The organism is Isoptericola sp. NPDC019571, from assembly GCF_044389385.1.
GTDB lineage: Bacteria > Actinomycetota > Actinomycetes > Actinomycetales > Cellulomonadaceae > Isoptericola > Isoptericola nanjingensis.
In genome coordinates this window covers 166,869-224,539 of sequence record NZ_JBIRXZ010000009.1, presented here as the reverse complement: position 1 = coordinate 224,539, position 57,671 = coordinate 166,869, and the positions used below count along the sequence as shown (strand labels likewise).

48 protein-coding genes and 1 tRNA gene (2 of these 49 cut by a window edge) are annotated in these 57,671 nt (G+C 74.8%); 26 read left to right on the top strand and 23 right to left on the bottom strand.

What is annotated here, in order from left to right; translation table 11 throughout:
* A protein-coding gene (locus ACH443_RS16600; protein WP_430590921.1) for a GMC family oxidoreductase N-terminal domain-containing protein crosses the window boundary here: on the top strand, positions 1-1,078 show its 3' portion. 785 nt of this gene lie to the left of the window's left edge; only the last 1,078 of its 1,863 coding nucleotides appear in the window; the start codon falls outside the window, past its left edge; the stop codon is at positions 1,076-1,078.
* A gap of 55 nt (positions 1,079-1,133) precedes the next feature.
* On the opposite strand, the gene ACH443_RS16595 is transcribed toward ACH443_RS16600, so the two are convergent.
* The 5 genes from ACH443_RS16595 to ACH443_RS16575 form a co-directional block, all read right to left on the bottom strand.
* Positions 1,134-1,218 (bottom strand) — tRNA-Ser (locus ACH443_RS16595).
* Positions 1,219-1,330: 112 nt separating this feature from the next.
* A complete protein-coding gene (locus tag ACH443_RS16590) occupies positions 1,331-1,885 on the bottom strand; it encodes a GTP-binding protein (RefSeq protein ID WP_429731380.1) in 555 nt (184 codons plus the stop codon).
* A gap of 406 nt (positions 1,886-2,291) precedes the next feature.
* Positions 2,292-2,708, bottom strand: coding sequence for a DUF742 domain-containing protein (locus tag ACH443_RS16585; RefSeq protein ID WP_429730019.1), 417 nt, complete (start codon positions 2,706-2,708; stop codon positions 2,292-2,294).
* Between the two features lie 10 nt (positions 2,709-2,718).
* Positions 2,719-3,168, bottom strand: a complete 450-nt coding sequence (locus tag ACH443_RS16580) for a roadblock/LC7 domain-containing protein (protein ID WP_079573344.1) — start codon at positions 3,166-3,168, stop codon at positions 2,719-2,721.
* 33 nt (positions 3,169-3,201) lie between these two features.
* Positions 3,202-6,933, bottom strand: coding sequence for an ATP-binding protein (locus tag ACH443_RS16575; protein ID WP_430590920.1), 3,732 nt, complete (start codon positions 6,931-6,933; stop codon positions 3,202-3,204).
* A gap of 181 nt (positions 6,934-7,114) precedes the next feature.
* Here ACH443_RS16575 and ACH443_RS16570 point away from each other — a divergent pair, with 181 nt between their 5' ends.
* Positions 7,115-8,092, top strand: coding sequence for an NAD(P)H-quinone oxidoreductase (locus tag ACH443_RS16570; RefSeq protein WP_430590919.1), 978 nt, complete (start codon positions 7,115-7,117; stop codon positions 8,090-8,092).
* Positions 8,093-8,188: 96 nt separating this feature from the next.
* Positions 8,189-8,782 (top strand): bacterial proteasome activator family protein, encoded by a 594-nt coding sequence (locus ACH443_RS16565; protein WP_430590918.1) that lies wholly within the window; start codon positions 8,189-8,191, stop codon positions 8,780-8,782.
* A gap of 38 nt (positions 8,783-8,820) precedes the next feature.
* On the opposite strand, the gene ACH443_RS16560 is transcribed toward ACH443_RS16565, so the two are convergent.
* Positions 8,821-9,651, bottom strand: coding sequence for an EamA family transporter (locus ACH443_RS16560; RefSeq protein ID WP_430590927.1), 831 nt, complete (start codon positions 9,649-9,651; stop codon positions 8,821-8,823).
* A gap of 253 nt (positions 9,652-9,904) precedes the next feature.
* Between ACH443_RS16560 and ACH443_RS16555 the strand changes: the two genes are divergently transcribed.
* The gene (locus ACH443_RS16555) at positions 9,905-10,348 is read left to right on the top strand and encodes a DUF805 domain-containing protein (RefSeq protein ID WP_429763201.1); all 444 of its coding nucleotides are present in this window, start codon (positions 9,905-9,907) and stop codon (positions 10,346-10,348) included.
* Between the two features lie 97 nt (positions 10,349-10,445).
* On the opposite strand, the gene ACH443_RS16550 is transcribed toward ACH443_RS16555, so the two are convergent.
* The 3 genes from ACH443_RS16550 to ACH443_RS16540 all read right to left on the bottom strand — a co-directional run bounded on the left by ACH443_RS16550 (position 10,446) and on the right by ACH443_RS16540 (position 13,896).
* On the bottom strand, positions 10,446-11,408 hold the full coding sequence (locus ACH443_RS16550) for a carbohydrate ABC transporter permease (protein ID WP_429763200.1): 963 nt from the start codon (positions 11,406-11,408) through the stop codon (positions 10,446-10,448).
* Positions 11,405-12,394: a carbohydrate ABC transporter permease gene (locus ACH443_RS16545; RefSeq protein WP_429763199.1), complete on the bottom strand. Its 990-nt coding sequence runs from the start codon at positions 12,392-12,394 to the stop codon at positions 11,405-11,407. The genes ACH443_RS16550 and ACH443_RS16545 overlap by 4 nt, the downstream gene beginning before the upstream one ends.
* Before the next feature lie 110 nt (positions 12,395-12,504).
* Positions 12,505-13,896, bottom strand: a complete 1,392-nt coding sequence (locus ACH443_RS16540; RefSeq protein ID WP_430557672.1) for an ABC transporter substrate-binding protein — start codon at positions 13,894-13,896, stop codon at positions 12,505-12,507.
* A 223-nt stretch (positions 13,897-14,119) separates the two neighbouring features.
* Here ACH443_RS16540 and map point away from each other — a divergent pair, with 223 nt between their 5' ends.
* The gene (gene map / locus ACH443_RS16535; protein ID WP_430590917.1) at positions 14,120-14,902 is read left to right on the top strand and encodes a type I methionyl aminopeptidase; all 783 of its coding nucleotides are present in this window, start codon (positions 14,120-14,122) and stop codon (positions 14,900-14,902) included.
* 72 nt (positions 14,903-14,974) lie between these two features.
* On the opposite strand, the gene ACH443_RS16530 is transcribed toward map, so the two are convergent.
* On the bottom strand, positions 14,975-15,781 hold the full coding sequence (locus ACH443_RS16530) for an HAD family hydrolase (RefSeq protein WP_430557674.1): 807 nt from the start codon (positions 15,779-15,781) through the stop codon (positions 14,975-14,977).
* The gene (gene serS, locus ACH443_RS16525; protein WP_429763194.1) at positions 15,778-17,049 is read right to left on the bottom strand and encodes a serine--tRNA ligase; all 1,272 of its coding nucleotides are present in this window, start codon (positions 17,047-17,049) and stop codon (positions 15,778-15,780) included. Before serS ends, ACH443_RS16530 begins: the two co-directional genes overlap by 4 nt.
* Before the next feature lie 248 nt (positions 17,050-17,297).
* On the opposite strand from serS, the gene ACH443_RS16520 reads away from it, so the two are divergent.
* Complete coding sequence (locus tag ACH443_RS16520) at positions 17,298-18,413, top strand: diacylglycerol/lipid kinase family protein (protein ID WP_430590916.1); 1,116 nt, start codon at positions 17,298-17,300, stop codon at positions 18,411-18,413.
* A gap of 4,666 nt (positions 18,414-23,079) precedes the next feature.
* On the opposite strand, the gene lgt is transcribed toward ACH443_RS16520, so the two are convergent.
* Positions 23,080-24,102, bottom strand: a complete 1,023-nt coding sequence (gene lgt / locus ACH443_RS16515) for a prolipoprotein diacylglyceryl transferase (protein ID WP_430557675.1) — start codon at positions 24,100-24,102, stop codon at positions 23,080-23,082.
* Between the two features lie 47 nt (positions 24,103-24,149).
* Complete coding sequence (locus ACH443_RS16510) at positions 24,150-25,718, bottom strand: SulP family inorganic anion transporter (protein ID WP_430590915.1); 1,569 nt, start codon at positions 25,716-25,718, stop codon at positions 24,150-24,152.
* A gap of 183 nt (positions 25,719-25,901) precedes the next feature.
* Between ACH443_RS16510 and ACH443_RS16505 the strand changes: the two genes are divergently transcribed.
* On the top strand, positions 25,902-26,294 hold the full coding sequence (locus ACH443_RS16505; protein ID WP_430590914.1) for a MerR family transcriptional regulator: 393 nt from the start codon (positions 25,902-25,904) through the stop codon (positions 26,292-26,294).
* 21 nt (positions 26,295-26,315) lie between these two features.
* On the opposite strand, the gene ACH443_RS16500 is transcribed toward ACH443_RS16505, so the two are convergent.
* Positions 26,316-27,527 carry an ROK family transcriptional regulator gene (locus ACH443_RS16500; protein WP_429763190.1) on the bottom strand — a complete coding sequence of 404 codons (1,212 nt, stop codon included), beginning with the start codon at positions 27,525-27,527 and terminating at the stop codon, positions 26,316-26,318.
* Positions 27,528-27,721: 194 nt separating this feature from the next.
* On the opposite strand from ACH443_RS16500, the gene ACH443_RS16495 reads away from it, so the two are divergent.
* From ACH443_RS16495 to ACH443_RS16475, 5 genes are all read left to right on the top strand, one after another.
* On the top strand, positions 27,722-28,990 hold the full coding sequence (locus ACH443_RS16495; protein WP_430590913.1) for an ABC transporter substrate-binding protein: 1,269 nt from the start codon (positions 27,722-27,724) through the stop codon (positions 28,988-28,990).
* Between the two features lie 30 nt (positions 28,991-29,020).
* Positions 29,021-29,941, top strand: a complete 921-nt coding sequence (locus ACH443_RS16490; RefSeq protein WP_430557679.1) for a carbohydrate ABC transporter permease — start codon at positions 29,021-29,023, stop codon at positions 29,939-29,941.
* Positions 29,941-30,831: a carbohydrate ABC transporter permease gene (locus tag ACH443_RS16485; RefSeq protein ID WP_429763187.1), complete on the top strand. Its 891-nt coding sequence runs from the start codon at positions 29,941-29,943 to the stop codon at positions 30,829-30,831. The genes ACH443_RS16490 and ACH443_RS16485 overlap by 1 nt, the downstream gene beginning before the upstream one ends.
* 49 nt (positions 30,832-30,880) lie before the next feature.
* Positions 30,881-32,557, top strand: a complete 1,677-nt coding sequence (locus tag ACH443_RS16480; protein ID WP_430590912.1) for an alpha-amylase family glycosyl hydrolase — start codon at positions 30,881-30,883, stop codon at positions 32,555-32,557.
* A 143-nt stretch (positions 32,558-32,700) separates the two neighbouring features.
* Positions 32,701-33,951 (top strand): sugar MFS transporter, encoded by a 1,251-nt coding sequence (locus ACH443_RS16475; RefSeq protein WP_430557681.1) that lies wholly within the window; start codon positions 32,701-32,703, stop codon positions 33,949-33,951.
* Here ACH443_RS16475 and ACH443_RS16470 read toward each other — a convergent pair.
* The 5 genes from ACH443_RS16470 to ACH443_RS16450 form a co-directional block, all read right to left on the bottom strand.
* A complete protein-coding gene (locus tag ACH443_RS16470) occupies positions 33,897-35,270 on the bottom strand; it encodes an MFS transporter (protein ID WP_430590911.1) in 1,374 nt (457 codons plus the stop codon). The genes ACH443_RS16475 and ACH443_RS16470 overlap by 55 nt on opposite strands.
* The gene (locus tag ACH443_RS16465; protein ID WP_430590910.1) at positions 35,267-36,241 is read right to left on the bottom strand and encodes a ChbG/HpnK family deacetylase; all 975 of its coding nucleotides are present in this window, start codon (positions 36,239-36,241) and stop codon (positions 35,267-35,269) included. Before ACH443_RS16465 ends, ACH443_RS16470 begins: the two co-directional genes overlap by 4 nt.
* Positions 36,238-37,407: an ROK family protein gene (locus ACH443_RS16460; protein WP_430590909.1), complete on the bottom strand. Its 1,170-nt coding sequence runs from the start codon at positions 37,405-37,407 to the stop codon at positions 36,238-36,240. The genes ACH443_RS16465 and ACH443_RS16460 overlap by 4 nt, the downstream gene beginning before the upstream one ends.
* A gap of 140 nt (positions 37,408-37,547) precedes the next feature.
* The gene (locus ACH443_RS16455) at positions 37,548-38,345 is read right to left on the bottom strand and encodes a glycosyltransferase family 2 protein (RefSeq protein WP_430557695.1); all 798 of its coding nucleotides are present in this window, start codon (positions 38,343-38,345) and stop codon (positions 37,548-37,550) included.
* Between the two features lie 368 nt (positions 38,346-38,713).
* On the bottom strand, positions 38,714-39,547 hold the full coding sequence (locus ACH443_RS16450) for a DUF5926 family protein (RefSeq protein ID WP_430590908.1): 834 nt from the start codon (positions 39,545-39,547) through the stop codon (positions 38,714-38,716).
* A gap of 235 nt (positions 39,548-39,782) precedes the next feature.
* On the opposite strand from ACH443_RS16450, the gene ACH443_RS16445 reads away from it, so the two are divergent.
* From ACH443_RS16445 to ACH443_RS16430, 4 genes are all read left to right on the top strand, one after another.
* Entirely contained in the window at positions 39,783-41,147 is a 1,365-nt protein-coding gene (locus ACH443_RS16445; protein ID WP_430590907.1) for a CoA transferase, read from the top strand.
* Between the two features lie 96 nt (positions 41,148-41,243).
* Positions 41,244-41,837, top strand: a complete 594-nt coding sequence (locus ACH443_RS16440; RefSeq protein ID WP_429763178.1) for a molybdopterin-dependent oxidoreductase — start codon at positions 41,244-41,246, stop codon at positions 41,835-41,837.
* Positions 41,834-42,544 (top strand): ferredoxin reductase, encoded by a 711-nt coding sequence (locus ACH443_RS16435; protein WP_429763177.1) that lies wholly within the window; start codon positions 41,834-41,836, stop codon positions 42,542-42,544. Before ACH443_RS16440 ends, ACH443_RS16435 begins: the two co-directional genes overlap by 4 nt.
* Positions 42,544-42,831 (top strand): DUF6510 family protein, encoded by a 288-nt coding sequence (locus ACH443_RS16430; protein WP_430557688.1) that lies wholly within the window; start codon positions 42,544-42,546, stop codon positions 42,829-42,831. The genes ACH443_RS16435 and ACH443_RS16430 overlap by 1 nt, the downstream gene beginning before the upstream one ends.
* Positions 42,832-42,870: 39 nt before the next feature.
* Here the strand turns inward: ACH443_RS16430 and ACH443_RS16425 are convergent, their stop codons facing one another.
* From ACH443_RS16425 to ACH443_RS16415, 3 genes are all read right to left on the bottom strand, one after another.
* Positions 42,871-43,821: a Ppx/GppA phosphatase family protein gene (locus ACH443_RS16425; protein ID WP_430590906.1), complete on the bottom strand. Its 951-nt coding sequence runs from the start codon at positions 43,819-43,821 to the stop codon at positions 42,871-42,873.
* A gap of 108 nt (positions 43,822-43,929) precedes the next feature.
* Positions 43,930-44,304: an SHOCT domain-containing protein gene (locus ACH443_RS16420; RefSeq protein WP_429763174.1), complete on the bottom strand. Its 375-nt coding sequence runs from the start codon at positions 44,302-44,304 to the stop codon at positions 43,930-43,932.
* Positions 44,305-44,480: 176 nt separating this feature from the next.
* The gene (locus ACH443_RS16415; RefSeq protein WP_430557689.1) at positions 44,481-45,890 is read right to left on the bottom strand and encodes a glutamyl-tRNA reductase; all 1,410 of its coding nucleotides are present in this window, start codon (positions 45,888-45,890) and stop codon (positions 44,481-44,483) included.
* Positions 45,891-45,939: 49 nt separating this feature from the next.
* Here ACH443_RS16415 and hemE point away from each other — a divergent pair, with 49 nt between their 5' ends.
* From hemE to ACH443_RS16380, 7 genes are all read left to right on the top strand, one after another.
* Positions 45,940-47,100: a uroporphyrinogen decarboxylase gene (hemE, locus tag ACH443_RS16410; RefSeq protein ID WP_430590905.1), complete on the top strand. Its 1,161-nt coding sequence runs from the start codon at positions 45,940-45,942 to the stop codon at positions 47,098-47,100.
* A complete protein-coding gene (locus ACH443_RS16405) occupies positions 47,097-48,602 on the top strand; it encodes a protoporphyrinogen/coproporphyrinogen oxidase (RefSeq protein ID WP_430590904.1) in 1,506 nt (501 codons plus the stop codon). Before hemE ends, ACH443_RS16405 begins: the two co-directional genes overlap by 4 nt.
* A gap of 128 nt (positions 48,603-48,730) precedes the next feature.
* The gene (gene hemC / locus ACH443_RS16400; RefSeq protein ID WP_429763170.1) at positions 48,731-49,819 is read left to right on the top strand and encodes a hydroxymethylbilane synthase; all 1,089 of its coding nucleotides are present in this window, start codon (positions 48,731-48,733) and stop codon (positions 49,817-49,819) included.
* Positions 49,816-50,676: a uroporphyrinogen-III synthase gene (locus ACH443_RS16395; RefSeq protein WP_430590903.1), complete on the top strand. Its 861-nt coding sequence runs from the start codon at positions 49,816-49,818 to the stop codon at positions 50,674-50,676. Before hemC ends, ACH443_RS16395 begins: the two co-directional genes overlap by 4 nt.
* Before the next feature lie 56 nt (positions 50,677-50,732).
* Complete coding sequence (hemB, locus tag ACH443_RS16390; RefSeq protein ID WP_429763223.1) at positions 50,733-51,683, top strand: porphobilinogen synthase; 951 nt, start codon at positions 50,733-50,735, stop codon at positions 51,681-51,683.
* A gap of 2 nt (positions 51,684-51,685) precedes the next feature.
* On the top strand, positions 51,686-53,020 hold the full coding sequence (gene hemL, locus ACH443_RS16385; RefSeq protein WP_430590902.1) for a glutamate-1-semialdehyde 2,1-aminomutase: 1,335 nt from the start codon (positions 51,686-51,688) through the stop codon (positions 53,018-53,020).
* Between the two features lie 5 nt (positions 53,021-53,025).
* The gene (locus ACH443_RS16380; RefSeq protein ID WP_430590901.1) at positions 53,026-53,598 is read left to right on the top strand and encodes a cysteine hydrolase family protein; all 573 of its coding nucleotides are present in this window, start codon (positions 53,026-53,028) and stop codon (positions 53,596-53,598) included.
* Positions 53,599-53,619: 21 nt separating this feature from the next.
* Here ACH443_RS16380 and ACH443_RS16375 read toward each other — a convergent pair whose 3' ends face one another.
* Entirely contained in the window at positions 53,620-54,177 is a 558-nt protein-coding gene (locus tag ACH443_RS16375; RefSeq protein ID WP_429763166.1) for a TetR/AcrR family transcriptional regulator, read from the bottom strand.
* Between the two features lie 128 nt (positions 54,178-54,305).
* Between ACH443_RS16375 and ACH443_RS16370 the strand changes: the two genes are divergently transcribed.
* The 3 genes from ACH443_RS16370 to ACH443_RS16360 form a co-directional block, all read left to right on the top strand.
* Positions 54,306-56,165 carry an ABC transporter ATP-binding protein gene (locus ACH443_RS16370; protein ID WP_430590900.1) on the top strand — a complete coding sequence of 620 codons (1,860 nt, stop codon included), beginning with the start codon at positions 54,306-54,308 and terminating at the stop codon, positions 56,163-56,165.
* Between the two features lie 183 nt (positions 56,166-56,348).
* Complete coding sequence (locus tag ACH443_RS16365; RefSeq protein WP_430590899.1) at positions 56,349-57,479, top strand: LacI family DNA-binding transcriptional regulator; 1,131 nt, start codon at positions 56,349-56,351, stop codon at positions 57,477-57,479.
* A gap of 159 nt (positions 57,480-57,638) precedes the next feature.
* Positions 57,639-57,671, top strand: partial view of an ABC transporter substrate-binding protein gene (locus ACH443_RS16360; RefSeq protein WP_430590898.1) — the 5' portion only. 1,629 nt of this gene lie beyond the right edge of the window; the window shows 33 of its 1,662 coding nt (coding positions 1-33); its start codon is at positions 57,639-57,641; the stop codon falls past the right edge of the window.

Sequence of the window (57,671 nt, the reverse complement as noted above, 5' to 3'; positions counted from 1 at the left end):
CGAGGGTGCGGGCGCCCGGGTGCACCCGCTGACCACGGCCACCGCCGTCGTGCCGCGGTCGGGTGGCGGGTACGAGGTGCGCACCCACCGGACGGGGCGTCGCTGGGCCGTCCGCCGCACCTACCGGGCCCGGCAGGTCGTGCTCGCGGCCGGCACGCTCGGCACGCAGCGCCTCCTGCACGCGATGCGGGACAGCGGCGACCTGCCGCGCCTGTCCGACCGGCTCGGGCACCTCACACGCACGAACTCCGAGGCGCTGCTCGGCGCCATGCGTCCCGCCCGCCGCGGGCGGGACGGCGGGCCCGACTACTCCGAGGGCGTCGCCATCACGTCGTCGTTCTACCCGGACCCGCAGACGCACGTCGAACCCGTCCGGTACGGGCGCGGCTCCAACGCGATGGGCCTGCTGCAGACGGTGCTCGTCGACGGCGTCGGACCCGGGGAGGGTCCGCGCTGGCGGCGCTGGCTCGGCGAGCTGTGGCGGCAGCGCCGGCACCTGCCCAGCCTGTACGACCTGCGCGGCTGGTCGCAGCGCACCGTCATCGCGCTGGTCATGCAGAGCCGCGACAACTCGCTCACCACCTTCACGCGGCCCGGCCCGCTCGGCAGGCGCCTCACCTCCCGGCAGGGCACCGGCGAGCCCAACCCCGCGTGGATCCCCGTGGCGCACGACGCCGTGCGCGCGATGGCGGACCGCATGGGCGGGCTCGCGGGCGGCAGCGCGGGCGACCCCTTCGACGTGCCGATGACCGCGCACATCCTCGGTGGGTGCACCATCGGCGAGACCCCGGAGACGGGCGTCGTCGACCCGTACCACCGCGTGCACGGCCACCCGGGCCTGCACGTGCTCGACGGGTCCGCCGTCACCGCGAACCTGGGCGTCAACCCGTCGCTGACCATCACCGCACAGGCGGAGCGGGCGTGCGCGCTGTGGCCCAACCACGGGCAGGACGACGCCCGGCCCGCGCCCGGCGCCGGCTACGTCGTCGTGCCGCCGACGGCGCCCCTGCGACCCGTCGTCCCCGGTGCCGCGCCCGGGGCGCTGCGCCTGCCGCTCGTCGAGATCCGGCACCGCTGAGCCGGTCCGGGAAGGCAGGACGCCCCGACGGCGTGGCCGTCGGGGCGTCGTCGGGCGGAGGGCGAGGGATTCGAACCCCCGGTGCATTGCTGCACAACGGTTTTCAAGACCGTCACATTAGGCCGCTCTGTCAGCCCTCCCGGGACGGCCGCCCGAGCGCCCGTCCGGCACAGGAGTGTACCGGCCGGCGTACGCCCGCGGCCCCGGACGCCGAGGCGTTCCGGGGCCGCGAGAGCGACGTGCGACCTGCGCTCAGGCCGCGCCACCGCCCGAGCGCAGCTGGCGCATCGCGAGCTGCACGAGGGCGATGAGCGTCTGCTTGGTCGCCGCGCGCGAGCGCGCGTCCGTGTAGAGCATCGGCACGTGCGCCGGGATCTGCAGCGCCTCGCGGACGTCCTCGAGGCGGTGCTTCGCCACGCCGTCGAAGCAGTTGACGCCCACGACGAAGGGCACGCCCCGCGACTCGAAGTAGTCGATCGCCGGGAAGCACTGCTCCAGGCGGTCCGTGTCGACCAGCACGACGGCGCCGATGGCACCGCGGATGAGGTCGTCCCACATGAACAGGAAGCGGTCCTGCCCCGGGGTGCCGAACAGGTACAGCCACAGGTTGCCCGGGAGGTTCACCCGGCCGAAGTCCATGGCCACGGTGGTGCTCGTCTTGCGGTCGGAGACCCCGCCCGCGTCGTCGACGCCCACCGAGTGCTCGGTCATCGCGGCCTCGGTGTTGAGCGGCTCGACGTCCGAGATCGAACCGATGAACGTCGTCTTGCCGACGGCGAAGCCACCGGCGACCACGATCTTCGTCACCGTCGGGGCGCCGGCGGGCGGCGCGGGCGCGGCGGCCGACTGCGTGGCGGCGTCGTCGGCGGGGCGCGAGGGGGCGGGGTGCGGCGCCGTGGCCGACGGGGCGGCCGGCGCCTGGGGCGCCGCCTGCTGCGGCGGGGAGGCCGGCACCTGCTGCGCCACGGGCCGCGCCGCCGCCCCCGACGGCGCCGCCGAGGCGGACGGCACGGACGTGATCGGGCCCTGGGGCGCCGCCGCGGGACGCGGGTCCTGGGCGGCGGACGGGGCGCCGCCGAGCACGCTCTGTCGCTGCGGGGCGCCGACCGCCGCCGGCGCGCCGCCGGCCACCGGCGCGCTCACGGCGCCGAAGGCCGGGGACACCGGAGCCCACGCCGGGGACATGCCTCCGGAGGCTCCGGGCGCCGGGCTGTCAGAGGGCGGAAATGCCATTGAGAACACTCTCCAAGACGCTCAGAGACAGGCCCGAGTGGGAACTGCCGTGACCCGTGTGGACGTTCACCGGGGTCGAGGTGTGCACGGTGATGTGCCCCTCCTCCTGCATGTCCGCAACCAGGATGCGGACGACGCCGAGGGGCAGTCGCAGCAGCGCGGAGAGCTCCGCGATCGAGACGTAGGTGTGCGCGGCGTGCTGCAGGATCGCCCGCTTCTCCGGGGTGAGTCCGACGCTCGTGACGGCGCCGGGCATCACCTCGACCAGCGCCTCGAGCGGCAGGTCGGACAGGGCGGATCGGACGCGGCCACCGGTCACCGCATAGGGACGCACCGTCGAGGCCTCGTAGCCGTCTGCCGAGTGCGCACCCAGAGAACCGAACGATGCGTGCGTCATGATCGCGACCTCATCCCACCCGCGCGGAGCGCGTCGAGCCGTCCACCGGAAGGTTCCCGCGCATCTCCGAGATCAGCTGCGGGGTGAGCGTCGCCTCGGTGCGGGAGACGAGCAGGGCCATCTCGTAGCCGATGAGCCCGATGTCGCACGAGGACTCGGCCACCACCGCGAGGACCGACCCGTTCGAGACGTTCATCAGGAAGAGGAAGCCGTTGTCCATCTCGATGACGGCCTGCCGCACGTTGCCGCCGTCGAGCTGGCGCGCCGCCCCGCGCGTCAGGCTCGACATGCCGGAGACGATCGCCGCGAGCTGGTCACCGCTGGTGCGGTCGAGCTGGTCGGACATCGCCATGAGCAGACCGTCCGCCGAGACCACCAGCGTGTGGCGGCTGCCCGGGACGGTGCGCACGAAGTTGTCGAGAAGCCACCCGAAGTTGGTCGCTTCAGTACTGAGGGTCACGCTTCCTCCTCGTCGATACGCCGAAGGCGCAGGTCACCGCTGGTGCGGCGCGGATCCAGGGACATCATTCACGGTCGGGGCGGCCTGCGTCGAGGCCCGGACGGCCCCGGCGTCGTTCCGGCCGCGGCTCGTGGCGGACTGGAAGGCCGACAGTCGCGACCTCAGCTGCTCCGGGTCCCGCTCGATACGGGCCGTGAACCGCTCGGTCGACGCGGTCGACTCCCCCGCCCGCTGGCGCCGCGCGAGGCCGCCGGCCTCGCCCGCGACCGTCGTCGGGCGGTACGTCTGCTCGTTCGTCGAAGTCACGTTCCCTTCCTGGAAGACGCCGCGCTGCAGCATCGTGGACATCTCCTCGTAGAGGACGGCCGAGGCCATCCACTCCGACCGCGCCTCGACGGTGTCGGGCACGAAGTGCGGGTCCAGCGGGTCGTAGCCCGCCGGCTCCGTCGGGCGCAGCGGCAGCACCGATCCGCCGTACGACGTCGCGGCGGAGGCCGCCGGTTCGTCGGCCGGCGCCGGCGCCGGTGCCTCGTCCCGCGTCGTCCCGTACGCCGTCGCCCCGAAGGCCGGGGCCTCGGGCAGCGCCGGCTCCGGCGCGGCCTGGGAGGCGGCGGGGAAGGGCGACGCGGTCGGGACCGCCGGGGCCACGGGCTCGTCGGCCGAGGGCTTGCGCCCGAACAGGCCGCGCTTGCGACCGCCCTGCGCGGGCGCCTCGCGGCCGGCGCGACGCCCCGGGAGGTCGGCGATGAGGTCCTCGAACGGCGGCAGCTCCTGGAACGCGTCCTTCCCCTGCGCCTCCGCCGGCGCGAGCGAGGTCGTCGGTGCGAACGGGCTCGCGGACGGAGGCGTCACGGGGTCGAACGACGCCCCGGGGACGGCAGCCGGGGCCGGCCCGGCGGCGGGCTCCGTGACCTCGCGGACGACCGGGTCGAACGACGACGTCACGGGCTCCGCGTAGGGCACGGGTGCCGGCTCGTGCCGCACCGGCTCCTCGACCGGAGGCGCGGGCTCGACCGGCGCGGCGGACGCGACGTCCCGCGTCGGCAGCGCCACGGCCGGCGCCGCCTCGGTGGCCGGCCTGTACGGCTCCGGCTGCACGGGCGCGAACGCCTCTGCCGCAGGCGTGTCGACGGGCGCCTCGTAGGGCGTCTCGACGGGCGCGGCCGCGTACGGGGCGTCCTGCGCGGACACCGGTGCGACGGGCTCGGGGAGGACCGGCGCCGCGGGCGCCGGGTCGGCCGGCGTCAGCGGGGCGAGCTCGTCCGGGAGTGCCGCCGGGTCCTCCGTCACCGCGTCGAGCTGGAGCGTGCTCTCGGTCTCGGAGGCGTCGAGCGACCCCATCGAGCGGAAGCTCGAGAACAGGCCCGCCCGCTGGTCGACGCCGAGGACCGGTGCGGACACGGGCTCCGGCTCGGCGACCGGCTCGGGCTGCGCCCGGTGCCGGCTCGGCAGCGAGCCCGCCGAGGCCTCGACCTCGGCCGGCGGCCGCCAGGAGTCGGTGGTCGCCTCGTCCAGGTCCGGCAGTTCGGGCGTCGCGAGCGGCGGCAGCACGATCGGGCCGGTGTCCGGTCGCGTCACGGCCTCGCCGGAGCCGACGCCGGAGCGCCGGCGGCGGGGCATGCCGATCGACGTCGTGCCGTCGGTCAACGCGTCCAGGTCGACCGGCACCGCGGCCGGCGGCTCGGGCTCGACCGGGAGGGCGGCCGACGCGACCGGGGCGACCGGGGCCACCGCCGGGGTCGGCATCGTGGGGGGCTCCGCCGCGTCCGGGACCCCGAACGACGGTGCGGGCTCCGGAGCCTCGAAGGGCACCGCGCCGATCGGCCCCGGGGCCTGCTCCTCGAACGCCTCCGCGATCTGGCCGCCGAGGTCGGCGGCGGCGTTCTGCGTGGCCGCCTCCAGCGGGTCGGTCGGCTGCGGCAGCGGCAGGGCGTCGTCGGGCAGGAACAGGTCGGCCGGGAAGACGACCGTGACCTCCGTGCCCGACCCCGACGCTCCGCCCTGGTACCGGACCTGCGCGTTGAGGCGGTCGGCCAGGCGGCCGACCACGTAGAGGCCGAGGCGCTGGGCGCCGACGGCGTCCGACGCGGAGCGGCTGGAGACCTTGGTGTTCGCGTCCGCGATCTCCTCGGGGCTCATGCCGAGCCCGTGGTCGCGCACGGTGACGACGACGCCGCGCTCGTCGCGCGACGTCGACACCTCGACCGGCGTGTGCGGCTCGGAGAACATCGTCGCGTTCTCCAGCAGCTCCGCCAGCAGGTGCGCGGAGCTCAGCGCGTTGTGGCCGAGCATGTGCGGGTCGACGCCCAGGTCGAGGCGGACGCGGTCGTAGAGCTCGATCTCGGACGACGCCGTGCGGACGACGTCGGAGATCGGCATCGGGTTGCGCACGCGCCGGCCCGAGTCGATGCCCGCGAGCACGAGGAGCGACTCGGCGTTGCGCCGCATCCGCGTGGCCAGGTGGTCCAGGCGGAAGAGGTTCGACAGCGTGCTCGGGTCCTCCTCGGACCGCTCCAGCTCGTCGAGGAACGACAGCTGGCGGTTGAGGAGCACCTGGTCGCGACGCGCCACGTTGACGAACATCTCCGCGATGGAGCCGCGGAGCGCGGCCTGTTCGCGCGCGACGACCATGGTCGTCTCGTTCACCTCGTTGAAGGCGGCCGCGAGGCGTCCGATCTCGTCGCTGGACTCGACGGGCACCTGCACGAGGTCGATCGACGGCGCCTGCCCGGGCACCGCCATCTGCTCCACCATGCGGGGCAGACGGTCGCGCACCTCCGCCGTCGCGGAGGTCAGGCGGGCCAGCGGCTGCACGATGCGGCGCGCGATGAGCAGCGCCAGCAGGAACGACACGAGCACGACGCCGAACGCCGCCGCACCGGTCAGCAGGGCGGCGGTCTGCGCGCTGCCCGCGAGGTCCTTCGAGTACTCGACCGCGGCGTCGCGGGAGTCGTCGCGCACCGGCTGCGTGGACTCGACCCAGCCCTGCGAGAGCGCGTTCCACTGGCTCGCGACCTCGGGGTCGATGCCGGAGAAGTTCAGGTAGCGCAGCTGGAGGCGGGCGCGGTCGAGGTCCGCCTCGTAGCCGGGCACCTCGAGCTCGCCCGGGATCAGGTCGAGCTGCTCCTGCGCGGTCGCGATCAGGCCGTCGGTGGTCTGCAGCAGGTTCACCATGCGGCCGTTGAGGTCCGACGGCGGTGCCTCGCCCTGCCCGAGGAGGGCCAGCGCCGCCCCGGCGACCGGTCGCTCCATGGTGTTGGCGAGCATCGCCTCGTCGAGGGCGACGTAGGCGTTGATGTGGCGCGTGAGGCCGGCGTCGTCGCTGCTCTGGGCGATGGCGCGCGGGACGTCCAGCGCGTTCTCGCTCAGCGCGGTGTACCGCTCGGTCGCGCGCGACTCGGAGAGCTGGCCGGAGATGACGTTGCGCTGCAGGTCGTCCAGGACCGTGCGGTCACGGAGCGTCCGGTTCACGGCGTCCTGCACGTTGGTGGGCAGGGCGGTGGTGTCGAGCACCTCGAGCGCCTCGTCGCGGGCGTCGAGAGCGCGGTCGGTGGTCTCCTGCGCCTTGACGAGAGCCTTCTTCGCGCCCGGGATCCCCATGTCGGCAGCGATGTTCGTGGCGCGCTCCGCGGCCACGGCGGAGCCTGCGTCGTCCTGCAGCTGCAGCGACTCCATCAGGGCCGCGGTCTGCTCTGCGCTGCGGTTCTCCTGCAGCGACTGCCAGGTGATCCAGCCCGCCGTCAACGCCAGGACGAAGATCGGCACGGCGAGTGTCGCAAGAATCTTCCCGCGAACGCCCAACCTGCGGAGCATCTGAACCTCTCTCCAACACTGTTCGTCGAGGCGGGCGACCGTCGTCGTCCGATCCTCGGGTGGGTGCCATCACGTCCGGCACCACTCCCCGCGCCCGGCTGGGCTTCCAGGCACGCGAGTAGGCTCCATCGGTGTGCGAGCGGTCACGATATCGGCACCTGGCGGTCCAGGGAAACTCACCCTATCCCTCGTCAACCTGGGCAAACCGGGCCCCGGCGAAGTTCTGATCGACGTCGCCGCCGCGGGGGTCAACCGCGCTGACCTGCTGCAACGCGCCGGAAACTACCCTCCGCCGGCCGGCGCTCCCGAGTGGCCGGGTCTGGAGATCTCGGGTACGGTCCGCGCGCTCGGGCCAGGGGTGACCACCTGGGCGCCCGGCGACCGCGTCGTCGCGCTGCTCGAAGGCGGGGGCTACGCCGAGCAGGTCGTGGCGCGTGCCGCCCAGCTGCTGCCCCTGCCCGACGGCGTCGACCTCGTCGACGGCGCCGCGCTGCCGGAGGCCGTCTGCACCGCCTGGACCAACCTCGTCGACACCGGCCGGCTGCACGCGGGCGAGACGCTCCTCGTGCAGGGCGGCTCGGGCGGCGTCGGCAGCGTCGCGATCCAGCTCGCCGCGGCGCTCGGGGCGCGCGTCGTCGCCACCGCGGGCGGCCCGGAGCGCGTGGCGCGCTGCGTCGAGCTCGGCGCGGACGTCGCCGTCGACCACCGCACGCAGGACGTCGTGGCCGCGGTGCGCGACGCGACCGGCGGGCGCGGAGCCGACGTCGTGCTGGACGTGCTCGGCGGCGGCGGCCTCACCGACAACGTCCGCGCGCTCGCCCCGGGCGGCCGGCTCGTCGTCATCGGGCTGCAGCGGGGCCGCCGCGGGGAGCTCGACCTCGACGCCCTCATGGCCAAGCACGCCTGGGTCACCGGGACCCTGTTGCGTCCGCGCAGCGCCGCGGAGAAGGCGGCCCTGGTCGCGACCGTGTGCGAGCGGGTGTGGCCCCTGGTCGCCGACGGCCGGGTGCGGCCCGTGGTGCACGCCAGGGTGCCGTTCGCCGAGGCCCCTGCTGCGCACGAGCTGCTCGAGTCCGGCGCGGTGTTCGGCAAGGTGCTCCTGGTGCCCTGACGCCCGTCGGACAACCCCGGGCGCCCACGGACGCCTTCGGACGCCCTCCCGAGCCCCGACCGGCTCCTGTCGGCCCCGTGGGCCACACTGGGACGCATGACCGAGAGCGACAACGGCACTCGCGACACCGACGGCACCGCCCCGCGGGTGGTCACCCCGGACGGGGAGACCACCGAGCCGGTGGGCGTCGCGGCCCCCGGCGAGGAGGGCGAGCCCGAGGAGACGTCGCGGATCGAGGAGCCCGCCAAGGTGATGCGTATCGGCGGCATGATCAAGCGGCTGCTCGACGAGGTGCGCGACGCCCCGCTCGACGACGCCGCCCGCACCCGGCTGGCCGAGATCCACGAACGCTCCCTCGCGGAGCTGGAGGAGGGCCTCTCCCCCGACCTCGTCGAGGAGCTGCACCGCATCACGCTCCCGTTCTCGGACGAGGGAGTGCCGTCGGACGCCGAGCTGCGGGTGGCGCAGGCCCAGCTCGTCGGGTGGCTCGAGGGTCTGTTCCACGGCATCCAGACGGCGCTCGTCGCCCAGCAGATGGCGGCGCAGGCACAGCTCTCGCAGATGCGGCGCGCGCTGCCGCCCGGTGCGCATCCCGCGCCGTTCGGCCCCAGCGGGCCGGCGGGCCCGGGCCAGCCGCCCGGTCCGCCCGGGCAGGACGACCGGCGCCCCTCCCCCGGTCAGTACCTGTAGCCCGTACGTGCAGCCCGACCGGGTCCCGCGGGGACCGGTCAGGTCCGCGCCGTCATGACGATGGCGCCGGAGACGAGCGCGAGGCCGGCCAGCTCCGGCCAGGTGGGGACCTGCTGGAGGACGACGGCGCCGACGAGGACGGCGGTCGCGGGCAGGAGCGCGAGCATGACGGAGAACCGGGCCATGCCGACCCGGCGCAGCACCACCTGGTCCAGCACGTACGGGACGACGGACGAGCAGACCGCCACGACCAGCAGGAACAGCAGGAGGGGCGGGTCGGTCACGACCTCCGGCGTCGACCACGCGAAGAACGGCGCGAAGGCGACGGCACCCGCCACCATGCCGACCGCGAGCCCGTCGACACCGGACCCGCCATGGGCGACCCGCTTGCCCAGCACGATGTAGCCGGCCCAGCACGCGGCCGCGGCGAGGACGGCGCTCAGCCCGATCACGGCGTCCTCGCGCGGGATCCCGGAGCCCAGGGTGACGCCCGCGAGCAGCACCACGCCGGCCGCCGCCACCACGATCGCCGCCCGCTCCTGCCAGCCACGGCCCGTGACGGCGGCGACGGCCACGGGGCCGAGGAACTCGATCGCGACGGCGACGCCGAGGGGCAGGTGGTCCACCGCCACGTAGAACACGACGTTCATCGCCGCGAGGACGACGCCGAACAGCGCGGCCGCGACGAGGTCGCGGCGGGTCCAGCGCCGTCGCCACGGGCGCCGCCACGCGAGGAGGACGACGGCGGCGAGCGCGATGCGCCACCAGCCGACCGCGGGCGCCCCCAGCCGGTCGAAGAGGCCGACCGCGACGGCCGCGCCCGCGTACAGGGTGATCCCGGAGACCAGGAACATGGCGGGGGCAGGCACGCGGTCCAGCACTCCGCGCGAGGAGGGGGCGGGGGTCGACACCCCCGGGAGCATACGGGCGCAGCACGTCCGGACCGCACCCGCGACGGGGAGCCCTCCCCACCCAGGATGTGGACGGGACGTGGACGAGCCCTGGACGTCGCGTGCGCACACGCCCTACGCTCGCGGGGCTGTCAGGGCCGGCGCGCGATCCCGCGCGCACCGCGGGGCGTCTTCGTCCCCGCCGCCCTCCCCACGACCCAGTGAGGCCGCCATGTCCTTCCCGGACGCGATCAAGTCCGTCTTCTCGCAGTACGCCACCTTCACCGGCCGCGCGCGCCGGTCGGAGTTCTGGTTCTGGTACCTGTTCCTGGTGATCGTCGCCGCGGTGGCAGGCATCCTGCTCGGCATCGTCGGCGCGGCGTCGCTCGACACCACCACCGGGACGTTCGGCGCCGGGTACTTCGTCGTCACGGCGCTGGTCGGGCTGATCAGCCTCGCGCTCCTCGTGCCGACGATCGCCGTCATGGTGCGCCGCCTGCACGACCAGGACAAGTCGGGCTTCTACTGGTTCATGTCCTTCATCCCGCTGGCCGGGCCGATCATCATGCTCGTCTTCTACGCCACGGACGGCACCCACGGCCCGAACCGGTTCGGCCCGGACCCGAAGGGTCTGCCGGCCGGCCCGGCTGCGCCCTACGGCGCTCCGGCGGTCTGACCGCAGCACGAGACGCACGACGACGGCGGTCCGGGCGGAGGATGCCCGGGCCGCCGTCGTCGTCCCCGTGTCCGCACCGCCCTGCGGCGGGTCGGACTCAGCCCTTGACCGCGCCCGCGAGCATGCCGCGGACGAAGAACCGCTGCAGCGCGATGAACACGATCAGCGGCACGACCATCGCGATGAACGCGCCGGCGGTGAGCAGGTACCAGTCCCCTCCTCGCGTGCCGGCCAGCTCGGCGATCTTCACCGTCAGCGGCTGGTACTCGGGGGCGGCGAACGTCAGGCCGACGAGCAGGTCGTTCCACACCCACAGGAACTGGAAGATCCCGAACGACGCGATCGCCGGGACCAACAGCGGGAACAGGACGCGGAAGAAGATCTTCACGTGCCCGGCCCCGTCGACCCGGGCCGCCTCCACGAGGGAGGCCGGGATGTCCTTCATGAAGTTGTGCAGCAGGAAGATCGCCAGCGGCAGCGCGAAGATCGAGTGCGAGAGCCACACCGTCCAGAAGCTGCCGTTGACGTTCCAGTCGACGTAGTCCGACAGCAGCGGCACCAGCGCGATCTGCAGCGGGACCACCTGCAGCGAGAACACGGCCACGAACAGGAAGTTCCGGCCCGGGAACTTGATCCACGCGAACGCGTACGCCGCCAGCAGCGACAGCGTGATCGGGATGAGGACCGCGGGGATCGTGATGACGAACGAGTTCACGAAGAACGTGGACAGGTCGTTGCTGTTCCCGTACAGCGCCTCGTTGTAGTTGTCCATCGTGAACTGGGCGTCCCCGGTGAACAGGTCGCCGAACACGGTCCACCAGCCCGTGCGGCGGATGTCCTCCTGCGGGCGGAACGACGTGATGAGCAGGCCGAGCGACGGGATCGTCCACAGGATGGCGATGATGATCGCGATGCCCGAGGCCCACGGGGAGCTCAGCTTGCCCTTCGTGGCGATCGCCCGGCGCTCCAGGCGCGAGAGCTTGCGGACGCCCGCCTGAGGGACGTCGTCGTCGAGGGCGGAGCCGGCGACGGCCTGGCCGGGGGTGGGGGTCGAGGTCATCGGATCTCCTCCGACTTGCGCATCTGCCGCACGTTGTACGCGATGATCGGGATCACCAGGATGAACAGGACGACGGCGAGCGCCGCGGCGAGCCCCTGGTTCCCCTGCCGGAACGCCTGCGTGTAGAACTCGTTGGCCACCACCTGCGTGCCGAACTGGCCGCCCGTCATCGTGCGGACGATGTCGAAGGCCTTGAGCGTGCCCATCGCGATCGTGGTGAGGACGACGACCAGCGCCGGCCGGATGCTCGGCACCGTGATGTAGCGGAACATCCCCATGCCGTGCAGCCCGTCGAGGCGGGCGGCCTCGACGATGTCGTCCGGGATGGCCTTGATCGCCGCGGACAGCACCGTCATCGCGAACCCGGTCTGGATCCAGATCATCACCACGATGAGGAACCAGGTGTTCCACGGCTGCCCGATGAGGAACTGCTGCGGCGGCAGGCCGACCCACACCAGCACCTGGTTGAGCAGGCCGATCTGGTTGATGTTCGCCTGGTCGGGCCGGAACTCGTAGACGAACTTCCAGATGATCGAGGCGCCCACCATCGAGATCGCCATCGGCACGAACACGAGCGCCTTGGCGAGCTTCTCGAACCGGGTGCGGTCCACCAGGACTGCATACCCGAGTCCGATGACGGCGCTCAGCAGCGGCGCGAGGATCACCCAGGCCGCGGTGACCAGCAGCACCTGCTGGAACTGGCCCTCGGTGAACGCCCGCACGTAGTTGTCGAAGCCGATGAACTCGGTGCCGTTGCGGTTGAAGAACGACTGCCACAGCGTGATGAGGCCGGGACGCAGCAGGCCGTACGCGAGGAACAGGAGCGGCACGCCGACGAATCCGGCCGCCACCACCCACGACGGGATCCGCTTCGGCCGGTCCACCAGGAACAGGATGAGGCCCATCACCGCGGCGAAGAGCGCCACGGCCACCACCATGAGCAGGAACTTCTGCCCCGTGGTGTCAGGCTCGAGCAACCAGGTCATCGATGACCTCCTCGAGGAGTCGGGACGGAGTCGGGAGCGACGCGCGGTCCGGGGACGTCGTGCGACGTCCCCGGACCGCGCGGTCGAGCACAATCACGCGGCGGGCCGGCTCACTTCGGCCAGGACGCCTCGATCTTGTCGGTGACCTCCTGGGTGCTCGACCCGGTCAGCCAGTCCACGATGCCGTTCCAGAAGGTGCCGGCGCCGACCTCGCCCGGCATGAGGTCGGACGCGTCGAACGCGACGACCGTGTTCGGGTCGGCCAGCACCCCGGCGACGTACTGGTCGAACTCCGTCGACAGGTTGTTCGGGTCGAGCCCGTTGTTGGCGCTGACCCAGCCGCCGTCCGGCGTGGCCAGGGCCTTCTGGTTGGCCCAGTCCGCGCTCGAGAGGTAGGTCTGGAAGGCCTGCACCTCGGGCCGGTCGTTGAACGCCGCCACGAACTCGCCGCCGCCGAGCATGGGCTTGACGTCGGTCTGGTCCGTGGGCAGGTAGAAGGCGAACACGTCGCCGGTCTCGGAGACCTCGGTGCCCTCGGGCCACTGCGTCTGGTAGAAGTTCGCCGCGCGGTGCATCCAGCACTGCTGGTCGAGGATGCCGTTGCCCGCGTCGGTCCACGACTGCGTGGCGATCGAGTCGACGCCGCCCAGGCCGGCGTTGACGTAGTCCGGGTTCTTGAGGATCTCACCCGCCGTGTCCCACGCCTTGACCACCTTCGGGTCGTTGAAGGGGATCTCGTGGGTGTACCACTTCTCGTAGTCCTCGACGCCCGCGGTGCGGAGCATCATGTCCTCGATGAAGTCGGTGCCCGGCCACCCGGTCGCGTCGCCGGACTCGACCCCGGCGCACCAGACCTGGCCGCCGGTGTCGTCGTGGATCTTCTGGGTGAGGTCCATCAGCTCGGTCCACGTCTGCGGCACCTCGTAGCCGGCGTCGGAGAACATCGACGGCGAGTACCAGACGAACGACTTCGCGTTGGCGCCCAGCGGCGCGGAATAGAAGGTGCCGTCGACCGTGCCGTAGCCCTTCCAGGTCTCGTTCCAGAACTCGTCCACGTTCTTGGCGGTGGCGTCCGGGGCCGGCTGGATGGCGTCCGGATAGTCCTTGACGATCGTGTTGAGCAGGCCCGGCTGCGGCAGGTAGGCGATGTCCGGGGCGTTGCCCGCCTTGATCCGGACGAGGAGCTGCGCCTCGAACTCGCGGGACGCCTCGTAGTCGATCTTGACGCCCGTGCAGTCCTCGAAAGCCTTGTACGAGTCCTGCTGGGTGGCCCCCTCCGGGTCCACGATCGACGTGTACACGCTCACGGTCTTGCCGTCGAGGTCGCCGAACTCGTCATAGGCGGAGCAGTCGATCTCGGCGCTGGAGGCGCTGGTCTCCTCCTCGCCGACACCGCCCTCGCCGTCGGGGTCGCTGCAGGCGGCCAGCACGAGCGCGAGGCCCGCGCCGGTTGCCGCCAGCGCCAGTGCGCGTCGCCGCGCCGTCGTCGTTCGTCTGGTCATTGCCGAGCTCCTCCACTGCGTCGTGGTCCACGGAGGTGTTCCCGCCGATCGGCGGCCCGTGATCCCTGGTCCCCCTGACCGGGATACTGCCTCCCTCCAGAGTTCACCGCACCCCCACCTGAAGGTGCAAGTTCCTGCAAGTCGTTTCACGGTCACGACTCGGTGACGATTCGTGACACCCTGGGACCCGGACCCCCGTCACGTACCTTCCGAGAGGACCGCCATGATCGAGCTGAGGAGCCCGCGAGAGATCGACCAGATGCGTCCCGCGGGGCGTTTCGTGGCCGAGGTGCTCACGGCCGTCCGCGACGCTGCCGCCGTCGGGGTGAACCTCCTCGAGCTCGACGCCGTCGCGCACCGGATGATCCGCGACCGCGGCGCCGAGTCCTGCTACATCGACTATCACCCGTCGTTCGGCGCCATGCCCTTCGGCAAGGTGATCTGCACGTCCGTGAACGACGCCGTCCTGCACGGGCTGCCCCACGACTACGCGCTGCGCGACGGCGACCTGCTGAGCATCGACTTCGCCGCGTCGGTGGACGGCTGGGTGTCCGACTCCGCCCTGTCGTTCGTCGTCGGGACCTCCGCGTCGCCGCAGCGCGCGGCCGCCGACGCGAAGCTCATCGAGACCACCGAGGTGGCGCTCGAGGCGGGCATCGCGGCCGCGGTCGCCGGCAACCGGATCGGCGACATCTCCGCCGCCATCGCCAAGGTGGCCCGCGGCGCAGGCTACGACATCAACACGGACTTCGGCGGCCACGGCGTCGGGCGCACCATGCACGGCGACCCGCACGTGCCGAACGACGGCCGCCCCGGCCGCGGGTTCCCGCTCAAGCCGGGCCTCGTCATCGCCATCGAGCCGTGGTTCCTCGAGACCACCGACGAGATCTTCACCGACCCCGACGGCTGGACCCTGCGGTCCGCCGACGGCAGCCGCGGCGCGCACAGCGAGCACACCATCGCCATCACCGACGACGGCCCACTGGTCCTCACGGCGCGCAACTGACGCGCCGAGATAGAGAACCCCGGACCGCGAGATAGAGAACCCCGAGCCTCTCTATCTCGCGTTCCGGGTTCTCTATCTCGGCAGGGAGAGCAGCACCGGCACGACGCCGTCCTCGTCGACGGGGCCGGTGACCTCGTCGGCGGCGGCGCGCACGACGTCGTCCGCGTGCCCCATGGCGACGCCGCGGCCGGCCCAGCGCAGCATGTCGACGTCGTTGCGTCCGTCGCCGACGGCCACGGTGTCCGCGGGGTCGACGCCCAGGCGCTCGCGCAGCCGCTCCAGCCCCGACGCCTTGGTGACGCCCTTCGGTGCCACGTCCATCCACGCCGTCCAGCCGACGGCGTAGGTGACGTCGCCCAGGCCGATGCGCGCCGCCATCGCACTGAACTCCTCCGGGGTGCGCTCGGGGCTGCGGATGACGACTCGCGTCACCTCGCGGGCCCACAGCTGCTCGAAGTCGACGACCTGGTGCACGCCGTCGAGCTCGCCCTCGGGGAACAGCGCGTTCATGCGGAAGCCGATGCCGATGTCCTCGACGGCGTAGCGCGCGTCGGGCAGCTCCTCGCGCAGCAGGCGCAGCGCGGGGCCCGGGTCGAACGTGCGCACCTCGTCGAGCTCCCAGCCGTGCGGGAGGGCGGCGTCCAGGCGCACGGTCACGGCGCCGTTGGAGCACACCATCCAGCCGGTCGTGATGCCGAGCAGCTGCGCCACCGGCGTCATCGCGATGAGCGACCGCCCCGACGACAGCACCACGTGGTGCCCCGCCGCCTGGACCGCCGCGACGGCGTCGCGCACCGCGGGCGACAGGCCGCCGTCGTACCCGAGCAGCGTGCCGTCGATGTCGAGGGCGACCAGGCGCGGGGCGGGCTGCCCGCTCACGCGACCGGCTCGAGCACCTCGAGGCCGCCCAGGTAGGGCCGCAGCCCCTCGGGCACGCGGACCGAGCCGTCGGCCTGCTGGTGGTTCTCGAGGATGGCGACGATCCAGCGGGTGGTGCCCAGCGTGCCGTTCAGCGTGGCGACCGGGCGCGTGGTGCCGTCCACGGTCCGCTCGCGCACGCCCAGGCGACGGGCCTGGAACGTGGTGCAGTTCGACGTCGAGGTGAGCTCGAGGAAGCGTTCCTGGGTGGGCAGCCACGCCTCGCAGTCGAACTTGCGCGCGGCGGACGTGCCGAGGTCGCCCGCGGCCGTGTCGATGACGCGGTAGGGCAGCTCGACCTTGGCCAGCATCGCCTCCTCCCAGGCCAGCAGGCGCTGGTGCTCGGCGGCCGCGTCCTCCGGGTCGCAGTAGCTGAACATCTCGACCTTGTGGAACTGGTGCACGCGGATGATGCCGCGGGTGTCGCGGCCCGCGGCGCCGGCCTCGCGGCGGTAGCAGGCGCTCCAGCCGGCGTACCGCTTCGGGCCCGCCGACAGGTCGATGATCTCGTCCGCGTGGTAGCCCGCGAGCGCCACCTCGCTGGTGCCGACCAGGTACAGGTCGTCCTTCTCCAGGTGGTACACCTCGTCCGCGTGGCTGCCGAGGAAGCCGGTGCCGCGCATCGTGTCCGGCTTGACCAGCGTCGGCGTGATCATCGGCGTGAAGCCCGCGCTCACCGCCTGGTCCACCGCCGCGTTCAGCAGCGCCAGCTCGAGGCGCGCCCCGATGCCGGTGAGGAAGTAGAACCGCGAGCCCGACACCTTGGCGCCGCGCGCCGTGTCGATCGCGGCGAGACCCTCGCCGAGCTCCAGGTGGTCGCGGGGCGCGAAGCCCTCGGCCGCGAAGTCGCGCGGCGTGCCGACCTCCTTGACGACGACGTAGTCGTCCTCGCCCCCGGGAGGCGCGCCCTCGACGACGTTCGCGATGCCGTACAGGAGCTCGTCGAGCTGCTTCTCGGCGTCAGACGCCTCCGCCTGCCGCGCCTTCACCTGCTCCGCGAGGTGCTTGGTGCGGGTCAGCAGCTCGGCCTTCTCGTCGCCCTGCGCCTTGGCCACCTGCTTGCCGAGCGCCTTCTGCTCCGCCCGCAGCGACTCGAACTCCGTGAGGGAGGAGCGACGGCGCGCGTCGGCGTCGAGCGCCGCGTCCACGAGAGCGGGGTCGTCGCCGCGGGCCAGCTGGCTCGCACGGACGACGTCGGGGTTGTCGCGCAGCAGTCGGAGGTCGATCACGCCCGCAAGCCTAACGGCCGGGCCGCACGCGGCCCCACGGATATCCGCGGAGCTCGGTGCCGTACTACCTCGGCAGGTTCCGTACTACCTGGGCAGGTCCGGTACTACCTCGGCAGGTTCCGTACTACCTGGGCAGGTCCGGTACTACCTCGGCAGGTTCCGTACTACCTCGGCACGTGGGCACTCCTTCGGCGTGAGATGGACGACTTCGCCGGGTCCGGGCGGCTGATCCGTCGTAGGTTGCCGTCATGCCGGACGAGTACGCGGAGATTGTCGCGCTGGTCGTCGCGCTGGCCCTGGTGCTCAGCGCGCTCGCCGCGACGCTGGTGCTGTGGCGCCGCGCCCGGACCCGCGAGCACGTCCTCGCGGCACGGGACGCGCAGCATGCGCAGGAGGGCGAGGCCCAGGGGATGCGGCTCGCCGTCGTCATCAACCCCTCCAAGGAGGGCGCGGCAGACGTGCGCGCCGTCGTGGAGCGGGTGTGCGCCGACGCCGCGCTGCCCCACCCCCTGTTCTACGAGACCACGGTGGACGACCCCGGCACCGGCCAGGCCCGGCGGGCACTGTCCGACGGCGCGGACGTCGTCGTCGCCGCGGGCGGGGACGGCACCGTGCGCGCCGTGGCGGAGGTCCTGGCCGGGACCGGACGCCCGATGGGCCTCATCCCGGTCGGCACCGGCAACCTCCTCGCCCGCAACCTCGACCTGCCGCTCACGTCGGTGACCGACGCCGTCGCCGTCGTCCTGGGCGGCACCGACCGCGCCATCGACGTCGGCCGCGCCCGGGTCAGCGAGTTCGCCCCCGGCGCCGAGCCCCTCGTCGACGGCGACCCCCACCAGGCGCACCTCTTCCTCGTCATCGCGGGGCTGGGCTTCGACGCCGCGATGGTGGCCGACGCGGACGACCAGCTCAAGGCCAAGGTCGGCTGGGTGGCCTACTTCGTCGCCGGGGCACGGCACCTGCACGGCCGGCGCATGCGCGCGACCATCCGCCTCGACGACGGCGAGCCGGTCGAGGCGCGGCTGCGCAGCATCATGGTCGGCAACTGCGGCCGGCTGCCCGGCGGCATCACGCTGCTGCCCGACGCCGTCATCGACGACGGCGAGCTCGACGTCGCGGCCATCGACACCCGCGGCGGCCTGGCCGGGTGGGCGCAGCTGTTCGGCGAGGTCGTGGCGCAGGGCCTCGGCGTGCGCAACGACCTGCCCGGCAAGATCGGCCGGATCGACCACACCCGCGCCCGCCGCGCGGTGATCCGGGTGGACGACGGCGAGCAGGCGCAGGTGGACGGCGACCCGCTGGGGAACGCGGTCGAGCTGGAGACCTGGGTGGAGCCCGGCGCGCTCGTGGTCCGGACGGGATGATCGCGTGAACGTCCGGCGTCCCGCGGCGGCCTCGCGGACCCCGCGACCGGGCGGTGCATAGGCTGGCCCGCGTGATCCGCCCCGCCCGCGCGCTCGTCGCGTCGACGTTCGCCCTGCTCGCCGCCCTCCTCCTCGGAGCGCCGGCGGCGTCCGCGGCCCCGGCGCCGGCGGACGCCGAGCCGCCCGAGACCCCGCTGGTGCTCGCGGGGGTGTCGGGCCTGCAGTGGTCCGACGTCGACGCGGTGCGCACCCCGCACCTCTGGCGGCTCATCGGGGGCGGGTCGGTCGCCTCGATCGCCGTGCGCACCCTCACCCCCACCTGCCCGGTCGAGGGGTGGCTCACCCTGTCCGCGGGCAGCAGGGCCGTCGCGCAGCCCACCCTCCTCGAGGATGCGGACGAGGGCGACGAGGAGGAGGGGCAGACCCCCGACGACGGCGCGCCCGCGCTCGGCTGCACCTCCGTGCCCGTGCCCCGCACGACGGCGGGCGGCACGGAGACGGGCGCGGATGCCGGCACGGAGCGCACGCACGTGCCCGGGTGGACGGATCTCGCCGCGAGCGACCCCCTGACGCCGAACGCCGCCGAGCCCGGCGCGCTGGGCGAGGTCGCCGACGTCGCGCGGGCCTGCACGACCGCCGTCGGGCCGGGCGCCGCCGTCGCGCTCGCCGACGCCGACGGCGACGTGGCGCGCTACCTCCCCGACGTGGGGCGTCTCACGGCCGCGCACGTGGCGGAGTGCCCGGCCACCGTCGTCGACCTGGGCGTGCTGCCCGACGCCGCGAGCGAGCGCACGGCCGCGGTCGAGGAGCTCGACGCGCAGGTCGGCCGCCTCGCCGACCTGCTCCCCGCCGGCGGGCGGCTCGTGGTGGCCGGGATCTCCGACACGCCGCTCGGCCCCGCGGACCTCCAGGTGGTCGTGGACTGGACGTCACCCGGCGGCAGCGCGACGTGGCTCACCTCGACGTCGTCCCGCTGGGCCGGCGTGGTGGTGCTGGCCGACCTGTCCGCGACCCTCGCCGACACCGTCACCGGAGGCGCCCTGTCCGGGACCTCGGCCGACGACGACGCGACCGACGACGAGCCGGCGGCCGACGGGGCAGACGAGGCCGACGAGGCCGACGAGGCCGACGAGGCGCTCACCACCGCCCTCGCGCCGTTCAGCGGCTCCCCTCTGGAGCGGGGCGACGACCGCCGCATCTCCGTGTCCCGCACGGTGGAGAACCGGCAGTACCTCAGCGTGCTCACGGACACCGTGCCGCGCCTGTCCCCGCTGGTGCTCGGGCTCGTCGGCCTGGCCGACGTCGTCGTGGTGGGCGCCCTGCTGCTGGCCCGCCGCCGGGGCGCCCGCCTCGACGCTCCCGACGCGGGCCCCCCGGCCGGGCCGCGGTACGGCCGCCGCGTCGGGCTCGCCGTCCTCGTGGTCGCGTCGAGCCTGCCGGTCGCGGCGTCGCTGGCGACCCTGTCGCGCTGGTGGGCGGCGCCGTCCCCGGTGACGACGCTGGTCCTGGCGCTCACCGTCGCGGCCCTGGCCGCCGCGTTGGTCGCCTGGTTCGCGCGCCACCTGCTGCCGCGGTCGCCGTGGCGCCTGGCCACCAGCCTCGCGGGCGTGACGTGGCTGGTCGCCACGGTGGACGGGCTCACCGGCACGACGCTGCAGCAGGGCTCGCTGCTGGGCCCGGCGCCCTCCCTGGGCGCGCGGTTCTACGGCTTCTCCAACACCGTCTTCGCGGTCTACGCGGTGGTCGGCCTGGTCCTCGCCGCGGGGCTCGCGGCGGCCGTGCGCGCCCGGGGCGGCAGCCCGGCCCGGGCCGGGTGGACGGTGGCCGCGGTGGGCCTGGTGACCGTGCTGGTCGACGGCCTGCCGCCGTTCGGCGCGGACTTCGGCGGCATCCTGGCCCTCGTCCCGGGCTTCGCCGTGCTGGCGCTCGGCGTGGCGGGCGTGCGGATCACCTGGCGCCGCGTGCTGCTCGTGGCCGCCGGGACCGTGCTCCTGGTCGCGGTGGTGTCCGTCGTGGACTGGCTCCTGCCCGGCCCGGGCAGCCACCTCGGCGGCTTCGTCGAGTCGGTCGTCGAGGGCAAGGCCCTCGGCGTCGTGGCCGGGAAGGCCGCCGGCGCGTGGGCGACCGTCGCCAACCCCGCCGGCGCGGCCGCGCTCCTCGTGTGCGTCGCCGCCGCGTGGGCCGTGCTCTCCCCGGAGCGCGCGCGGCTCGACGACCTCGCCCGCGCCTACCGGCAGGACCCGGTGCTGTGGCGGCTCGTCGTCGCGCTGGTCGTGACGGCCGCCGTCGGCACCCTGCTCAACGACTCCGGCGTCGCGGTCGCCGCGATCGTGCTCGCCCTCGCGCTGCCCGTGCTGCTCGCGGGGCGGCTCGCCCACGCCGACGACGCGGGCGCGGCCGGCGCCGGACCCCGGGGCGACGCCGCGCGCGCCGCGGCGCCCGTGCTCTCCCGCGTGCCCGCCGTGCTCGTCGGGGCGTCGGCGGGGCTGCTCGTCGCGCTGCTCGTCGGCACCACGGCGCTGCCCGGCTCGGCGTCCGCGCGGGCCGGCGACGTCTCGACCTCGGGCACCCCCGTGGTCGACGACGCGCACCCCGTCGTCATCGTGGGGACCCAGGGGGTGCGCTGGGAGGACGTCAGCCCGTCCGCCACGCCGACGCTGTGGGACGTGCTGCGCGACGGCGCCAGCGGCGCGGGCGTGACGCCCGCCGTCGGCGGCGCCTCGGCGACGTGCCCGGCCGCCGGGTGGCTCGGCCTGTCGTCCGGGCGCAGCCCCGTGACCGGCGAGACCACCGACGGCGCGTGGTCGTGCGCCCCGTGGGAGGTCGCGCCCGGCGGCACGGGCGACGACGGCGCCGCGACCGTCGACGGGTGGGACGGGCTCGCCGCGCTGCAGTCGTCGTCCGAGTTCCGCCCGACGCTCGGCGTGCTCGGCGACGCCCTCGCCGACGGCGGCGTCTGCACCACCGCCGTCGCACCCGGTGCGGCGCTCGCCCTGGCCGGCCGCGACGGGACGGTGGCGCGCTACCGCGACCTGGACGCGGCGCTCGCCGACCCGGCCGACACCTTCTCGTGCCCCGTCACCCTGGTCGACGCCGGCAGCGCGCCGTACCACCCGGACCCCGAGACCTCCACGGGGCTCGTGCCGCTGACCGACGACGCGACGTCCGACGGCCCCGCCCGCGACGCCGCGCTGCGCGCCGTCGACGCGACCGTCGGCCGCGTGCTGGCGGCGGTGCCCACCGACGCGACCGTGCTGGTGATGGACGTCGGCAACCCGGCCCCCGGACGCCCGTCCCTCGGCGTCGGCGTGGCCGACGCGGACGCGGACGACGCGCCCGCCTACCTCACGTCCGGCGCCACGCACTGGCTCGGCGTCGTGCGGCTGCTCGACGTGCCGACCACCCTCGTCACGGCGTTCGGCCTGCCCGTGCCCGCCGACCTCAGCGGCTCGCCCCTCGAGCTCGCCGCCGAGCGCCCGGGCGGGACCGGGGCCACCGTGCGCGAGCTCGCCGGGCTCACCGAGCGCGACCACATGCTGCGGGTCACGACCGGCACGGTCACCACCGCCCCCGCGTACGTGGGGCTCGTGGCGTTCGCCCTGGTCGTCCTGCTGCTCCCGGCCCTGCGCCGCAGGTCGCCGCGGGCCGCGGGCCTGTGGGCCCGCGTGCTCGACGTCGTCCTGCTCGCGTGCGCCGCGGTGCCCGCCGCCGCGTTCCTCATGACCGCGTGGGGCTGGTGGCGCCTCGCCGAGCCCGCGACGTCCCTGTGGGTGACTCTCGGCCTGAGCACCGTCGTCGTCGCGCTCGTCGGAGCCCTGGCCCCCCGCCGGCCCGCGTGGGCGGGCGCGACGGTGATCGCGACGCTCACCTTCCTCGTCCTCACGATCGACGCGATGCTCGGCACGCCCCTGCACCGCGGCAGCCCGCTGGGCTCCGCCCCGACCCTGGGCGGTCGCTACTACGGCTTCGGCAACCCCACGTACTCGGTCTACGCGACGGCCGCCGTGATCGCCGCCGCGGGGCTCGCCACGGCCGTGCGGCGGCGCTGGGGCCGGATCCCCGCCGGGGTGGTCGCCTCGGCGGTCGGCGCCGTGACCCTGGTCGTGAGCGTCTGGCCCACCCTCGGCGCCGACGTCGGCGGCGGGCTGGTGCTGGTGCCCGTCTTCGTCGTCCTCGTGCTCGGCGTCGTCGAGGCTCGCGTCACGTGGAAGCGGCTGATCCTCGCCGGGCTCGCGGGCGTGGCGCTCGTCGCCGCGATCGGCGTCGTCGACTGGCTGCGGCCCCCGGCCCAGCGCACCCACCTCGGGGCGTTCGTGCAGTCCGTGGTCGACGGCACCGCCCTCGAGACCATCGCCCGCAAGGCCGGCTACGCCCTGCGCTCCCTGAGCGGCGGCGTGCCCGCGTGGCTCGCGCTCGCCGTCCTCGTCGGCCTCGTCGCCGTGCTGTGGGGCGGGCCGCGCCTGCGGGCACGGTGGCTGCAGCGCACCGAGGGCCGCTGGCCGCTGCTGCGGCCCGTGCTGATCAGCCTGATCATCGCCGGCGTCGGCGGCGCCGTCGTCAACGACTACGGCATCCGCATGGTGTCGATCATGCTCATGGCCGCCGTGCCGCTCGTCGGGTCGATCGTGCTGCGGTCGTGGATGACCGGCGAGCCCGACGGGTCGGCTCAGCCGGCGTCGCCCGAGCGGGTGCCGGCCTCGTCCGAGGAACCCGAGGCGTCCGCGGGACCCGCGTCGTCCGGGGAGTCCGCGGTGTTCGCCGCCTCCGACGGGGCGGAGCGACCCGGCAGGTAGACGGACGTCTCGGGCTCCGGGTGCTGGCGGCCCCGGACGACGAACAGCGCGACGCCCAGCGCGACGGCGACGAACGACGTCCAGATGTTCGCCGGGATGTCGAGCCACGCGTTGCTCGTGGGGTCGATGCGGAGCGCCTCGAGCCAGCTGCGCCCGAGCCCGTACCAGACCAGGTACAGGGCGAACAGCCGGCCCCAGCGCAGCCCGTAGCCGGGCTCGCCGACGGCGTCGGCGCGGACCTCGGCCCGCTGCCGGACCGCCCGCTCGACGAGGAGCAGGACGGCGACGCCCAGCAGGTTCCAGAGCATCTCGTACAGGAACAGCGGGTGGAACAGGGTGTCGTCCGGGAAGCCCGCCACCGGGTGGTCGATCTCCAGGCCCCAGGGCAGCGTGGTCGGCGCCCCGAACAGCTCCTGGTTCATGTAGTTGCCGAGCCGGCCCACCGCCTGGGCCGCGAGCATGCCGGGCGCGAGCGCGTCCGCGAACGACCAGAACCGCAGGCCCGCACGACGGCACCCGATCCACACGCCGAGCGCCCCGCCGATCAGCGCACCGTAGATGGCGATGCCGCCGTCCCAGATGCGCACCCACTCCCAGTAGCCCCACGTCCCGGTGCCGTCCGAGTAGTCGCCCAGGTGGGTGAGCACGTGGTAGATCCGCGCGACGACGATGCCCAGCGGCACGGCCCACATCACGATGTCGAGCGTCACCTCGGGGCCCGCGCCGCGCGCGACGAGGCGCCGGTGCGTGATCCACGTGGCCAGCACGATCCCGGCGAGCAGGCACAGCGCGTACACGTGGACCGAGAACGGGCCGAGCTCGAGCACCGCCCACGCGGGGTCGGGGCTGGGGATCGAGGTGGCGAGTCCTCCGACAGCGGGCATGGCAGCGGGCATGGCCCGAACCTACCGCGCGCCCGGCCGCCTCCGGGCCTGCACCGAGGTCAGTGGCCGGCGCCCAGCCGGCCCGCGAGCCGGTCGAGACGCGCCGCGCTGTCAGGGTCGAGGCCGCGGAACTCCACGGTCTTCCCGTGCTGGGCGAACTTGTGCTGCACGGCGTCGAGGGCGGCGACCGTGGAGGCGTCCCACACGTGCGCCCTCGACATGTCGACGACGACCCGGTGCGGGTCGCCCGCGTAGTCGAACTGGTCGACGAGGTCGTTCGACGACGCGAAGAACAGCTCGCCGTCGACGGCGTACACCCGCTCGTCGTCCGCGTCCGACGCGTCCAGGCGGGTCACCGTGGTCAGGTGGGCGACGCGCTGGAGGAACAGGACCGCGGCGACGACCACGCCCACGCCCACGCCGTAGGCGAGGTTGTGGGTGGCCACGGTGACGGCGACGGTCGCCAGCATGACCGCCGTCTCCGACCTCGGCATCCGCCGGAGCGTCGACGGGCGGGCCGAGTGCCAGTCGAACGTGCCCACCGACACCATGATCATCACGGCGACGAGCGCGGCCATCGGGATGGTCGCGACGACGTCGCCGAGCCCGACGACGAGCGCCAGCAGGAAGGCCCCGGCGAGGAACGTCGACAGGCGGGTGCGGGCGCCCGACGCCTTCACGTTGATCATCGTCTGGCCGATCATGGCGCAGCCGCCCATGCCGCCGAAGAAGCCGGTGACGATGTTCGCGACGCCCTGTCCCCAGGACTCGCGGGTCTTGTTCGAGTGGGTGTCGGTGATGTCGTCGACCAGCTTGGCCGTCATGAGCGACTCGAGGATGCCGACCAGCGCCATCGCGAGGGCGGACGGGGCGATGATGCGCAGGGTCTCGAGGTTCAGCGGCACGTCGGGGAAGACCAGGGTCGGCAGGGACTGCGGCAGCTCGCCCTCGTCGCCGACGGTCGGGACGTCGAGCCCGCCGAGCAGCGCGGCGGCGGTGATCAGCACGATCGCGACCAGCGGCGCGGGCACGACCCTGGTCCAGCGCGGCAGCAGCACGATGATCGCGAGGCCCACGACCACCAGCGCGTAGATCCACCACCGGTTGTCGGCCGTGACCTTGTCGCCGAACAGGTGCGGCAGCTGGGACGTGAAGATGAGGATCGCGAGCGCGTTGACGAAGCCCGTCATCACCGAGCGCGGGACGAACCGCATCAGCCTGGCGACACCCAGCACGCCGAGCACGACCTGGACGATGCCGCCGAGGATCACGGTCGCGACGAGGTAGTCGAGGCCGTGGTCGCGCATGACGGGCGCGACGACCAGCGCGACCGCGCCGGTGGCCGCGGAGATCATCGCCGGCCGGCCGCCGACGAACGAGATCGTCACCGCCATCGTGAACGCCGCGAACAGGCCGATGCGCGGGTCCACGCCCGCGATGATCGAGAACGCGATCGCCTCGGGGACGAGCGCGAAGGCCACGACGAGGCCCGCGAGGACCTCGGTGCGCAGGGCCCTCCCCGAGCTGAACGCGGCCCGGAACGAGCCCGACGAGGTCGCCTCGGGGGGCGTCACCGGGAGGGGGCGGGGGGCCGGGTCGGGCAGAGAGGCGCGCAGGTCGTCCGACACGCGGAGGACTCCGTTCGTTCCGGGGGCGGCCGACGGCACGCCCTGGCGGGGCGGGAGCGTGCGTCGCGGGGAGAGGTCCAGAGGGCCGCGGTCGGACTGGGCACGGGCGTCCGCGGCGGCGCCGACTCTACCCTCACGTGAGGGTAGGGTTCCACCCCGTCCGGATCCGTCAGACTGGTCCCCATGACCGACCCCTCCCCCGCCGCCACGCTGCACATCGGGGCCGTCGCGAGCCGCACCGAGCTGTCGCTGCGCACGCTGCGCCACTACGACGAGGTGGGGCTGGTGCGGCCGTCGGCCCGCAGCGAGGGCGGGTTCCGCCTGTACACCGAGGACGACGTCGAGCGCCTGCTGCTCGTGCGCCGCATGAAGCCCCTGGGCTTCACGCTCGAGGAGATGGCGGAGCTGCTGGAGATCACCGACGCGCTCGAGGCGGGGACGCTCGACGACGCGGGGGCCGGCGACGCCCGCGCCCGCCTGGACGGCTACCGCACCGCGGCCGAGGAGCGCCGGGCAGGGCTGGCCCGCAAGCTCGCCATGGCGGACGAGTTCATCGCCCTGCTGCGCTCGCGCTGACCGGACGCCCCGGGACCCGGGTCAGGCGCCCGCGGGCAGGTCGCGGTCGAGGGCGTGGGACCGGACGCGCTCGACCGCGAGGCGCACGGCCCCCGTCCGCACGACGTCCGGACCGAGGTCGGACAGCACCACCTCGACCGCCGGGTCGTGCAGGTGGTCGGGGAGCAGCGCGCGGGCGCGCTCCACGACCGGCCCCAGCGCGGGCGCCATCGCCCCCGTGACGATCACGCGGTCGAGGTCGAGGAGACCGGAGAGGACGGCGCACACCCGGGCCAGCCGGTCGGCGAGCCCGTCGGCCACCTCCCGCGCCACGGCGTCACCGGCGTCCGCCGCCGCCAGGACGTGCTCGGCGTCCAGGCGCTGGCGCGGGACGTCCGCGAGCACGCTCCCGGCCCGTCCGGCGTCGAGCAGCCGGCCCGCCTCGTCCCGCGCCAGCGCGCCCAGGCCGTCGCTGGAGCCCACCCCCACGACCAGGTCGAGGATCCGCATCTCCCCGATCGCCCCGCGCGGCCCCCGCCGCAGGGCGCCGTCCAGCACGATCCCGGCCCCGATCCGCTCCCCCACGAGGAGCGCGGCGTAGGCCGCGGCGCCGTCGCCGTGCTCGGTCTCCGCGACCGCCGCGAGGTTCGCGTCGTTCTCGACGACGACGTCCCAGCCGCGGGCCGCGAACAGGTCGCCCAGACCGGGGTTCATCAGGGCCCAGAACGGGTTCCGCGCGCCGGCCGGCACGTCGCCCGTCCCCACGGGCGCGGGCACCCCCAGCACCGCGGCGACGACGGCCCGGCCGTCGCGGCCGGATCTCGCCACCGCGGCGTCCACGGCGTCGCGGACCGTCGCCCGGCGCGCGTCCGCGTCGCTCGCCGGGTCCACCCGCACGGCCTCTTCGGCGAGCACCCGACCGTGCAGGTCCGCGACCGCCGCGGAGACACGGTGCTGCCCGGCGTCCACGCCGACGACGAGCGCGGCGTCGGGCCGGAAGGCGTAGCGCAGCGCGGGGCGGCCCTTGGTGTACGCACCGGCGGCGCGGGCGTCGTCGAGGGCGACGAGCCAGCCCCGGTCCATGAGCTCCCGGCACAGCGCCAGGACGGTGGAGCGCGCCAGGCCGGTGGCGGCCATGAGGTCGCTGGCCGTCACGGGCTCCCCGTCCCAGACCTCCTGGAGCACGCGCTCGGCGTTGAGCCGGCGCACCAGGTGGGTCGAGGGAGTCGTGGCCCCCTCCGGGCCGTTCGTCATCGTTCCGCCTCGCGTCGTGGTCCCCTCCCGGCGGCGAGCCGGCGGGCGGGTTGATTCTAGGCCGCGATTTTCTCGGCCGGAGGGGTTGACCCTGGGCGCAGGCGGGTGAGATGGTGCTTCGACCGAGTTAATTTCGGCACAACATTTAGTGCGGAAATCTACCCGGTTCGAGCTCTCTCGACGAAAGGACGACGGTGTCTGAGGAACCGAGACGTGCGCTGCGCGGGATCTCCGGGGCGCTGGGGCTGGCGCTCGTCAGCAGCCTCCTCGCGGGGTGCGGCAGCGGCGACGGCGCCGAGCCCGTCCGCTTCACCTTCAGCAAGCGCGAGGCGATCCCGTACATGACCCAGGTCGTGGCCGACTACAACGCGTCGCAGGACGACGTCCGCGTGGAGCTCGACACCTCGGGGGTCGACGTCGTGTCCGCGAGCTTCGTGCGGGGCAACCCGCCCGACCTCATGCTCGCGAACTACAACATGGAGGTCGCGCGGTTCGTGGACCGCTGCACGCTGAGCGACCTGGGCGACACCGCGGCCGCGGCCCGGATCCGGCCGGACCTGCAGCCCCTCATGGACCAGTACGGCACCTGCGACGGCCGCACGAGCGCGCTGCCGTACTCGGTGATGGCCGCCTCGGTGATCTACGACAAGGCGGTCTTCGCGGAGCACGACCTCGAGGTGCCGCACACCTGGAGCGAGCTGCTCGGGGTGGCGGACACGCTCGAGGCCGCGGGGGTGACGCCGTTCTACGGCACGTTCAAGGACGACTGGACCGTGGCGCAGGGGTGGTTCGACTACGCCGTGGGCGGCCAGGTCGACACCCTCGACTTCTTCCACCGGCTCGACGCCGAGGGCGCGGACGTCGGCCCACGCTCGGACGTCTCGTTCGAGAAGGACTTCAGCCGGCCCCTCGAGCAGATGACCCAGCTCGCGCAGTACACGAACGACGACGCCGCGAGCCGCGGGTACGGGGACGGCAACCTCGCCTTCGCCCAGGGCCAGGCCGCGATGTACCTCCAGGGCCCGTGGGCCTTCAGCGAGATCGCCAAGACCGCTCCCGACCTCGACCTCGGCACGTTCCCCCTGCCCATGACCGAGGACCCGGCCGACCTCAAGGTGCGCGTCAACGTCGACCTCGCGGCGATCGTCCCCGAGGGATCGCGCCACCAGGAGGCCGCGCGCGACTTCCTCGAGTACCTGTACCGGCCCGAGATCATCGAGGCCTACAACGAGTCGCAGCTCGGCTACACCCCGACGACGGACGCGCCACCGCCCTCCGACCCGCGGCTCGCGGGCATGACGGAGTACTACGACGAGGGGCGGGTCTACCAGGGCGCCTCGGTGCTCGTGCCCAAGACGATCCCGGTCATGGCCTACACCCAGGGGATCGCGTTCGGCGCCGACGTCGACGCCACGATGCGCACCCTCGACACGGACTGGGCCCGCCTGGCCCGGCGCCGGTAGAGCCCGAGCGGAACGAAGGAGTCCTTGCTCATGTCCCTCCTCACCACGACGGCCGTGCCCGCTCCGGCCGCCGCGCGGCCTGCTCCGCGCGGCACCAGGCGGACCGAGCCGATCTACTACCTCTTCCTCCTGCCGAGCCTCGTGCTGTTCACCCTGGCGATCCCGGTCCCCGCGATCGTCGGCATCTTCTTCAGCTTCACGAACTCGGTCGGCATCGGGGACTGGGACTTCGTCGGCCTCACGAACTACGCCGTCGCGTTCACCGACCCCGCCATCCTGCGCAGCTACCTGTTCACCTTCGGCTTCTCGCTCGTGACCGTGGTGCTGGTGAACGTCGTGGCGTTCCTCCTGGCGGTCGGGCTGACCTCCCGCATCCGGCTGAAGGTGGGCCTGCGCGCGGTCTTCGTCATCCCGATGGTCGTCTCCGGCATCATCATCGCGTACGTCTTCAACTTCCTGTTCTCGAACTCCCTGCCCGCCGCCGGACAGGCCGTCGGGATCCCCTTCCTGGAGACGAGCCTGCTCGCCAACCCGGACCTGGCCTGGCTCGCGATCGTCGTCGTCACGGCCTGGCAGGCCGTCCCCGGCACCCTGCTCATCTACATCGCCGGCCTGCTCGCCATCCCCGGCGACGTGTACGAGGCCGCCGAGATCGACGGCGCGACCCGGTCGCAGCGGCTCGCGCGAATCACCCTGCCGCTCATGGCCGGGTACGTCGTCATCAACGTCATCCTCGGCTTCAAGAACTTCCTCAACGCCTACGACATCATCGTCGGCCTCACGAACGGCGGCCCCGGCACGGCCACCCGGAGCATCGCCATGACCATCATCACCGGCTTCAACGGCGGCGACTACGCCTACCAGATGGCGAACGCGACGATCTTCTTCGTCGTCACGGTGCTGATCGCCTTCCTCCAGCTCTCGGTCACCCGCGGAAGGAACTCCCTCTGATGGCCACGCTCACCGCACCGACCGCGCGCAGGCCGCGCACCGCCGCCGCGCGCCCGCTGCGGCCGTCCCGGGAACGGTGGAGCAGGTCCGGCACCCTGCTCCTCCTGCTGTGCTCGGTGACCGTGCTGCTGCCCCTCTACGTCACCGTCTCGATGGCGTTCAAGACCACGGGCCAGGCGGTGGACGGCAACGCGTTCTCGCTGCCGGCCCCGTTCGACGTGCAGGGCTTCGTCCAGGCCTGGCAGCTCACCGAGTTCCCCGTCGGCCTGGCGGTGTCGGTCCTCGTGACGGCGGGCACGGTCGCGGCGACGATCCTGCTGGCCGCGGTCGCGTCGTTCGCCATCATGCGCAACTGGGAGCGTCGCCTGTTCCGCTGGTCGTTCTTCTACCTGCTCGGCGCGATGTTCATCCCGTTCCCGGTCGTCGCCCTGCCGCAGATCCAGCTCACCGGACGCCTCGGCCTCGACAACCCGGTCGGCGTGATCGTGCTCGCCACGATGTTCCAGCTGAGCTTCAGCGTGCTGCTGTTCACGGCGTTCCTCCGCTCGATCCCGCTGGAGCTCGAGGAGAGCGCCCGGATCGACGGCGCGACCACGTGGCAGACCTTCTGGCGGCTGATCTTCCCCCTCCTGGCCCCCATGAGCGCCACGGTCGGCATCTTCGCGTTCCTCTACGCCTGGAACGACTTCATGATGCCGTCGCTGATCATCTCCGACCCCGACCTCCAGACGCTGCCGGTGCGCCAGCAGCTGTTCCAGACCCAGTTCAGCAACAACTACAACGTCTCGTTCGCCTCCTACCTCATGGCGATGGCTCCGGCGATCGTCGCGTACCTGTTCACGCAGCGCTGGGTGATGGAAGGCGTCACCCAGGGGGCTGTGAAGGGCTGACCGCCCGACCCCCCGCCAGACCGCACCACCGAAGAAGGGCATGCACCCCATGAGCGACCTGCTCGACGTCCCCGCCCCCACCACCGAGGGCTCCGACGCCACCTGGTGGCGCCAGGCCGCCGTCTACCAGATCTACCCCCGCAGCTTCGCGGACTCCGACGGCGACGGCATCGGCAACCTCCGCGGCGTCACCTCCCGCGTGGACTACCTGGCCGCCCTCGGGATCGACGCCGTGTGGCTCAGCCCGTTCTACCCCTCCGCGCTGGCCGACGGCGGCTACGACGTCGCCGACTACCGCGACGTCGACCCGAAGATCGGCACGCTCGCCGACTTCGACGAGATGGTCGCCGCGCTGCACGGCGCGGGGATCCGCGTCGTCGTCGACATCGTCCCCAACCACACCTCGAACCTGCACGAGTGGTTCGCCGAGGCCCTCGCCGCGCCGAAGGGGTCGCCCGCCCGCGACCGCTACATCTTCCGTAACGGCCTCGGCGAGCACGGCGAGCTGCCGCCCGCGGACTGGACCTCCACCTTCGGCGGCCCCGCCTGGGAGCCGGTGGGCGACGGGCAGTGGTACTTCCACCACTTCGCCGTCGAGCAGCCGGACCTCAACTGGGACAACCCGGAGGTGCGCGAGGACTTCCTGCGCACGCTGCGCTTCTGGTCCGACCGCGGCGTCGACGGGTTCCGCATCGACGTGGCGCACATGCTCACCAAGGACCTGCCCGCCGACGGCGAGCCGCTCCCGTCCCAGGACGAGCTCGAGGCGCTGCCGCGCGACGGCCAGCACCCCCTGTTCGACCGCGACGACGTGCACGACGTGTACGCCGCGTGGCGCGAGGTCTTCGACTCCTACGACCCGCCCCGGACCGCCGTCGCGGAGGCGTGGGTGGGCTCCGCCGAGCGCCGCGCGCGGTACGCCAGCAGGGACGGTCTGGGGCAGGCGTTCAACTTCGACCTGCTCGAGGCCGACTTCGACGCCGCGCAGTTCCGCCGCATCATCACGGCCAACCTGGAGCTGGCAGCGGCGTCGGGCTCGTCGACCACCTGGGTCTTCTCCAACCACGACGTGGTGCGGCACGCCACCCGCTACGGCCTCGCCCCCCGCGGCGACGACCGGCGCAAGGGCGGCACGGACTGGCTGCTCGCCGGCGGCCCGGAGGACCAGCTCGACCGCGCGGCCGGGCTGGCCAGGGCGCGCGCCGCCACGCTGCTCGAGCTCGCGCTGCCCGGCTCGTCGTACCTCTACCAGGGCGAGGAGCTCGGCCTGCACGAGGTCGCGGACATCCCCGACGGCGAGCGCCAGGACCCGACGTTCTTCCGCCACCGGGGGGTCGAGGTCGGCCGCGACGGCTGCCGCGTGCCGCTGCCCTGGACCGCCGACGGGCCGTCGCTCGGCTTCGGCGACGGGCCCGCGCACCTGCCGCAGCCGGCATGGTTCGCCGAGCACGCCGCCGACGCCCAGGACGGCGTCGAGGGCTCGACGCTGGAGCTCTACCGCGACGCGCTGCGTCTCCGGCGACAGCTGCAGACCGCCGAGGAGCTCGAGTGGCTCGAGACGGGCTCGCCGGACGTCCTCGCGTTCCGCCGCCCCAACGGGTGGACCAGCGTCACCAACTTCGGCGCGGCCGCCGTGCCGCTGCCCGAGGGCGAGGTGCTGCTGGGCAGCGCGCCCCTCGCCGGCGGCGCGCTGCCCGGCGGCACGACCGCCTGGCTCCGGTCCTGACGCCTGTCCGACCCGTCCTTCAGGTCGAGCCTGCCGTCACCCGCCGGGGTGGGGCAGGCTCGACCCGGACGCGGGCGACGACTGCGAGGATGGACCTCGCCGTGTCTCCCGCCAGCCACCCGTGAAAGGCGACCCGCCCCACCGTGTACTCGCTCCTCCTCGCCCTCATCTACGTCGCCTTCGTCAGCCTCGGGCTCCCGGACTCCCTCGTCGGTGCGGGCTGGCCCGTGATGCACCAGGACCTCGGCGTCCCCGTCGCCTTCGCCGGGATCATCACCATGATCATCGCGGGCGGCACGATCCTCTCCAGCCTCGCGTCCGAGCGGGTGACCCGGAGGTTCGGCGCCGGCGCCGTCACCGCCGTGAGCGTCGGGCTGACCGCCGCCGCGCTCGTGGGCTTCTCCGTCTCGGGCTCGTTCTGGCTGCTCTGCCTCTGGGCCGTCCCCTACGGTCTGGGGGCGGGCGCGGTCGACGCGGCGCTCAACAACTTCGTCGCCCTGCACTTCGCGGCGCGGCACATGAACTGGCTGCACAGCTTCTGGGGCCTGGGCGCCTCGATCAGCCCGTTCATCATGAGCTACGCGATCACCTCGGGCCTGGGCTGGTCCAGCGCCTACCGCATCGTCGGCGTCACGCAGGCGGTGCTCACGGCCGTGCTGATCCTCAGCATCCCGCTCTGGAGAAAGGTCGGGCCGGCCCCCGGCGCCGAGCACGCCGGCGACGGCGAGCCGGCGACCGGCGGCTCGCACGTCCCGCTCGCACAGGCACTGCGGATCCCCGGCGTCCTGCTGGTCCTGGCCGCGTTCTTCGCCTACTGCGCGCTCGAGAGCACCGCGATCCTGTGGGCGTCGACGTACCTGGTCACCGACCGCGGGGTCGACGACGCCACCGCGGCCGCGTTCGCCTCCCTCTTCCTCCTCGGCATCACCGCCGGGCGGTTCCTCGCCGGATTCTTCGCCGACAGGGTCGGCGACAAGCTGCTGATCCGCGGCGGCTTCGCGGTGGTCGGCCTCGGTGTCCTGCTGGTCGCCCTGCCCGTCGGCACGCCCGTGCCCGCCCTGGCGGGCCTCGTGGTCGCGGGACTGGGGTGCGCGCCGATCTACCCCGCGATCATCCACTCCACGCCGGTCAACTTCGGCGCGCGCAGCTCGCAGGCGATCATCGGGATCCAGATGGCCGCGGCGTACACCGGCTCGACCCTCGCGCCGCCCGCCTTCGGCGTGCTCTCGACGTGGGCCGGGGCCTGGGTGTTCCCCCTGTTCCTCGCGGTGCTCGTGGCGCTGGGCCTGGTCATGTCCGAGCGCCTGAACAGGCTCGTCGCACGGCGCGGCGGCCCGGCTCAGGGCGTGGCGGCGGGGGCGGGCGCGGCCGGCGCCGCGGAGCGCAGGGGATAGAGCCAGAAGCAGACGAAGGCCAGGGCGGCGAGCGCCACCGGCACCCCGCCGACGAGCAGACGGATGCCGGCGGCCACCTGCGGCACCTGCGTCGCCGCACCCTCGACGTACCCGCTCGCGGCCAGCACGCCGGCCACGACCACCGCCTGCACCACGACGGACCCGCGCACCACGAAGCCGTTCGCGCCGAAGTACATGCCCTCGCGGCGCAGGCCGGTGCGGCGCTCGTCGTCGTCGATCACCTGGCCGAGGGCCACCTCCAGCACCTGCATGAGTCCGGCGACGCCGAGGCCGACGGCGAGCCCGGCCACCGCGGCGCCGAGCACGGTCGTCGGCAGCAGGTAGAGGCACGTCGCCAGGCCGTACACGGCGACGACGGCGAGCATCGTGGTGCGCGGCCCGAGCCGGCGCACCACCCACGACCAGCCCCAGATCGCGGGGATGGCGGCCACGAAGATCGGCGCCAGCAGCAGCGTCGCGTCCGCCTCCGTGCCGCCCACGGTGTACTTCACGTAGAACGGGATCCCGGCCAGCAGCACCGCCGTGGTGCTCTGCAGCAGCAGCGACCCGAGCACGTACGTGACGAACGCGCGGTTGGCGAACGTGTACCGCAGCTGGTCGCGCAGCCCGACGGCGGACTCGCGGGCCCGCACGGCGTCGTCGGCGTCGCGCTCCACCATCCCCAGCAGCGACCAGGCGAAGAAGGCGGCGCACACGACGGCGAGCGCGACACCCATCCCGGCCCAGCCGATCGCGTCGTACAGCAGCGGCGCCCCCGCCGTGCCGAGGATCATCCCGACCAGGGCGAAGAGCTGCCGGGGCGCGTTGCCGCGCGCCCGTTCCGCCGTCGTCCGGAAGATCTCCGGGAACAGCGCGGACACGTTGAGCACGACCGCCACGTAGGCGACGTCGAACACCGCGACGACGAGCAGGAACCACACCACCAGCCCCGCCGCGGGCAGGGACGGCGGCGCCCACACGAGCGCGAACGACACGACGAGCGGCACGATCCCCAGCACGATCCACGGGACGCGGCGGCCCCAGCGCGTGCGGCGCCGGTCGGACGCCGCCCCGACCACCGGGTTGAGGACGGCGTTGAGGACGCCGTGCGCCACCATCGCGCCCGCGACCCAGCCGGCGGGCACGCCCAGGTGGTCCACGTAGAAGAAGACGACGAACGCGGAGAACGTCTGCAGCATGAGGTTCGCCGGGAACGCGGACGCGCCGTAGGCGACGGCCTGCGCCCGGGTCGGGTCCCCCTCGAGACGCCGGTCGCGCAGCCGGGCGAGGACGCCCGCGCGGGTCCCGGTGTCGCTCACCGCTCGGCCCGCTGCACCGTCTCGCCCCGCTGCACCTCGCGCAGGTCGCGCCAGCCGACGCGGACCAGGCCCTCGTCCTCGATCACGGCGGCCACGTCCGGGTCGCGGAGCAGCCGCTCCTCGTAGCCGCGCTTGGGCGCTGCGTAGTCGACGGCGTCGCGCAGCTCGTCGTCGTGCAGCATCGGGTGCAGGAAGATCTCCGTGACCCCCGGCTGCACGCCGCGCAGCAGGTCGAGGAAGCCGGCCTTCACCGCCTCGTACCCCTCCGCGTCGGGGGTGCCCTCGCCCGCCAGCTCGAACGGGTGCGTCCACAGCCGGTCGAGGATGACGACGCCGGCCGCGTCGGCGGCGGCGGTCGCGGCGTCGAGGATCGCCTGCGACCCCGGCGCGTCGGGGTCGGCGCCCATCGCCGCGAGCCCGTCCAGCGAGCGCGGCAGCCGGAACGGCAGGCCGCGCGTCGCCGCGAGCTCCAGCACCTGCGACAGGAACGTGCGGCCGGTGGCGAGCCCGTAGACCGAGCCCATGTGGTTGTCCAGGTGGCTGACGTCGACGCCCGCGGCGAGCGCGGCGTCGAGCTGGGCCGCGAGCTCGGCGGCGACGTCCTCGTCCCGCGCGTGACGCTCGACGACGTCCACCGCGGTGGGGAAGTACCCGGCGTCGTCCACCAGCGACGTGCCCACGCCGGTGAGCGGCCGCCACCGGTAGCGGGTCCACTCGCTCGTCAGGACCAGGTGCACGCCCACGTCCAGCCCTGGGTCCGCGGCCGCCGCCGCGAGGGCGTCCGGCGCCCACGGGCACGGCACCATCACCGTCGAGGAGTCCAGGAGCCCCTCGCCGAGCAGCGGCAGGATCGCGCGGTTGGCGGCCCGGCACATGCCCAGGTCGTCCGCGTTGAGGATGATCGCACGGCCGTCGGGGGCGAGCCCGAGGCGGGCGGTCAGGTCGGACGGCGGCGCGCCGGCCGCGCTCACCGGGTGGCCCCGTCGACGACCGCCGCCGCGTCGTCGGCCACGTCGTCGGCGATCCGCGCGCGCAGCGCCTCGCCGGCGGCCCACGCGGCGCCCAGCACGGCGCCGTCCGCGCCGAGCGGCGACGCGTCGATGTGGACGGGCAGGACGCCGATGCGGTCGCGGAGGTAGCTGGCGACCCGGTCGTGGATCGCGGGCCGCGCCGCCTCGTCGGCCAGGACGAAGGCCTCCGGGTCGAGCACGAGCGCCAGCGACGCGACGATGACGGCGACCCGGCGCGCCAGCTCCGCGACGACCTCGTCCGCGACCCCGTCGCCCTGCTCCGCGCGGTCGAGGAGCTCACGGACGGTGACGTCCTCCGGCAGGTCGTGGTCCTTCGCCAGCGCCGCGATCGCGGCGTCGCCCAGCACCTGCTCCCCCAGGGCGTGCCCTGGCTGCGGCAGGAACGCCACCTCGCCCGCGATGCCTGCGGCACCCCGGTGCACCCGGCCGTCGAGCACGATGCCGGCCCCGAACCCCGCGCCGAACGAGACCGTCACGAAGGACGTGCGTCCGCGCCCGGCTCCCCGGTGCTGCTCCGCCACCGCGGCCAGGTTCACGTCGTTGTCCAGCGTCACGGGGCAGGCCAGGGCGTCCACCAGGGCGTCGTGCAGGGCCGTCCCGCCCTTCTCGTACCCGGGCACGTGCAGCACCGTGGTCCGGTCGGCCCCGACGACGGCGGGGAACGCCACGACCGCGCGGCTCACCTCGACCCGGCGGCCCGGCGAGAGCCGCGCCTCGACGTCCTCCCGGCAGGAGTTCGCCAGCACCGCCGCGGCCCGCGCCCGCGCCACGGGGGTGCGCTGCACGTCCCGCCGCTCCGCACGCGCCCGGACGGCGCCGGTCGAGTCCACCAGGGCGACCCGCACCCGGTCCCGGGCGACGTCCACGCCGAGCCCGAACGCGGTGTCCGGGTCCACCCGGAACGCGCCCGCGGCGCCGTCGTCCGCGGCCGCGCCGCTCGCCCGGAGCGCCGCGAGAGCGTCCGCGGCGGTCGCGCGGGGCAGGCCGGTCGCCTCGGCGACCGAGGCGTCGTCGGCCGGACCGGCGGCCACCAGCGCGTCGAGCACCTCCAGGACGTCGGACCCGCGCAGCGGGCCGGGAGCTCCGGTGTCAGTGGTGGTGGGCATCAGGCCTCCGTCGGGGCGGGACGGGACGCGTTCGTCCCGGCGCTGCGAGCCTAGCCACGCCCCGGCGAGGTTGTCGACGCGAGGTGTCGGCGCTGATCAGGGGCCAGATCGGCCCCGGCGGCCCGGTCAGGTCGCCCGGGTCAGGACTGCGCGCTCTCGTGCGAACGCCCGATGCCGCGCACCGCGTCCACCGCCCCGCGCACGCGGCGCGCGTTGACCGCGAGCACGACGTCCCGGTACTGCCCGGCCCGGTGCAGCTGGCCCTTGAGGTCGTTCGACGACGCGCGGTGCCTGAGGTCGCACGGCACCTCGACGGCGACGTAGCCCTGGCGGAGCAGGTCGATCGTCATGCCCGTCTCCACGCCCCAGCCGTGCGCCAGCGGCGTCGCCGCCTCGAACGCCTCGCGGGTGAGGCAGCGCATCCCGGACAGCGGCTGGCTCGGGCTCCACCCGGTGAGGTGCTGGATGGCGCGGCGCGCCGTGCCGACGACGATGCCGCGACCGCCGGCCCCGGTCTGCTTCGGCAGCAGCGCGATGGCGAGGTCGGCCACGCCCTCGCGCACCGGGGCGACGAGGGGCGCCGTGTTGACGGCGGTGTCGCCGAGGTCCCCGTCGACGAACAGCAGGAGCCGCGGGGCCCGGCCGTCGGCGTCGCGCATCGCGACGACCGCCGCGCCGGTCTCCATCGCGGAGGCCTTGCCGCGGTTGTGCGAGTGGCGCACGACGACGGCGCCCGCGTCGCGCGCGACGTGCTGCGTGTCGTCGGTCGAGCCGTCGTCGACCACCAGCACGAGGTCGACGTGCGGGATCGCGCGGGCCGAGCGCACGGTCGCCGCGATGCGCGCCGCCTCGTCCTTCGCGGGGATGATCACCGCGACGCGCTGCGGGTTGCGCCTCCCCTGCGCGACCGGTGGCCGCGGGGTCTTGGCGACCGGCAGCGCGCCCACGCGGGTCGTCACGACGCTGCCGTCGCCGCCGGCGACGGAGTTCCGCTCGCCGGCCTCGTCCTGGCTGGTGGACACCTCAGCGCCCGTGCGGGTCGCTCCGTGGTCCGTGTTCACGACTCCCTGCCTGTTGGGTTCTCTCGCCCGTGTCGGCCGGCGCTCCGCCGGCGTGCTGTGCGGTGTCCCCTTGGGGGAATCACCGGGAATCAGAAGAGCAAACTTTTCCTGAGAAACTGTACTCCCCCGGAACGCCCGATCTCTGGTCAAGAAACGGTGTTGAGCGGGACGGTCCGTGAAGATCGTGCGGAGCCCGCGACGTCGCGGGGTACCGCCGGCGGCCGAGGCCACCGGGCGGCGCCGCGTCAGCGCAGCGTCACCTGTCGGGAGACGATACCGGCCCGGGCGCGTCGCTCGTTCGCGTCCAGCGGCTCGGTCACCGCGAGCGCCTCGTCGAGCCGGGCCGCGAGCTCCGCCACCGGCTCCTCCAGCTCCGCCGCCTCGGTGCCGCGCGGCAGCTCCCAGACCGGCACGACGAGCCCGCAGGCGCGGAACATCCCGAGGAACTTGCCGCCCGCGAGGCCGGACTCGCGGCGCGCGTGCAGCCGCGCGATCGCGTCGACCACGGCGTCCTCGTCCTCCGTGCGCGCCCAGCGCAGGAACTCGCGCGACATCCGGCACCAGTACGCCGCGGGGACCGACGCCAGCTTCACGGTGGGGATGGACGACTCCGCGGCCTCGTCGAGGGACTCGCGGATCTCGTCCGTCATCTGCGTGCCGGCGTCGATCCAGTAGTCGTAGCCGTCGTGCACGGTCACCTCGAACGGGACGTCGAGGTCGAGCACGTCCTGCAGGCGCGGGTTGTCGTCCGCCGGGGCCGGCAGCTCCTCGGGCAGGATGCCCGAGCCGGGCTCCGCCGCGAGCGCCGCGAGGAGCGCGGCGGCCAGGTCGCGGCTGAGGTCGTCGGAGGCGCCCAGGCCCTGCAGCGCGAGCAGGACCGTGCCGTCCTCACGGTGCAGCGCGCACCAGCCGCCGGGCAGGACGGTCGTGACGGTGACGTCGCGCCCGCCGTGGTCGGCCGTCGTGCGCGCCGTCGCCGTGGCGGACGGCACCACCTCGCGCAGCGCGACCCAGTCCGCCTCCCCGGGAAGACCCTCGAACGGACGCAGGACAGGGGCGGTCGCAGAGCTCTTGGCCATGCCCGCGATCCTATCGGCCCGGCACACCCCCCTCCCGCCCAGGTCGTACCGGTCCCGCCGAGGTAGTACGGGGCTCGCCGAGGTAGTACGGAGGTTGCCGAGGTAGTACCTCGTGGCGCGCCGCACCACCTCGCGGGGCCCGCCACCACCTCGCGCGATCTCGTACTACCTCGGCGGGTCCGGTACTACCTCGCCAGGTCGGGTCGTCCCCGGAGGGCGTGGGTACGGTGACGGGATGGAGCCGTGGCGCCGCCTCGTGGCGGACTACCGGTCCGGGCTCGACGACGGTGCCCGGACCGACGACGACGTCCCGCCGCTCGACGGCGCGCGGGACCACTGGCTCGCCGGCACGCTGCCGGCGCTGGACCTGGCGGCAGGGTCGGTCGCGGCCTTCGCCTCGGCCGCCCGCCGCGCGGGCGCGACCGGCCCCCTGGTGGAGCGCGGGCCGTCGCCGGCGCGGCTCGCGGCGTCGTTCGGCTCCGACCGGCTGCTGCGGCTCGACGGGCGGCCGGTCCCGGGGTTCGCGCCGCTGTCCGGCTTCTTCCGCACCCGCGACGGCTGGGTGCGCACGCACGCCAACTACCCGCACCACCGGGTCCGGCTGCTGCGCCTGCTCGGCCTTCGCGACGGCGCCGACCGGGACGACCTCGCCGCCCGGCTCGCGGACACCTCGGCCGGCGCCGTGGAGGACGACGCCGCCGCCGCGGGCGCGATCGCCGTCCGCGTGCGCCCCGAGGCGGGGTGGCGCGCGTCCGCGCCCGGCCGGGCCGCCTCGCGGGGGGCGCTGGTGCGGGCCGGGGTGCGCGACGACGTCGTCGCCCGGCCGGCCGTCCTGGCGGGCGGGGCCGCACCCCTCGCGGGGGTGCGCGTGCTCGACCTCACCCGCGTCATCGCCGGCCCCGTCGCCACCCGGGCGCTGGCCGCCCTCGGCGCCGACGTGCTGCGCGTCGACCCGCCCTTGCCCGCCGAGATCCGGCACCAGCACCTCGACGTCGGGCAGGGCAAGCGCACGACCCTGCTCGACCTGCGCGACGACGGCGACCGCGAGCGCGCGCAGGCCCTGCTCGACGACGCCGACGTGCTGGTCACCGGCTACCGTCCCGGGGCCCTGGCACGGTTCGGGCTGCGTCCGCCGCCGGGCGCCGTCGTCGCGCACGTGTCCGCGTGGGGCGACGCCGGGCCGTGGGCGCACCGTCGCGGCTTCGACTCGATCGTGCAGGCCGCGTCGGGCGTCGCGCTGCTCGAGTCGCCGGACGGCGAGACCCCCGGCGCGCTGCCCGCGCAGGCGCTCGACCACGCGACGGGCTACCTGCTCGCCGCCGGCGTCGTGGACACGCTCGCCGCCCGCCGCGACGACGGCCGCGGGCGCGACGTCGCGGCGTCGCTCGCGCGCACCGCCGCCTGGCTGCTCGACGCCGGTGGCCGCGACCCCGCGCACCCGCCGGCCGCGGCGCCCGGACCGGAAGTGGTCGTGAGCCACGGCCGTCGCCCGCGCGTCACGACCGCCCGCCCCGCGCTGCCCGGCCACGACGACCACCCGACGCCCGCCCACCCCTGGGGCACGGACCACGCCGCCTGGTCGACGCCGCTGCCGGGGTGATCCTCGGCCCGGGACGTGCGAAGGGGCCGGGCCTCTGGTGTCATCGGACCTGACCCGGCACGCACCGTCCGGGCGGCGGCGTGAGAGGGGTCGGCGATGGCGGTCGTGACACGAGGGTTCGGGGGCCGGCGCCCCGAACCGGAGCACGAGGTGCCGCCGGGGCAGTTCGTCACGGACGACTTCCCCGTGCTGTCGGCGGGGCCGACCCCGGACGTGGACGTGTCCCGCTGGGAGCTCACCGTCCGCACGGAGACGGGCGAGGGCGTCTCGTGGACGTGGGAGCAGCTCCTGGCGCTGCCGGCCGAGGACGTCGTCACCGACATCCACTGCGTGACGCACTGGACCAAGCTCGGCACGACGTGGCGCGGCGTCTCCCTGGACACGCTGCTGGCCGACGTCGAGACGAGCGCCGAGTTCGTCATGGCGCGCTCCTACGGCGGCTACACCACGAACCTGCCGCTGCAGGACCTGCTCGACGGGCAGGCGTGGGTGGCGTACGAGTTCGAGGGCGAGCCGCTGGAGCCCGTGCACGGCGGGCCTGCCCGGCTGCTGGTGCCGCACCTGTACTTCTGGAAGAGCGCCAAGTGGCTGCGCGGCCTGGACCTCATGGACGACGACGACCTGGGGTTCTGGGAGCAGAACGGGTACCACGCCTACGGCGACCCCTGGCTCGAGCAGCGGTACGCGTGAGCTGGCACGTCGCGACGGTCGTCGGGGCGCGGCCCCTGACGCGCACCGCCCGCGCCCTGACCCTGGCGGTGCCCGGGTTCGTCGGGGCGCTGCCCGGCCAGCACGTCGACGTGCGGCTCACCGCCCCCGACGGCTACCAGGCCACCCGCGCCTACTCGCTCGCCGAGACGGGGCACGACGAGCGCGTCGACCTCGTCGTGGACGAGGTCCCCGACGGCGAGGTGTCGCCCTACCTGGTCCGCGACGCCCGGCCGGGCGACCAGCTCGAGGTGCGCGGTCCGCTCGGCGGGTACTTCGTCTGGCACGACGCCGACACCGCCCCGGTGCTGCTCGTCGCCGGCGGCTCCGGCGTCGTGCCGTTCCTCGCGATGCTGCGCGCCCGCCGCAGCACCGGCCGCCGCGCGCCGTTCCGCCTCGTGTGCTCCGTACGCACGCCCGCCGACGTGATCGAGCGCGGAGAGGTCGACACCCCCGACCGCGGGTTCGACGTGCGCTGGGTCTTCACGCGCGAGGCCCCGCCGGGGTGGCCGACTCCGCCCCGCCGGATCACGACCGACGACCTCGTCGCCCCCGGGTTCGGCCCGGACGACGGCACCGAGGTCTTCGTCTGCGGCCCCACCGGTTTCGTGGAGGCGGCGGCCGGCCTGCTGACCGGCCTCGGGCACCCGCCCGACCGGGTCCGCACCGAGCGATTCGGAGGTGCCTGATGTCGTCCCCCGAGCCGTCCGCCCCGGGCGGGCCCGTCCTCGACGGGTCGGCCCTGGCCGGCGCACTGAGCGAGGTCTACGCCTTCGAGACCACGAGCGCCGTCGTGCGCTGCGCGAGCTGCGGGCACACCGACGTCCTCGCCCGCACGACCGTGCACCTGTCCGCCATGGGCGGCGTCGTGCGCTGCGCGACCTGCGCCGCCGTCCTGCTCGTCGTCGTCGAACGCCCCGACGGCGTCCGCGTGTCCGCGTCCGGCGCGGCCTGGGTGCAGGCCCCGCCCCGCTGAGCCGGCCGGATCAGTGCCGGCTGCCCCGAGGATCGGGCCTCACAGGTGGTCGAGCCACTGCAGCACGGCGCCCTCGCGCAGCGCCCACGGGCAGATCTCGACCTCGTCGACGCCGAGCGCGCGCATGGTCTCCTCCGCCACGACCGCACCGCCGACGATCTGATAGGTGCGCTCCGGCGTCACGCCGGGCAGCGCGGTGCGGCCCTCGGCGGTGAGGCGGGCCAGCCGCGGCACCCAGTCCGCGAGCTGGGGCAGGCGCAACCGCCAGCGGTCGTCCGGGCCGACGGCCTCCACCTGCATGCCGGCCAGCCGCGCGAGCGAGCGGAACGTCTTCGACGTCGCGACCACGTGGTCGGGTGCCGGCACGGTGGCCAGCCTGTCGACGACGGGCGTCAGCAGCGCGCGGGCGTGCACGCGCAGCGCCTGGACCTGGTCGGGCGGGGGCGGGTCGTCGGGCAGGTGCTCCCTCGTGGTCCGGCCGGCGCCGAGCGGCACGGACGCGGCGAGGTCCGGCTCCTCGTCGACGCCGGTCGCGATCTCCAGCGAGCCGCCGCCGATGTCGAGCACCAGGAGCCGGCCGGCGGCCCACCCGTGCCAGCGGCGGGCGGCGAGGAACGTGAGCCGGGCCTCGTCCTCGCCCGACAGCACGACCACCTCGCGCCCCACGCGGCCGGCGATCTCCGCGAGCACCGCGGTGCCGTTCGCGGCGTCCCGCAGCGCGGAGGTCGCCATCGGCAGCAGCTCGTCGACCGCGGACTCGCGGGCGAGCCCCATGACGTCGTCGACGGCGGCCAGGATCGTGCGCCGCCCCTCGTCCGTGACCGCGCCGTCGGCGTCGAGGTACCGCATGAGGCGCACCGTGATCTTGCGCTCCGCGTGCGGCACCGGCCGCACGCCGTACCGCGCGTCCAGCACGAGCAGGTGCACCGTGTTGGAGCCGATGTCGATCACGCCGAGGCGGGGCGCGGAGGCCCGGGCTGCACTGCTCATGGCAGCCGAGCGTAGCGGCGGCGTCGGACGCCGTACCCGCCCCGCGCACGACGACGCCCGGTCCCGCGGGGCGGGGCCGGGCGTCGTGAGCCGGTCAGCCGGGAGTGGTCAGGCGAGCGCCTTCGCCTTGAGCTGCGCGTACTCCTCCGGCGTGATGGTGCCCTCGTCGAGCAGCTTCTTCGCCTGGGCGATGTGGTCGGCCGGGCTGCCCGCGACCTCCCGGATGTACGCGTCGGTGCCGGCCTTGGCCTCCTTCACCGCCGCGAGCTGGCGCTCCGACATCCCCCGCCCGCGGGCGATGAGGTAGATCAGCGCGGTGATCATCGGGACGAAGATCAGGAAGATGACCCACACCGCCTTCCACCAGCCCGACAGGTCCCGGTCACGGAAGAGGTCGGTGAGGATCTGGAAGAGGACGATCAGGTAAGCCACGAAGAGGAAGATCCAGACGAGGTACCAGAAGAAGTCCCAGAAGGTGTCCATGTTCAGCGCGTCCTTTCGAAGGCGGTTCCCACACCGTCGACGGCCGACAGGGGCGGCCAGGTGCCCGCTTTCGGCACGCTAGTGCCGACATGCCGGACGCGCGCGCTGAAACGGGGTGATCTAGGCCCCCAACCGGCGAACCGGGCTCTGCGGGAGGTTCGCGACAGGCGGGACGATCAGCGCCGGTCGGCGCGCTCGGCGTCCTCGACGAGCTCCTCGGCGCCCGCCACGACGGCGGCCTCCTCGGCCCGCGCCCGGGCCAGCGCCTCCGCCCGCGCGGCCACGATCTCGCCGTGCAGGGCGGCGTGCACCCGCTTGCGGACGTCACGCGCGATGGCGTCGACGTCGGCCTCGTCGGGGGTGGTCCCGCCGCGCGCCGCCAGCTCCGTGGTGAGGCGGTCGACCGCCGCGTCGACCTCCCGGCGGACCTCGACCTCGGCCGCGTCGAACAGCGCCACGACGGCGGCGTCCGCGGCGCGGCCCAGGCGGGTCTCCTCGAAGCCCGCGGCCGCGTCGTCCACGATCCGCCGGGCACGGTCGACGACGTCCGCGGCGGTGGCCGGGGCGTGCGCCTTGAGCGTTCCCAGGTCGTACAGCAGCACGCCCTCGACGTCCGCGACGCGCGGGTCGACGTCGCGGTGCAGCGCCAGGTCGAGCACGACCAGGGGGCGCGGCTCCGGCTCGTCGCCCGCGGCGACCGCGGCCCGCTCGCGCGAGCGCACCACGGCGGCCGCGTCGAGCACGTACTCCAGGGAGGCCTCGGCCCGCCCGTCCGTGACGCCGCCGGCCCGGCGGCCGCGGGCGCCCGAGCACGACACCACGAGGTCGGCGTCGGCGAGCGCCTCGACGAGGTCCGGCGCCGCCTCGACGTCGTGGCCCTGCGCGAAGATCTCGGCGCGGCCGGAGCGCGAGTACACCCGCACGTCGTCGCAGCCGCGGGCACGCAGGGCCGCCACCGACGCCCCCGCGTACGAGCCCGTGCCGATGAGCACCACGCGCAGGCCCCGCCACGACGCGTCGAGCTCGGCCGCGCGTCCGCGCCGCAGGTCCTGGCCGGCGAGGTCCAGCCCGAGCGACACGACGGACCGCCCGGCGGCGCCTAGCTCCGTCCGCGTGCCGACGCGCTTGGACGTGCGCGACGCCGTCTGGAACAGCAGCTCGAGGGTCTTGGACGTCGTGCCGTCGTCGCGGGCCTCGGCGAGGGCGCGCTTCACCTGCCCGGCGATCTCGCGCTCCCCCACGACCATCGAGTCCAGGCCCGCGGCCACCGTGAACAGGTGCGAGGTGACCTCCGGCCCGGTGCGGACCGTGAACGAGTCGGCCGCGACCTCTTCCGAGACCCCGGAGCCGGCCGCGACCAGCGCCGCGACGTGCTTCGTCGTGTGCCGGACGGCGTCGCCGTGCAACGGGGCGTCCACGTCGAGGTAGAGCTCGAAACGGTTGCACGTGGAGATCACGACGGCGCCCTGCACGGGCCCGCACGACCCCACGGCGACGCGCCCGACGGAGCCGGACCCGGTGGACAGCCGCTCGAGCGCGTCCAGGTCCAGCTCGCGGTGCGAGGCGGTGAGGGAGAGGAGTACCACAGTGGCTCCACTTTAAGAGGGCCGACGAGGCGGGGCAGAATCATGAACCGTGACATCCCCCACGATCGCTCCCGAGCCGAGCAGCGAGACCCACCCGCTCCCCGCCGACCACCCGCTGGTCGACGGCCGGACGACGCGTGCCCCGCTGGTGCGTGCCCTGCGGGGCGACCGTCCGGACGTGACCCCCGTGTGGTTCATGCGGCAGGCGGGCCGCTCCCTGCCCGAGTACCGCGAGGTCCGTCAGGGAGTAGGGATGCTCGACTCCTGCCTCCGGCCACCGCTCGCCGCGGAAATCACCCTCCAGCCCGTGCGCCGCCACCGGGTCGACGCCGCCGTCTTCTTCAGCGACATCGTCGTACCGCTGCGGCTCGCGGGCGTGGACGTGGACATCAAGCCCGGCGTCGGGCCCGTCATGGACCAGCCGTACCGCACGGCCGAGGACGTCGCGCGGCTCACCTCGCGGACGCTCGACGACGGCGCCCTCGCGCCGATCGCGGAGGCCGTGCGGCTGACGGTGGCCGAGCTGGGCGACGTGCCGCTGCTCGGCTTCGGCGGCGCCCCCTTCACCCTCGCCGCCTACCTGGTCGAGGGCCGGCCCTCGCGCGACCACCTCGCCGCGCGCACCCTCATGCACGCCGACCCCGAGACGTGGGCCCGACTCACCGCCTGGACGGCCGAGCTCACCGGCCGCTTCCTGCGCACGCAGGTGCTCGCCGGCGCCTCGGCGGTGCAGCTCTTCGACTCGTGGGCGGGCTCCCTCTCGCTGGCCGACTACACCGCGCACGTGGCGCCGTCGTCGACCGCCGCGCTGGCGCACGTCGCCGACCTGCGCACGCCGGGCGCCGACGAGGGCGACGGCCTCCCGGCGATCCACTTCGGCACCGGCACCGGGCACCTGCTGCCCGCGCTGCGCGACGTGCTCGACACCGCCGGGATCGGGTACCCCGTCGTCGGCGTCGACTACCGCACCCCGCTGGACGAGGCCGCCGGGCTGCTCGCCGACCACCCCCGCGGCGCCGTGCCCGTGCAGGGCAACATCGACCCCGCGCTGCTGGGCGCCCCGTGGCCGGTGCTCGAGGCGCACGTGCGCGACGTCGTCGCGCGCGGCGCCGGGGCCCCCGGCCACGTGGTCAACCTGGGCCACGGCGTCCCGCCGGACACCGACCCGACCGTGCTCACGCGCGTCGTCGAGCTGGTCCACTCGCTGTGACGCCGCTCCCGCCGCTCGGCGCCCCCGTCGACGTGCCCTCGGGCCGGCCCGCCCGGCCGCCCGAGCACGTGGACGCGGTGGTGGTCGGCGGCGGGATCGGCGGGCTCGTCGCGGCCCGCACACTGGTGCACCGCGGCCTGCAGGTGGTGCTGCTCGAGGCGTCCGACCGCGTGGGCGGGCCCGTGCGCGGCGGTGCGTTCGGCTCGCTCCCCGTGCGGCTCGACCTCGGCGCCGAGTCGTTCGCGGCGCGCGGCACCGCCGTCACGGACCTGGCCGAGGAGCTCGGGCTGGACGTCGTGAGCCCGGCCCCGCTGTCCGCCTGGGGGTACGCGGCGGGCCGCGCCTTCCCGCTGCCGAAGGCGGGAGTGCTCGGCATCCCCTCCGTGCCGTGGGCGCCCGACGTCCGCCGCGCGATCGGCTGGCCCGGCGTCGCACGAGCGGCCCTCGACCGCGTGCTGCCGCGGTTCGTCGCCGACACCACCGACCTCGGGACGCTGGTGCGCTCCCGGCTCGGCCGGCGCGTGGCCGACCGGCTCGTCGCGCCCGTCGCGACGGGGGTGCACTCCGCCCCGCTCGACCGCCTCGACGTCGCCGCCGTCGCGCCCGGGCTGCTCGACGCGTTCGCCCGCACGGCATCGCTGTCGCGCGCCGTGGCCGAGCTGCGGGCCGCCGCGCCGGCCGGGTCCGCCGTCAGGGGCATCGACGGCGGCATCCACGCCGTCGTCGAGGCGCTCACGGGCGAGATCGCCGCGAGCGCCGAGGAGTTCGCCGACTCCCCGCGCACCGACGCGACCGGCCCGATCCATGCCGCCGTGCGCGTGGGGCAGCAGGTCGACGGCGTCGAGCGGCTCGGCGCCGACTGGCAGGTCACCACGACCGTCGGCGACACCGTGCGCGCGCCGCGGCTGGTCGTGACGACGCCGCAGGTCGCGCCGCTGCTGTCCCCGTGGGTGACGGCTCCGGGCGAGGTCGAGCCGGGGTCCGTGCCCGTGCCGGCAGCGGAGGCCGGCGCCGACATCTGGCTCGCGACGCTCCTGCTCGACGCGCCCGAGCTCGACGACGCCCCCCGCGGCTCCGGGCTCCTCGTCGCTCCCGACGGCGACGGGGCGGACGGGGTGCGCGCCAAGGCGCTGACGCACGCGACGGCGAAGTGGCCGTGGCTGGCCGACCGCCTGCGCGCCGTCGCCGGCCCGGGGGTGCACGTGGTGCGGCTGTCGTACGGGCGGATCGGCGCCGCGACCGAGCCCCCGTCCGCCGAGGAGGCCGCCCGCGACGCGTCCGCCCTCCTCGGCGTCGACCTCACCGACCGGGTCCGCGACCACCTGCTGCAGCGCTGGGACGGCGCCCTGCCCCCGCCGACCCCCGCCTACCGCGCGCAGGTCGGGGCGTTCACCGCCGCCGTCGGGCACACGCCCGGGCTGGCCGTGACGGGAGGCTGGGTGGCCGGCACCGGCCTGGCCGCGATCGTCGCGCACGCGCAGGCCGCCGTCGCCGCCCTCTGACAGCTCTCCGGGCGGTAGTGACGCATCGTCATGACCCTGCGTCACGACGTCGGGGAGAACGGTGTGAGATCGGCCTCCAGCCCGCCGGGAGTTGTCCACAGGCGGTACCGCTGCGCGACACTGGACGGGTGAGCACCCCCGAGACCGCCCCCGCCCCGCTGCGCCTCGGCACCCGCGGCAGCGCCCTCGCGACGACGCAGTCCGGCCTGGTCGCGCGCCGGCTGGAGGAGCTGCTGGGCCGGCCGGTCGAGCTGGTGCGCATCCGCACCGAGGGCGACGTGAAGACGGGCTCGCTCGCGTCGCTGGGCGGCACGGGCGTGTTCGTCACCGCACTGCGGGAGGCGCTGGCGGGCGGGCGCTGCGACGTCGCCGTGCACTCGCTCAAGGACCTGCCGACGGCGCAGCCCGCCGAGCTCACGATCGCCACCCCCGAGCGGGAGGACCCGCGCGACGCGCTGTGCGCCCGCGACGGCCTCACCCTCGACACCCTGCCCCGCGGCGCGCGCGTCGGGACCGGCTCCCCGCGCCGGGCGGCGCTGGTACAGGCGGCGCGCCCCGACGTCGAGCTGGTGGACATCCGCGGCAACGTCGAGACCCGCCTCGCCCGCGCGCTCGGCCCGGACGCCGACCTGGACGCCGTCGTGCTCGCGCTCGCCGGCCTGACCCGGCTGGGCCGCACCGAGGTGGTCACGCAGGCGCTCGACCCGGCCGTCGTGGCCCCCGCGCCCGGGCAGGGCGCCCTCGCGGTCGAGGCCCGCACCGCCGACCTCGCGCCCGGCACGCCCCTGGCCGACGCGTTCGCCGCCCTCGACCACCGCCCCACGCGGCTCGCCGTGCTGGCCGAGCGCGCGGTGCTGGCGCGCCTCGAGGCCGGGTGCGCGGCTCCGGTCGGCGCGCACGCCCGCGTCGAGGCGGGCGAGCTGCAGCTCACCGCCGTCGTCGCGCGCGTGGACGGGACCGAGCAGCTCACGCACAGCGCGTCGGCGGTCCTCGCCGCGGACGACGCCCCCCTCGACCCGGCCGCGCAGGACGACGCCGCGACGGCCCTGGGGGTCCGCGTGGCCGAGGCTCTGCTCGCCGACGGCGCGGCGCGGCTCGCGCCGCTGGTGGGCGGCACGGTTGAGCCGCGCCGGGGCGAGGCGGACGCCGTCACCCCGCGCTCCGACGTCGAGCCCCTGCACACGCCCACCGGCACCGACGACCCGGAGGGCGCGTGACACCCGACACCCCCGCGACCCCGGCCCGCGCCGTGCTGGTGGCGCGGGCCCCCGAGCGTGCGGCAGGCCTCGCGGCCCGGCTGCGGGACGGCGGGCTGGAGGTCGTCGTCGCGCCGGTGATCGAGCGCGCCCCGGCGGACGACCTCGCCCCCCTCGACGACGCCGTCCGCGGCCTGGCCCGGGGCGCCTACGTGTGGGCGGTCGTGACCAGCGTCAACGCCGTCGACGCGCTCGCCGACGCCGCCGCCCGGACCGGCACGAGCCTCGCGGAGACCCCCGCGCGGTGGGCCGCCGTCGGGCCCGCGACGACCCGTGCCCTCGCCGCGGCCGGCGTCACGACCGACCTCGTCCCCGACGACGACGCCACGGCCGCCGGCCTGGTCGCGGCGTTCCCCGACCCTGCCGTCACCGATCCGGAGACGCCGGCCGTGCTGCTGCCGCTCGGCGACCTCGCCCGGCCGACCCTCGACGACGGGCTGGCCGACCGCGGCTGGGCGCCGCACGTCGTGACGGCCTACCGGACGGTGCGCCACGCGCTGCCCGCGGACGTCGCGGAGCGCGCCCGCGCCGGCGGCTTCGACGTCGTCGTCGTCTCGTCCGGCTCGGTGGCGCGCGAGATCGCCGACCAGGCGGGCACCGGCACGCCCGTCGTCGCCATCGGCACCCCCTCGGCCGACGCCGCCCGCGAGGCCGGGCTGCGCGTCGCCGCGGTCGCGTCGCACCCCACCGACGACGCGCTCGCCGCCGCCGTCGCGCAGGCGCTGACCGACCCCGCAGCATCAGACCCGGCACCGTCAGCACCACGGCCCACGGGAGCGAACCGTGCGCCTGACACCTCAGCGAAGGAGCACCCGTGAGCACCTCGGGCACCGGCATCGTGTACCGACCGCGCCGCCTGCGCACCACCCCCCGCATGCGTCGCCTGGCCGCCGAGACCCGCCTGCACGCGGCGGACCTCGTGCTGCCGCTGTTCGTCAAGGAGGGCCTGGCCGAGCCGGCACCGATCACCTCGATGCCCGGCCAGGTGCAGCACACCGAGGCCACGCTGCGCGACGCCGTCGCCGACGCTGCCCGCGCGGGACTGGGCGGCGTCATGCTGTTCGGCATCCCCGCCGAGCGCGACGCGACCGGCACCGCCGGCGACGACCCGGACGGCGTGCTGCAGCGCGGCATCCGCGTCGCGCGCGAGGCCGTCGCGGAGGTCGAGTCCGAGACCGGACGCCCGGGCCCCGTCGTCATGGCCGACACCTGCCTGGACGAGTTCACCGACCACGGCCACTGCGGCGTGCTCGCCGCCGACGGCACCGTGGACAACGACGCGACCCTCGACCGGTACGCGGCGATGGCCGTGGCCCAGGCGCGGGCGGGCGCGGAGGTCGTGGCGCCGTCCGGGATGATGGACGGCCAGGTGGCCGTCATCCGCGACGCGCTCGACGACGCCGGGTTCGACCAGGTGAGCATCCTCGCCTACAGCGCCAAGTACGCGAGCGCCTTCTACGGCCCGTTCCGCGAGGCCGTCGACAGCGCCCTGCAGGGCGACCGCCGCACGTACCAGATGGACGCCGCCAACGCCCGCGAGGGCCTGCGCGAGGCGGACCTCGACCTCGCCGAGGGCGCGGACATGGTCATGGTGAAGCCGGCGGGCACGTCGCTCGACGTGCTGCGCGGCGTCGCCGACCGGTCCGACGTCCCCGTGGCGGCGTACCAGGTCAGCGGCGAGTACGCGATGATCGAGGCGGCAGCCGCGAACGGCTGGATCGACCGCGAGGGCGCCGTGCTCGAGTCCGTGACCGCCATCAAGCGCGCCGGTGCCGACGTCGTCCTCACCTACTGGGCCAACGAGATCGCGGAGTGGATCAAGTGACCATGACGACCGACAACCACGCCGCGTTCCTGCGCGCGCAGGCCGCGATCCCCGGGGGCGTGAACTCCCCGGTCCGGGCGTACGGCTCGGTGGGCGGCGACCCGCGGTTCCTCGCCAGCGCGCGCGGCCCGTACGTCACCGACGTCGCGGGGCGCGAGTACGTGGACCTCGTCTGCTCGTGGGGCCCGGCCCTGCTGGGCCACGCGCACCCCGAGGTCGTCGCGGCCGTGCAGGACGCCGCCGCGCGCGGCCTGTCGTTCGGCGCGCCCACGGTGGCCGAGGTGGAGCTCGCGGAGGAGATCCGCCGCCGGGTGCCCGTCGCCGAGCGGGTGCGCCTGGTGTCCACGGGCACCGAGGCGACGATGACGGCGGTCCGGCTGGCGCGCGGCGTCACCGGCCGGCCTCTCGTCGTGAAGTTCGCCGGCTGCTACCACGGGCACGTCGACGCGCTGCTGGCGGAGGCCGGGTCGGGCGTCGCGACGCTCGCCATGCCGGGCACGGCCGGGGTCACGGAGGCGTCGGCGGCCGAGACGCTGGTGCTCCCCTACAACGACCTCGCCGCCGTCGAGGCCGCGTTCGCGCAGCACGGCTCGCGGATCGCCGCCGTCATCACCGAGGCGAGCCCCGCCAACATGGGCGTGGTGCCCCCGGCCGAGGGGTTCAACGAGGGCCTGCGCCGGATCACGCGCGCGCACGGCGCCCTGTTCGTCATGGACGAGGTGCTCACCGGCTTCCGCGTCGGCCCGTCCGGCTGGTGGGGGCTGGAGAACGCGCGCATCCGGGGCGAGGGCGGCGAGGGGTACACCCCCGACCTGATCACCTTCGGCAAGGTCGTGGGCGGCGGCATGCCCGTGGCGGGCCTGGGCGGCCCGGCGTCGGTCATGGACCAGCTCGCCCCGACCGGCCCGGTCTACCAGGCGGGCACGCTGTCCGGGAACCCGGTGGCGGTCGCCGCCGGCCTCACGACGCTGCGCCTCGCCGACGACGCCGTCTACGCGCGGGTCGACGCCGTCGCGGACGCCATCGCCACCGCGCTCGGCGACGTCCTGTCCGCCGAGGGCGTGGAGCACCGCGTGCAGCGCGCCGGGTCGCTGTTCTCGACGTTCTTCGGCCCGCTCGCCGCTGCCGAGGGCGTGCGCGACTACGCGCAGGCCCAGGCGCAGGAGGCGTACCGCTACCGTGCGCTGTTCCACGCGCTGCTCGACGCCGGCGTCAACCTGCCGCCGTCCGTCTTCGAGGCGTGGTTCGTCTCCGCCGCGCACGACGACGACGCGGTGAACCGCATCCTCGACGCCCTGCCCGCCGGCGCCCGCGCCGCCGCCGCGGCGACCGCCTGACGCCGGTGGTGGTCACGCACCCGACGCCTCGGGCGCCCGGGGCCGAGCGGTCCGTGCTGCTGGTGATCGACCTTCAGGTCGGGGTGCTCGACGGCTGCCTCGACGCCGACGGCGTCGTGCGCCGCACCGCCGCGCTCGTGGACCGGGCCCGCCGCGCGGGGACGCCTGTCGTCTGGGTCCAGGACCACGGCGACCTGCCCGAGGGCTCCCCCGGCTGGGAGCTCGCGGCGCCGCTCGAGCGGGCCTCGGGCGAGCCCCTGGTGCGCAAGGCGTACCGCGACTCGTTCGCGGGCACGGAGCTGGAGGACGTGCTGCACGACCTCGGCGCGACGCGCCTCGTCGTCGCCGGGGCGCAGTCCGACTACTGCATCCGCACCACGACGCAGGCCGCCGCGGCCCGCGGTCTCGACGTCACGCTCGTCAGCGACGCCCACACGACGACGGATGCCGAGTGGGAGGGCGTCGTGGTCCCGGCCGAGCACATCGTGGCGCACACGACCATGTACTTCTCCGGGCTGCGGTACCCGGGCCGCTCGCACGGCGTGGCCCCGCACGACCGGGTCCGGCTGACCGCCTGACGTCGGCCCCGCCCGACGAGGTCAGGGAGCGACGGCCTTGTCCACGGTGCGCACCAGCATCGGGACGATGTCGTGCCGCGCGGCCTGCCCCTCGCGCAGCGTGGCCCACGCGAGGTAGAGCTGCGCCCAGACGACGCCCACCACCCACTCGAGGTCGAGCTCGGGATCGATGCTGCCCTCGCGGTGCCCGCGTGCCACGAGCGCCGCGAGCGGAGCGGCGCCCTCCCCGTCGAGGACGGCGTCCGGGACGACGCCGGTGAACAGCAGCGTGAGCAGGTCGCCCAGCAGCAGGTACTCGGGGCACAGCCGCCGCAGCGCGGAGCGCGCGTCGCCCTCGTCGAGCCGGGCCCGCGCGTGCGCCTCGGTCAGCCGCGCCACGGTCTCGGCGCCGACCGCCTCGAGCAGCGTGGCGCGGTCGGGAAAGTACCGGTGGAGGGTGGTGCGACCGACCCCGGCGGCGTCCGCGATCTGCCCGAGCGAGGCCGCGGGGTCGCGCGCGAGCCGGCCGACCGCGGCCTCGACGATCGCGCGCCGGGTCCGCGCGCGGGCGCCGGTCTCGGCGTCGTGCACCTCCGTCATGGGGCGAACGCTACACCCGGGAATGGTTCACTGCTTGACCATGTTGGAACATCAGTGTTCCACTTTGGAGCAGACCACCCCGCCCGTCGGATCGTCAATCAGGGTTGACGAATTGAGGAGCGTCAACCATGGTTGACAGCATGGCCGCCACCGAGACCGCACCCCCACCAGACGCCGCCGGGGCCACCAGCGACCCCGAGCGCTCCGGCCGCGAGCGCCTGCGCATCCTGCTCGGCTTCGTGCGCCCGCACCGCCGCACGCTCGCGCTCGGGCTGGTGCTCGGGCTGCTGGCCACGGCGATGAGCCTCGCCACCCCGATGGTCACCAAGTGGGTGCTCGACACGCTGTCGACCGGCGCGTCCCTGGGCGGCCCGGTCGCCTGGCTCCTCGCGCTCATGGTCGTCGGCTCCGTCGTCGGGCTGTTCCAGTGGATCCTCCTGGGCCGCCTCGCGGAGGACGTCGTCTACGAGGCCCGGGCGTCGATCGTCACGCGCTACCTGCGGGCCAAGGTCGGCGCCATCACCTCGAAGCCGGCCGGCGAGCTCGTCACGCGGGTCACCTCCGACACCCTGCTGCTGCGCGAGGCGACGTCGAACAGCCTGGTCAGCCTCGTCAACGGGTTCATCTCCCTGGTCGGCACGCTCGTCCTCATGGCGGTGCTCGACCTCACGCTGCTCGGCTCCACGGTGGTCGCGATCGTCGTCGTCGCCGTCGCGATGGGGCTGCTGCTGCCGGGCATCGGCAAGGCGCAGCACCGCACGCAGGAGGCGGTGGGCCGCCTGGGCGGCGCCGTCGAGGGCGCGGTGCGCGCCGTGCGCACGGTCAAGGCCAGCGGCGCGGAGGAGCGGCAGGGGACGAAGATCCTCGGCGACGCGCGCGAGGCGCGCAAGCACGCGGTGACGGCGGTGAAGACCGAGGCCGTCGCCTGGACCGTCTCGTGGGGCGGCATCCAGCTCGCGATCATCGTCATCCTCGGGCTCGGCGCCTGGCGCGTCTCGCAGGACCTGCTCGCCGTCTCCAGCCTCGTGGCGTTCCTGCTCTACGCGTTCAACATCGTCGGGCCGATCTCGGAGCTCACCCAGGCGTTCACCACCCTGCAGTCCGGCCTCGCCGCCGCGGAGCGGATCCGCGAGGTCGGGACGATGGAGCTCGAGGAGGACGGCGCCGCCGCGCGGCCGGCGTCCACGCCGCGCGCCCCCGGCCCCGACGGGCGCGACGGCGCGGCGCGCCCGGTCCTCGTGCTCGACGGCGTCACCGCGGGCTACGCCGAGGGCACTCCGGTGGTGCACGACGTCACCCTCGAGGTGCCGCGGCGCGGGCACGTGGCGCTCGTCGGCCCGTCCGGGGCGGGCAAGACGACGCTGCTCTCGCTGCTGCTGCGGTTCCTCGAGCCGACGGGCGGCGAGGTCCGCCTCGACGGCGTCCCGTACCGGGACCTGACGCACGCGCAGGTGCGCGCCAGCTTCGCCTACGTGGAGCAGGAGACGCCGGTGGTGCCGGGCACCATCCGGGAGAACCTGCTGTTCAGCCGGCCCGACGCCTCCGACGCCGAGGTGCGCGCGGTGCTGGAGGCCGTGCGCCTCGCGGCCGACCTGGACGCCCTGCCCGACGGCCTGGACACCTCGCTGGTGTCGTCCGCCGTCTCGGGCGGTCAGCGGCAGCGGATCGCCCTGGCCCGCGCGCTGCTCAAGGAGCCGGACGTGCTGCTGCTCGACGAGGCGACGTCGCAGGTGGACGGCCTCACCGAGGCGGCGATCCACGACGCGATCCGCGCGCACACCCGCCACGGCGCCGTCGTGACCGTGGCGCACCGGCTCTCCACGGTGCTGGACGCCGACCGGATCCTCGTCATGGAGGGCGGCCGGGTCAGGGCCAGCGGCACCCACGAGGAGCTGCACGCCACGGACGAGCTGTACCGCGACCTGGTCGCCGCGCTGCGCATCGCCGTCGACGACCCCGAGCCGGACGCCGTGCCCACCATCGCCTGACCTCTCGGTCGCCTTCGAGAACGGGATCCGTACCGCCACGTCATCGAATGGCGGTACGGATCCCGTTCTCGAAGGCGACAGGGACCTGGTGGTGACCAGCCGCGATGCAGAGATGTATGCGCGTTCACTATCGTGGGACCGCTCGCACGGCCGTGCGGGCGAGGGATGCGGTCAGGAGTTCCGGTGGCGAAGGCCCCCACGGTGTACGACGTCGCGCAGCGCGCGGGGGTCTCGATCGCGACGGTCTCGCGGGTGCTGCGGCGCCCGGACGACGTGCGCGAGCGCACCCGCACGGTGGTGCACGAGGCGATCCGCGAGCTGGGGTACGTGCCGTCCGGCGCGGCCCGCGGGCTGGCGGCGCGCTCGACGGGCGTGCTGGGCCTGTGCTTCCCCGACGTGGACGGCATCGACGAGGCCGCCGACCTGCCGGACCCGGTCCGCGTGGGCGAGGCGGTCGAGGTGGTGCGCGACGTCGGCGGCCCGGTCACGGCGCGCTGGAGCAACCTCTACCTCGGCGAGGTGATGCGCGGCGCGGAGCTGGAGGCGTGGCGCACCGGCCACGCGGTGATGATCGGCGTCGCGCGCGGGCTGCGGCGCGCGCAGGCGGTCAACGAGCTGGCCGGGCGCGTGGACGGCCTGGCGGTGCTGGCCAAGTCGGTGCCCGACGACCTGCTGGCGCACATCGCCCGCCGCGTCCCCGTCGTCGTCATGGCCGGCCCGCCGCAGGACGACGCCTACGACCACATCTCGGTGGACAACCGTGCAGGCACCCGCGCCCTGGTGGACCACCTGATCGCCGACCACGGCCTCCGCGACCTGGCGTTCGTGGGCGGCCCGTTCGACTCCCCCGACGCGCACGAGCGCTTCCAGGGCTTCCGCGACGCGCTCGCCGCGGCGGGCCTGCCCGTGCCCGACGAGCCGGTGGCACGCAGCGACTTCACGCGCACCGGCGCCCGCGACCTCGCCCGCCGGATGCTCGAGACCCACGTGACCGGCCGGGGGTCGGGGACCACGGGACAGGCGCTCCCCCGCGCGCTGGTGTGCTCCAACGACCAGACGGCGCTCGGCTTCCTCGACGTCCTCACCGAGGCCGGGGTCGACGTCCCGGGCGACGTCGTCCTCACCGGGTTCGACGGCATCGACGCCACGCAGGCGTCGATGCCGCGGCTCACCACCGTGAGCCAGCCGATGGTCGAGCTGGGGCGCGCCGCCGTGGAGCTGCTGCGCGGGCGCCTCGCCGACCCGTCGGCACCGGCAGCCACGGTGAACCTGCCCGTCCGCGTGCTGCTGCGCGAGAGCTGCGGCTGCGCGTGACCCTCGCCGACCGGGGCACCGCAGCGCACGCCCGGGCCGTTGGCCACACGGTTTGCCGCTCCGAAATGTATGCGCATACACTCGCCGGGACGCCGCACGCCGACCCCGGCGTGCGCGGGCCCTCACAGGAGAGGCCTCGACGAAGAGGAGTGGATGTCCATGACGCGCACAGCGCGCTCGGGGCGGCGCCTG

What these genes read in the sequence shown, in the direction of transcription:
- ACH443_RS16555 (WP_429763201.1), top strand. Translation starts at nt 9,905, where the DNA reads ATGTCCTTCCCGGACGCGATCAAGTCCGTCTTCTCGCAGTACGCCACC.
- ACH443_RS16460 (WP_430590909.1), bottom strand. Translation starts at nt 37,407, where the DNA reads ATGCCCACCACCACTGACACCGGAGCTCCCGGCCCGCTGCGCGGGTCC.
- lgt (WP_430557675.1), bottom strand. Translation starts at nt 24,102, where the DNA reads ATGCCCGCTGCCATGCCCGCTGTCGGAGGACTCGCCACCTCGATCCCC.
- ACH443_RS16565 (WP_430590918.1), top strand. Translation starts at nt 8,189, where the DNA reads ATGACCGAGAGCGACAACGGCACTCGCGACACCGACGGCACCGCCCCG.
- ACH443_RS16375 (WP_429763166.1), bottom strand. Translation starts at nt 54,177, where the DNA reads ATGACGGAGGTGCACGACGCCGAGACCGGCGCCCGCGCGCGGACCCGG.
- ACH443_RS16440 (WP_429763178.1), top strand. Translation starts at nt 41,244, where the DNA reads ATGGCGGTCGTGACACGAGGGTTCGGGGGCCGGCGCCCCGAACCGGAG.
- ACH443_RS16445 (WP_430590907.1), top strand. Translation starts at nt 39,783, where the DNA reads ATGGAGCCGTGGCGCCGCCTCGTGGCGGACTACCGGTCCGGGCTCGAC.
- ACH443_RS16485 (WP_429763187.1), top strand. Translation starts at nt 29,941, where the DNA reads ATGGCCACGCTCACCGCACCGACCGCGCGCAGGCCGCGCACCGCCGCC.
- ACH443_RS16450 (WP_430590908.1), bottom strand. Translation starts at nt 39,547, where the DNA reads ATGGCCAAGAGCTCTGCGACCGCCCCTGTCCTGCGTCCGTTCGAGGGT.
- ACH443_RS16490 (WP_430557679.1), top strand. Translation starts at nt 29,021, where the DNA reads ATGTCCCTCCTCACCACGACGGCCGTGCCCGCTCCGGCCGCCGCGCGG.
- hemL (WP_430590902.1), top strand. Translation starts at nt 51,686, where the DNA reads ATGACGACCGACAACCACGCCGCGTTCCTGCGCGCGCAGGCCGCGATC.
- ACH443_RS16480 (WP_430590912.1), top strand. Translation starts at nt 30,881, where the DNA reads ATGAGCGACCTGCTCGACGTCCCCGCCCCCACCACCGAGGGCTCCGAC.
- ACH443_RS16420 (WP_429763174.1), bottom strand. Translation starts at nt 44,304, where the DNA reads ATGGACACCTTCTGGGACTTCTTCTGGTACCTCGTCTGGATCTTCCTC.
- ACH443_RS16545 (WP_429763199.1), bottom strand. Translation starts at nt 12,394, where the DNA reads ATGACCTGGTTGCTCGAGCCTGACACCACGGGGCAGAAGTTCCTGCTC.
- ACH443_RS16585 (WP_429730019.1), bottom strand. Translation starts at nt 2,708, where the DNA reads ATGACGCACGCATCGTTCGGTTCTCTGGGTGCGCACTCGGCAGACGGC.
- ACH443_RS16500 (WP_429763190.1), bottom strand. Translation starts at nt 27,527, where the DNA reads ATGACGAACGGCCCGGAGGGGGCCACGACTCCCTCGACCCACCTGGTG.
- ACH443_RS16520 (WP_430590916.1), top strand. Translation starts at nt 17,298, where the DNA reads ATGCCGGACGAGTACGCGGAGATTGTCGCGCTGGTCGTCGCGCTGGCC.
- map (WP_430590917.1), top strand. Translation starts at nt 14,120, where the DNA reads ATGATCGAGCTGAGGAGCCCGCGAGAGATCGACCAGATGCGTCCCGCG.
- ACH443_RS16540 (WP_430557672.1), bottom strand. Translation starts at nt 13,896, where the DNA reads ATGACCAGACGAACGACGACGGCGCGGCGACGCGCACTGGCGCTGGCG.
- ACH443_RS16370 (WP_430590900.1), top strand. Translation starts at nt 54,306, where the DNA reads ATGGTTGACAGCATGGCCGCCACCGAGACCGCACCCCCACCAGACGCC.
- ACH443_RS16430 (WP_430557688.1), top strand. Translation starts at nt 42,544, where the DNA reads ATGTCGTCCCCCGAGCCGTCCGCCCCGGGCGGGCCCGTCCTCGACGGG.
- ACH443_RS16550 (WP_429763200.1), bottom strand. Translation starts at nt 11,408, where the DNA reads ATGACCTCGACCCCCACCCCCGGCCAGGCCGTCGCCGGCTCCGCCCTC.
- hemB (WP_429763223.1), top strand. Translation starts at nt 50,733, where the DNA reads ATGCGTCGCCTGGCCGCCGAGACCCGCCTGCACGCGGCGGACCTCGTG.
- ACH443_RS16505 (WP_430590914.1), top strand. Translation starts at nt 25,902, where the DNA reads ATGACCGACCCCTCCCCCGCCGCCACGCTGCACATCGGGGCCGTCGCG.
- ACH443_RS16425 (WP_430590906.1), bottom strand. Translation starts at nt 43,821, where the DNA reads ATGAGCAGTGCAGCCCGGGCCTCCGCGCCCCGCCTCGGCGTGATCGAC.